The following is a 53261-nucleotide window of genomic DNA, read 5'->3' on the forward strand; positions in this document are numbered from 1 at the left end:
ATCCGCCGCTACATCATCTGGCGGAACAAGCACGCCGCCGACGAACGCCTACGCGACGTCGTCGCCAGGGCGAACGTTGCCTGATGCGGCACTAGTTGATCAAACCGGAGATCGAGATAGCACCCAGCTGAGATGTGGTGGGACCATGCGACGACGTGTAGCGCAGCTCAGACAGCATTTGCTGACGTGGCGACCGCTCTGGAATCGGTTTCGGCAGGGTGGAGCAAGGCCTTGGATCTGGTTGGCCGGAGGACTGTTACTCGCCGGCTATGGGTTGGCGTTGGCGCTGGGCCCAGGGCCACTGGACCCGGGCTGGAAGCATCTTGGGCAAAACGACAAAACGGTAGCGACCAGCCAATGGCGCCTGATGATCGTTCAGGCCGGAATTGCAGCTGGTGCTGGACTGGCCCTGATCTATACTGCCCGAACCTATCGACTCTCGCGACAAGGGCAGGATAACGAACGATACATCAGAGCGCTTGATCACCTTGGATCGGACGAATTGTACGTGCGGATTGGGAGTATCCATGCTCTCGAACACGTGATGCGCGACTCTGAAAACCACCAAAATGACGTCGTCGAGCTTCTAGCCGCATTCATCAGAAGCCGATTGCCTCTGCGCGCGGCGCCTGTTCCTGGAGAGATTTGGACCCGCTGGTCCACCGACGAGGGAAGCAACAAAATCACACATAGTCGTCGCGGATGGCTCTATCTGGGACATTCATCAACACCCCGCGATGACTATGTGGTCTGGCCACCCCGTCGCCCTGCGCCGGATGTTCAGGCTGCCCTTACCGCTCTCGCCCGTCGCCCTGCTCGCATTGAGTGGGAGCTAGAGCGCGTGAATCTCAGCGATCTCGCCATTCAAAACATTCACCTACCCGCAGCCTTTCTGCCTCTCGCTGACCTCAGAGGCACCGATTTGCGGGGCACCTACCTGGACAAGGCATACCTAGTTGACGCCAATCTAAGCGATGCAAATCTAAATAACGTGTGGCTTGTCGGAGCAAATCTAAACGGGGCAAACCTCATTGGCGCAGATCTGCGCGATGTGAAACTTGCCGGAGTCAACCTGCGCGGAGCGCACCTCTTTAGGGCAGACCTAAGGGGCGCCTTGCTGGATTGCAAGACAATGCTTTACCCAACGGACCTTCCTGGCGCAGATCTGACAGGCGCAGACCTGCTTGAGGCCAACCTCTGCGGAGTAGACTTGACCGAAGTGCAGGGCTTGACAGAAATCCAGCTAAGATACTCCAAAGTAAATAGTGAGACGCGATTCCCACCTCATCTACGCTGGGATGATTTGGGTGAGCGCGTCATTTCGGTCGATCGCTGAACCTCTTTCATTTTGTCCCGGTGGGGTGAAAAGGCTGGTCAGGAGAGGTGGAGTCACAGGCGAGGCTCCTCGTCGTTGCGCTGGTGTTCGGCGTACAGCAGCGGTATCCCGGTCGGCCAAGGTCTTCCGTCGGGACACCGCGGACCGGGTGAGACACCGGCCCGGGACCAGGCGGGAGGTCGGCGGCCGGACGCTGCACCAGCTCACCACCGACGGCGGCCACGCCGTCACGCCGCCCGCCCACACGCCGTACGGGTGCCACCAAGCACGTCTCGGACATGTTCGCCACGCATCAATGCACGTCAAACCCGACGTCGGGCATCAGCACGACCGGAAAAGAGGACACCGACGTCCTCATGCTCTACAGCTCCCGATTCGACGGCATCGAGGACCCCGACGGCGACGCCAACCGGCAGCTCGGCGTGGGAGACCTGCGCGCCCAAGCCTGGTTCGAACCGTTCGGGAACGTCACGGCCCGCGACCCCCACCGGGGCTTCCGCCGCTGAACGGGCCGGGCACGCGCCGGACGGCGGGCGGAGGCACCTTGCGTGCCGCCGCCCGCGGCAACCGGGTAGGAAGGCCGACGGGCACTTCCGGCCCGGCACGGCAGGTCGGGCGACCGACCGGGCGGCTATGCGGCGAGCGGCAGGTCGTCGTCGCCACGGGGGACGGCTCGGAGCCGGTCCGGCTGGGCTTGGTCGAGTGCTCGGGCGAGGGCGTTGACGGCCTGGTCGGCGGAGTCCCTGAAGAGGTGGCCGTAGAGGTTGATCGTGGTGGCCAGGGTGGCATGGCGCAGGGTCTTGGACACGATGGCGATGGGGATGCCTTCGGCGATCATGATGCTGGCGGCGGTGTGTCGCAGGTCGTGCAGGCCGACCCGGGGGAGTGCGAGTTTGGCGGTGCGTTTGCGGAGCTGGTCGAGGACCCACTGGGGCCGCAGGGGCGATCCGTCCGCGTGGGCGAAGACCAGGCCCTCCAGCCGGCCGTCGGGGTGGGCGGCCATCTGGAGGTCGGCCTGGCGGTGGAGGGCGGTCATGACTCTGGGGGAGAGGCCGATCCAGGCGCGGCTGGCCTCGGTAAATGGGGCAAGCGAATGTGACATGTAGTCACATGTGATTTTCTGGTCGAACGGGATCGTTTGGAGTCGCTGTTCGAACCTGCCGGGCCACGGCGAAGGTCGACGGTTTCTCGGCGCGGAGGTGCTGCCGTGCACCACGGTGCGGTCGTTTCCGGGTGGGGTTTCCGGTCCCCGCAAGAGCGAAGGACAGCGCCTCGGCCTGAGGCGGGGCCTTCCGGCGTCCCGGGTGGGACGCCGGAAGGGTGGGTCAGGCGTAGCGGCGTTCGCCGGTGCCGTCGAGGGGGGACCACCACTGGTCGTAGTTGGTGGCGCCGTCGCCGAAGAAGCCGGCGTGGCCCTCGACGATCAGGCCGTTCTCCCAGTGGAAGACCTGGACGCCGCGGGCGTCGAGGACGTCGTAGGGGGAGGTGCTGCCCTCCGGGGCGCCGGGGCGGACGGCGTGGACGTGGACGACGTCCATGTTCTGGTTGCCGCTGATCATCGAGGTGAGCAGCTCGACCTCGAAGTTGCCGCCGGCGGTCTCGGTGAGGGCGCGGCGGAAGGAGAGGAGGGCGTCCAGGCCGACGTGCCAGCCCGCCTGGAGGTGGCGGCCCGGGACGGAGAAGCGGACGTCCTCGGACCAGTACTGGGCGGCCTCGGCGCGGTCGCAGGAGATCAGAGCGACATAGGCCTTCTCGATCAGCTCGGGGGTGACTTCGGTCATGGGGTCGGCTCCTGTTCGTTGGTCAGCCGGCGGGTGAGCCAGCTGTGGACGGCTCGGGCGGTGGGAGCGGCGTGCTCCTCGAGGAGGGAGAAGTGGTCTCCGGGGGTCTCCCGCACGGTGGCGGTGCCGGCCCAGGACGTCGCCGGGGGCGTGGTGCCGGGCAGGGCGTCGGTGGCGCGCAGGAAGAGGGTGGGGGTGGTGACCGGGCCGGGGCTCCAGTCCTCGAACACCCGGAAGTAGGCGCCCATGGCGGTGAGGGAGTGCGGCTCGGCGGCCGTGTCGTCCTGCGCGCGGCGGGCGAACAGGCCGTCGGTGAACGCGGTGGCGAGGGTGTCGTCGGTGTCGCCCTGTAGGTAGGTGTCGAGCAGGACGAGGGCCCGCGGGCCCCGGCCGGACGCTTCGAGGCGGGCGGCCACCGCGTGGGCGACCCAGCCGCCGGAGGAGTAGCCGAGCAGGGCGACCGGGGCGCCGTCGGCGTACCGCAGGACGGCCTCGGTCTGGGCGGTGACGACCGCGTCGAGGTCCGCCGGCAGCGGTTCGCCGGGCAGGAAGCCGGGCTGCGGCAGCGCCGCCACCTCGCGCAGGCCGCGCAGGGCGCCGGCGAACCGGGCGAACTGGTGCGGCCCCGAGTGGGCGACGACGGCGGGCAGGCAGATCAGCGCGGGGTCGGCCGGGCCGGCCGCGAGCCGGACGGGCCGGGGCGGGGCGGGCAGCTCGGCGGGGGTGCGGAAGGCGGGCAGGAAGCGGGAGGCCGTGCGCAGGAGGCCGATTCCCTCCAGGGTGCGGCCGGAGCCGCGGGCCTGCTGGAAGAGGGCGGCGAGGGCGGTAGTGGCGTCGGGGGTGGCAGTGGTGGCAGTGGTGGTGGCGGCGGTGGGAGTCGGGGTCGGGGTGGGGGTGGTCCGGGTGGCCAGCCGGGTGCGCAGGTGGTCGACCAGGGCCGGGAGGGTGGGATGGTCGAAGGCCACGGTGGCGGCCAGGCGCAGACCGGTGGCCGCGTCGAGGCGGTTGCGCAGTTCGACGGCGGTGAGCGAGTCGAGGCCGAGTTCGGGCAGCGAGCTGTGCTCGTCGACGACCTCGGGGGACGGGAAGCCCAGGACGGCCGCGACCTCGGTGCGGACGACGGTCGGCAGGTCGGGCTCTGCCGTCGCCGAGGGGGCGCTGCCCGGGTGCGGCACAGGGCCGGCGGGCGCGGCGCGGAGCGGTACGAGGACGGGGTCCGCGGTCGCGCTGGTGAGGGCGGCGTCGAGCAGGGCGAGGCCCTGTGCGGGGGTGAAGGCCTCGACGCCGTTGCGGCTGAGGCGCTCCAGCTCACCGGTGCCCGCCATGCCGCCGCCGTCCTGGTCCCAGGGACCCCAGGCCAGGGAGTGGGCGGGCAGGCCGAGGTGGCGGCGGTGGTGGGCGAGGGCGTCCAGGAAGGTGTTGGCGGCGGCGTAGTTGGCCTGGCCGGGGGCGCCGAGCACCCCGGCGGCGGAGGAGAACAGGACGAAGGCGGCGAGGTTCTGATGCTCCGTCAGTTCGTGTAGGTGCCAGGCGGATCGGGCCTTGGCGTGCAGGGTGCGGACGAGCCGCTCCGGGGTGAGCGAGGAGACCACGCCGTCGTCCAGGACGCCGGCGCAGTGGACGACCGCGGTGAGCGGGTGCCCGGCCGGGACGCCGGCCAGGACGCGGGCCAGGTCGGCGCGGTCGCCGACGTCGCAGCCGGCCACGGTGGCCGTGGCGCCGATCCGTTCCAGTTCGGCGGCGAGGGCGGTCAGCCGGGTGTCGTCAGCGCGGCGGCCGACGAGCAGCAGGTGCCGTACGCCGTGGGCGGTCGCCAGGTGCCGGGCGGTCAGACCGCCGAGGGCGCCGGCGGCGCCGGTGATCATTACGGTGCCGTCGGGGGCGAAGCCCAAGCCGACGGGGTCGGTGGTGGTGGCGGTGGCGGTGGCGGGAGGGGCGAGCGGGGCCAGTCGGGGGGCGTGTGCCGCGCCGTCCCGGATCGCCACCTGGGAGGCCTCGGCGGCGACGGCCGTCGGCAGCGCCTGCCAGGACGCCTCGGTGCCGTCCACGTCCACCAGGCCGAAGCGGCCCGGGTGTTCGGAGGCGGCCGAGCGCAGCAGGCCCCAGAGCGGGGCGTGGGCGAGGTCGGGGACGTCCTCGGCGGGTGAGGCGGCGACGGCGCCCCGGGTGAGCAGGACCAGCCGGGAGTTCTTCCACCGGCTGCCGGACAGCCAGGCCTGGACCAGCTCCAGCGCCCGGGACACCGGGGCCGGGTCGGCGGGCTGGTGCGCGTCGAGGAACGGGACCAGGACGACGCCCTCGGCGTCGTCGGGCACGGAGTCCAGGTCGGGGGCGCGCCGGTAGGTCCCGGGCGGTGGGGTGTCGGCCGGGCCGAGGACCGTCCAGGTGCCCGGGGCCGGGGTGCCGGGGGCGGCGGGGGTGGCGGTGAGCGGTTCCCAGGCGAGGCGTTGCAGGGCGCGGTCGGGGGCGGGATTCCGGACGGGGCCCGGGGCGGGGCCCGAAGCGGCGACCGGGCGGAGGGTCAGGGCCTCGACGGAGGCGACCGGGGCGCCGGTCGGGTCGGTCAGCTCGACGGCCACCGTGTCGCCGTCCGGGGTCAGCCGGACCCGCAGGGCCCGGGCGCCGGTGCGGTGCAGCCGGACGCCGCGCCAGGAGAAGGGCAGGACGGCCGGTGCGGCCGCGCCGTCCCGGGGCAGGCCGAGGGCCTGGAGGGCCGCGTCGTGCAGGGCCGGGTGGAGGGCGAAGGGGTCGGGGGTGACGGTGGAGGTGGTGTCGGGCAGCGCGACCTCGGCGAAGAGCTCGTCGCCGGAGCGCCAGGCGGCGCGCAGGCCCTGGAAGCTCGGGCCGTACGACAGCCCGGCCTCGGCGGGGCGCCCGTACAGGTCGGTGAGCAGGTCGGTGAGGTCGACGGGCTGCGCGCCGGCGGGCGGCCAGGGGGTGTCCCGGCCGGCCGGGGCCGTCGGTTCCGCCGGCGCCGCCGGGTCGGCGGGGGCCAGGGTGCCGGTGGCGTGCGGGGTCCACCGCTCGTCGGCGGCCGTACCGGTGTCGGCCGCGTCGGCGTCGGGGGTGCGGGCGAAGAGGCTGAAGGCGCGCCGGCCGGTCTCGTCCGGCGGCCGGACGGAGAGCCGCAGCGGCACCGTGCCGCCGTCGGGCACCGCGAGCGGGGCCTGGACCACCAGCTCCTCGACGGCGGGGCAGCCGAGTTCGCCGCCCGCGCGCAGGGCCAGCTCGACGAAGGCGGAGCCGGGCAGGACCGCCGTGCCGCCGATCCGGTGCTCGGCCAGCCACGGCAGGGCGTGGGCGTCCAGCGTGCCGGTGAACACCGTGCCGTCGAGGCCGGGGGCGGCGATGGCGGCGGAGAGCAGCGGGTGGTGCCGGTCGTCGCCCCGCGCGGGGCCGGCCGGCAGCCAGTACCGCAGGCGCTGGAAGGCGTAGGTCGGCAACTCGACCCGGCGGGCGCCCGAACCGGCGTGGACGGCCGTCCAGTCGACGGCGACGCCCCGGACGTGCAGGTCGGCGACGGCCGTGGTGAGGGCCTGCGGCTCCGGCGTGCCGGGGCGCAGCAGCGGGACCGAGGCGCGCTCCCGATCGGTCAGGCAGTCCCGGACCAGGGCGGTGAGCGTGGCGCCGGGGCCGAGCTCGACGAAGGTGGTCGCACCGTCGGCCTCCAGGCGCCGGACGGCGTCCAGGAACCGGACCGGCTCCCGGAGTTGGCGCACCCAGTACTCGGGCGAGCACAGCTCGGCGGCGGTCGCGGCCCGGCCGGTCGCGCCGGAGACGACGGGCAGCGCGGGCTCCCGGAAGGTGAGGTCCTCGGCGACCCGCCGGAACGCGTCGAGCATGCCGTCCATCCGCGGGGAGTGGAAGGCGTGGCTCACCCGCAGCGGCCTGGTGCGGTGACCGGCGGCGGCCAGCCGGGCGAGCAGCTCCTCCAGCGCGTCGGCGTCGCCGGACAGCGCGACCGAGGACGGGCCGTTGACGGCGGCGAGGGCGATCCGGTCGGTGAGCAGCGGCAGGACCTCCTCCTCCGGGGCGTCGACCGCGGCCATCGCCCCGCCGTCCGGCAGCGCCTGCATCAGCCGGCCGCGCGCCGCGACCAGGGCGGCGGCGTCCGGCAGGTCGAGGACGCCCGCCGCGTGGGCGGCCGCGAGTTCGCCGATGGAGTGCCCGGACAGCACGTCCGGCCGTACGCCCCAGGCGGCGAGGCGCCGCAGCAGGGCCACCTGGACGGCGAACAGGGCCGGCTGGGTGTACTCGGTCCGGTCCAGGAGGGCGGCGTCCTCCGTGCCGGGCTCGGCGGCGAGGAGCTCGCCCAGCGGCCGGTCGAGCAGGGGGTCGAAGACCGCGCAGACCTCGTCCAGGACGGCGGCGAACTCGGTGTCGGCGGCGGCGAGTTCACGGCCCATGGCGGGCCGCTGGCTGCCCTGGCCGCTGAACAGGAAGGCCACCCGTCCGCCGCCGGCCCGCCCGGTCGGGGTGCCGGGCGCGGTGCCGTCCTCGGCGAGTCGCGCCAGGGCGGCCAGGCGGTCCGCCCGGTCGGCGCCGAGGACGGCCGCGCGGTGCGGGAGGGCGGCCCGGGTGGTGGCCAGGCTGAGGGCGAGGTCGGCGTCGGGGGTGTCGGGGTGGGCGCGGAGGTGGTCGAGCAGGCGCCCGGCCTGGCCGCGCAGGGCCTGCGGGGTGCGGGCGGACAGCAGCCACGGCGCGGACGCGGGGGTGCCGGCCGAAGCCGGAGCCGAAGCCGGAGCCGGCTCGGTGGCGGAGGCGGCGTCGTCCGGGGCCTGTTCCAGGACGGCGTGGGCGTTGGTGCCGCTGATGCCGAAGGAGGAGACCCCGGCCCGGCGGGGCTCGCCGGTGGCGGGCCAGGGGGTGGGCTCGGTCAGCAGCCGCATCCCGCCGGCGGACCAGTCCACGTGCGGGGTGGGTTCGTCGACGTGCAGGGTGCGCGGCAGGACGCCGTGCCGCATCGCCTGGACCATCTTGATCACGCCGCCGACCCCGGCGGCGGCCTGGGTGTGGCCGAGGTTGGACTTGAGCGAGCCGAGCCACAGCGGCCGGTCCGCGGTGTGCTCGCGGCCGTACGTGTCGAGCAGGGCCTGGGCCTCGATCGGGTCGCCCAGGACGGTGCCGGTGCCGTGCGCCTCGACCGCGTCGACCTGGCCCGCCGTCAGTCCGGCGACGGCGAGCGCCCGGCGGATCACCCGCTGCTGGGCGGGGCCGCTGGGGGCGGTGAGGCCGTTGCTGGCGCCGTCCTGGTTGACGGCGGTGCCGCGCACCACGGCGAGCACGGGGTGGCCGTTGCGGCGGGCGTCGGAGAGCCGCTCGACCAGCAGCACGGCGACGCCCTCGGCCCAGCCGGTGCCGTCGGCGCCGGCGGCGAAGGACTTGCACCGCCCGTCCGGAGCGAGACCGCGCTGGCGGCTGAACTCGACGAAGGGACCGGGCGTCGCCATCACGGTGGCGCCGCCGGCCAGCGCGAGCGAGCACTCGCCGGCCCGCAGCGCCTGGGCGGCCAGGTGCAGGGCGACCAGCGAGGAGGAGCAGGCGGTGTCCACGGTCACCGCGGGCCCTTCGAGGCCCAGGGTGTAGGCGACCCGGCCGGAGGCGACGCTGCCGGCGGTCCCGGCGCCGAGGTAGCCCTCGACGTCCTCGGGGGTGCGCTGCGCCCAGGAGCCGTAGTCGTGGTACATCACGCCGGTGAAGACCCCGGTGTCGCTGCCGCGCATCGCCAGGGGGTCCAGGCCGGCCCGCTCGAACACCTCCCAGGAGACTTCGAGCAGCAGCCGCTGCTGCGGGTCCATGGCGAGGGCCTCGCGCGGGCTGATGCCGAAGAACCCGGCGTCGAAGTCGGCGACGTCGGCCAGGAAGCCGCCGCGGCGGGTGTAGAAGGAGCCGCGCCGGCCGGGTTCGGGGTGGTACAGCCCGTCGATGTCCCAGCCGCGGTCGCGGGGCATGTCGCCGGTGGCGTCCCGGTTGGCCAGGACGAGTTCCCACAGCTCTTCGGGGGTGCTCACCCCGCCGGGGTAGCGGCAGGCCATGCCGACGATCGCGATCGGCTCGTCGGCGAGGCGGGCGTCGAGGCGGGCGGCGGTGCCGGTGGCCCCGGCGGCGGTCTGGTCGGCGGCCTGGTCGGTGGCGCCGAGGAGCAGGTCGCGCAGCCGTACGGCGAGGGCGCCGGGGGTGGGGTGGTCGAACACGGTGGTGGTCGGCAGCCGCAGGTCGGTGGCCGCGCCGAGCCGGTTGCGCAGGTCGACGGCTGCGAGCGAGTCGAAGCCGAGCTCGGAGAACGCGCGGTCGTCGGGGACGTCCTGCGGGGTCCGGTAGCCGAGGACGGCGGCGGTCTCGGCGCGGACCAGCTCGGTCAGTTCGCGCAGCCGTTCGGCCGCGGGGAGGGCGGCGAGCCGCTGGGCGAGGCCGGTCGGGGCCGGGCGCGCCGAGGAGGCCGCGCGGCGCCGCCGGTGCCGGGGGCGGGCCAGGGCGCGCAGCAGCGGCGGCACCGTGTCGCCGTCGAGGCCGTGCGGGTCCAGGTGGAGCGGCGCGGCCAGCGGCTCGGTGCCGGCGAGGGCGGCGTCGAACAGGGCCAGGCCCTCGGCGGCGGGGATCGGCCGCATGCCGAGGGCGGCGAGCCGGCGCCGGGAGGCGTCGTCGACGCCCGCGACCATGCCGGAGGCGCCCTCCCACAGGCCCCAGGTCAGCGACAGGGCGGGCAGTCCGGCGGCGGCCCGGTGCTGGGCGAGAGCGTCCAGGAAGCCGTTGGCGGCGGCGTAGTTGGCCTGGCCGGGGGCGCCGAGGAGGCCGGCGGCGGAGGAGAACAGGACGAAGGCGGCGAGGTTCTGACGTTTCGTCAGTTCATGGAGGTGCCAGGCACCGTCGGCCTTGGGGCGGAGGACGGCGTCGAGGCGTTCGGGGGTGAGGCCGGTGAGGGTGGCGTCGTCGAGGACGCCGGCGGCGTGGACGACGGCGGTCAGCGGGTGCTCGGTGGGGACGGTGGCGAGCAGGGCGGCCAGGGCGTCGCGGTCGCCGGTGTCGCAGGCGGTGACGCTGACGTGGGCGCCGAGCGCGGTGAGTTCGGCGGTGAGGTCGGCGGCGCCGGGGGCGTGGGGGCCGCTGCGGCTGGTGAGCAGCAGGTGGCGCACGCCGTGGGTGGTGACGAGGTGGCGGGCGAGCAGCGCGCCCAGCGATCCGGTGCCGCCGGTGATCAGTACGGTGCCCTCCGGATCCAGCCCGGGCGCGGGCCGGTCGGGGGAGAGGGAGGCGGCGGGGGCGGGTGCCAGCCGGGGGATCAGCAGTCGGCCCTGGCGCAGGGCGACGCTCGGCTCCTGGGGGCCGAGCGCCCGGGCGAGGTCCGCGGGCCAGTCCTCCGGTGCGTCGGTGTCCACGAGGACGATCCGGCCCGGGTGCTCCGACTGGGCGGAGCGCAGCAGGCCCCGGTCGGCGGCGCGCGGCAGGTCGTGGACGTCCTCCTGCGGCCCGACGGCCACCGCACCGCTGGTGACGACGGCGAGGCGGGTGTCGGCGAACCGGTCGTCGGCGAGCCAGGCCTGCACGAGGCCGAGGGTCCGGGCGGTGGACTCGGCCGCCGCCCGGTCGGGCCGGTGCGCGGCCGGGGCGTCGAGGAGCGGGAGCACCAGGGTGTCGGGCGGCGGCGCGGTGGAGCCGAGGGCGTCGGTGAGCAGCCCGGTCCGGCCCGGCGCCGCGAGGGCGTGCGGCTGCGGATCGGTCCAGATCAGGTGGAGCAGCGGTTCGCGCGCGGCGCCCCCGGTGGCGGCGAGCCGGCCGGCGGGCCGCAGCAGCAGCGACTCCACGGTGAGGACGGGCCGGCCGGAGGCGTCGTCGGCCTCCAGGGCCACCGCGCCCGGCCCGGCGGGGGTGAGCCGGACCCGCAGGGTGGTGGCGCCGACGCCGTGCAGGGCGACGCCGCGCCAGTCGAAGGGCAGGCTCGCGCTCTCGGGGGCGCCGGGGAGCGTGCCGAGGCCGAGGGCGTGCAGCGCGGCGTCGAGCAGGGCGGGGTGCAGCCCGTACGCGGCGGCCGCGCCGTCCTGCTCGGCGTCCAGGACGACCTCGGCGAACAGCTCTCCGTCGCGCCGCCAGGCGGCCCGCAGCCCCTGGAAGGCCGGGCCGTAGCGCAGCCCCTCGGCGGCGAGGCGCCGGTACAGGCCGTCCGGGTCGACGGCTTCGGCGCCGGCCGGGGGCCAGGCGGTGAGCGGGGAGCGGGCGGACGGGGAGCCGGCCGACACCGACCCGGAGGCGTGCCTGGTCCAGGGCCGCCCGGGCAGGGCGTCCTCCTCGCGGGCGTACACCTCGACCGCGCGGCGGCCGGCCCGGTCGGGCGCGGCGAGGCGGATCTGCAGGGTCACCGCGCCCTGCGCCGGGACGACCAGCGGCGCGGTGAGGGTGAGTTCGTCGAGGTGGTCGCAGTCCGCCTGTTCGCCGGCCCGCAGGGCGAGTTCGACGAAGGCGGTGCCGGGCAGCAGGACGGTGTCGCCGACGGTGTGGTCGGCCAGCCACGGCTGGGTCCGCAGGTCCAGCCGGCCGGTGAACAGGAACTCCTCGGAGTCGGCGACGACGATGCTGGCGCCGAGCAGCGGGTGGTCGGGGAAGCCGAGCCCGGCCGGGGTGACGTCGAGCCGGTTCCCGGCCGGGGCCTCCAGCCAGTGCCGCTCCCGCTGGAAGGCGTAGGTCGGCAGGTCGACCCGGCGGGCGCCGCCGCCCCGGTGGTACGCCGCCCGGTCGACGGCGGTGCCGCGCGCGTGCAGCCGGCCGAGGGCGGTGGTGACCTCGACGGCCTGGTCGCGGTCCGCGCGCTGGGCGGGGACGGCGGCGGAGCCGGCCTCGGTGAAGCAGGCCTCCGCCATGGGCGTGAGGGCGGCCTCCGGGCCGAGTTCGAGGAAGGTGCGGGTGCCCTGGGCCTCCAGGTGCCGGACGGCGTCGGCGAACCGGACGGGCCGGCGCGCGTTGCGCACCCAGTACTCGGGGGTGCAGAGCTCCGCCCCGGTGGCGGGCTCGCCGGTGACGGTGGAGACGAAGCCGATCCGGGGCGGCCGCGGCTCCAGACCGGCGGCGATCTGCCGGAACTCGGCCAGCATCGGGTCCACCCGGGCCGAGTGGGAGGCGTAACTGACGTTCAGCCGGCGCGTCTTGCGGCCGAGGGCGGTGAAGTGCGCGGCGAGGGCGAGGACGGGCTGCTCGTCGCCGGAGAGGACCACCGCGTCCGGGCTGTTGACCGCGGCGATCTCGGCGCCGTCGGTCAGCAGCGGGCGGACCTCCTCCTCCGAGGCGGCGACCGCGACCATCGCCCCGCCCGGGGCCAGCGCCTGGGTGAGCCGGCCGCGGGCGGCGACCAGGGCGGCGGCGTCCGGCAGGTCGAGGACGCCCGCGACGTGGGCGGCCGCGAGTTCGCCGCCGGAGTGGCCGAGGACGTGGTCGGGCCGTACGCCCCAGGAGGCGAACAGCCGGAACAGCGCCACCTCGACGGCGAACAGCGCGGGCTGGGCGTACGCCTGGCCGGCGAGCGGTGAGGGGCCGCCGGTGGGGGCGTCGAAGACCGCCGGGCGCAGCGGGGCCGGCAGGTGCCGGTCCAGTTCGGCGCAGACGGCGTCGAAGGCCTCCGCGAAGGCCGGGAAGGCCGCGTACAACTCCCTTCCCATGCCCGGGCGTTGGCTTCCCCCGCCGGTGAACATGACGGCCAGGGCGCCGGTGCCGGCCCGCTCGTGCAGCACGCCGGCGGTGGGACGTCCGGCGGCGAAGGCGTCCAGGTCGTGCAGCAGCGGGTCCCGCTCGCGGCCGACCAGGACGGCGCGGTGGTCCAGCGCGGTGCGGGTGGTGAGCAGGGCGTGGCCGACGTCGGTCGGGCCCGGGGCGGGGTCGCGGCGCAGGTGGGCGGCGAGCCGGCCGGCCTGGGCGCGCAGCGCGGGTTCGGTGGCGGCGCTCAGCGTCCACAGGGCGGTGGGCGCCGTGGCCGTCCCGGGGGTGGGGAGGCCGTCGGCGGACGGGGCGTCGGCTGCCGACGGCTGCTGCTCGGGTGCGGGCGGCGGCTCCTCGATGACGGCGTGGGCGTTGGTGCCGCTGAAGCCGAAGGAGGAGACCCCGGCGCGGCGCGGGGTCTCGCGGCGCGGCCACGGCTGCGGCTCGGTGAGCAGTTCCACGGCCCCGGCGGACCAGTCGACGTGCGGGGTGGGTTCGTCGACGTGCAGGGTGCGGGGCAGTTCGCCGTGCCGCATCGCCTGGATCATCTTGATCACGCCGCCGACGCCGGCGGCGGCCTGGGTGTGGCCCAGGTTGGACTTGAGCGAGCCGAGCCGCAGCGGGCGGTCGGCGGCGCGGCCCTGTCCGTAGGTGGCGAGCAGGGCCTGGGCCTCGATCGGGTCGCCGAGGCGGGTGCCGGTGCCGTGGGCCTCGACGGCGTCCACGTCGGCGGGGGTGAGGCCGGCGTCGGCGAGGGCCTGGCGTATCACCCGCCGCTGGGCGGGGCCGTTGGGGGCGGTGAGGCCGTTGCTGGCGCCGTCCTGGTTGACGGCGGTGCCGCGCACCACGGCGAGCACGGGGTGGCCGTTGGCGCGGGCGTCGGAGAGCCGCTCCAGCAGGAGCATGCCGACGCCCTCGGCCCAGCCGGTGCCGTCGGCCGCGGCCGCGAAGGACTTGCAGCGGCCGTCCGAGGACAGGCCCTCCTGGCGGCTGAAGTCGACGAACGGCAGGGGGGAGGCCATCACGGTGGCGCCGCCGGCCAGCGCGAGCGAGCAGTCGCCGTTCCGCAGCGCCTGGGCGGCCAGGTGCAGGGCGACCAGGGAGGAGGAGCAGGCGGTGTCGATGGTGACGGCCGGGCCCTCCAGGCCGAAGGTGTAGGCGACCCGGCCGGAGGCGATGCTGCCCGAGGTGCCGGTGCCGAGGTAGCCCATGACGTCCTCGGGCAGCTCGCGCAGCCGGGCCGCGTAGTCGTGGTACATGATCCCGGCGTAGACGCCGGTCCGGCTGCCGCGCAGGGAGGCCGGGTCGATGCCGGCGTGCTCGAAGACCTCCCAGGAGGTCTCCAGCAGGAGGCGCTGCTGGGGGTCCATGGCCGTCGCCTCGCGCGGGCTGATGCCGAACGGCGCCGGGTCGAAGTCGGCGACGTCGTAGAGGAATCCGCCCGCGTGCGCGGTGCTGGTGCCGGCCGCGTCGTCCGGTCCGCGCAGGGCGTCGAGGTCCCAGTCGCGGTCGGTGGGGAAGGCGGAGACGGCGTCCCGGCCCTGGGCGACGAGCTGCCAGAGCTCGTCGGGTGTGCGGACGCCGCCCGGGTAGCGGCAGGCCATGCCGATGACGGCGATGGGCTCGTGGGCCGCCTCCTCGTTCTCGCGCAGCTTCCTGCGGGTCTGCCGCAGTTCGGCGGTGAGCCGCTTGAGCGAGTCCAGGACCTTCTCGTCGGTGCCCGTCATCAGGCGTCCCCCAGTTCGTCGTCGATGATGGCGAGCAGTTCGTCGATGCCGGCGGCGTCGAGGTCGCCACCGTCCTCGTCCGGGTCCTCGCCGGGTGCGGTCGCGGCCCGGTCGGCGGTGGCCTGCTCCATGGCGGCGAGCAGGGCCTTGAGGCGCAGCCGGACCTGCTCGGCGGCCTCCGGGTCCCCGGCGAGGCCCGGGACCGACTCGCGCAGCCGGTCGAGGTCCGCGAGGGCGGCCTCGGCGGGGCTCGGCGCGGCGGGGACGAGGACGTCCCTGAGGTGCGCGGCGAGCCCGGCGGGCGTCGGGTGGTCGAAGACTGCGGTGGCGGGCAGGCGCACGCCGGTGGCGGCGTCGAGCCGGCCGCGGATCTCCACGGCGGCCAGCGAGTCCAGCCCGGATTCGGTGAACGGCCGGTCCGGGGCGACGGCGCGGGGCGAGCTGTGGCCGAGCACCGTCGCGGTCTGGGTGAGCACGAGGTCGAGCAGCAGGCTCTCCCGCTCGGCGTCGTCCAGCGGGAGCAGCCGCTCGGCGAGCGAGGCGGCGGTCTGCCGGGCGGGGGCGCCGGCGGGGGTGCCGGAGGCGGCGGTACGGGCCCGGGTGGGGCGCACCAGACCGCGCAGGACCGGCGGGAAGTCCGGGTCGCCGGCGCGGGGCTGGAGCAGCGGCAGGTCGAACCGGGCAGGGACGAGCAGGGGTTCGGGCCGCTCGAGGGCGGCGTCGAACAGGGCCAGGCCGGTGTCGGAGGCGATCGCCCCGAACCCGGAGCGGACGATGCGGCCGCGTTCGGCCTCGGTCAGGCCGCCGGCCATTCCGTCGCCGGTCTGGTCCCACAGGCCCCAGGCCAGCGACAGGGCGGGCAGTCCGGCGGCGGCCCGGTGCTGGGCGAGGCCGTCCAGGAAGCCGTTGGCGGAGGCGTAGGCGCCCTGTCCGGCGGAGCCGATGACCCCGGACGCGGAGGAGAACAGGACGAAGGCGGCCAGATTCTGACGCTTCGTCAGTTCGTGGAGGTGCCAGGCGCCGTCGGCCTTGGGGCGGAGGGTGCGGTGGAGGTGTTCGGGGGTGAGGGTGGTGAGGGTGGCGTCGTCGAGGACGCCGGCGGCGTGGACGACGGCGGTCAGCGGGTGGTCGGTGGGGACGGCGGCGAGCAGGGCGGCCAGGGCATCGCGGTCGCCGGTGTCGCAGGCGGTGACGGTGACGTGGGCGCCGGTGGCGCGCAGGTCGGTGGCGAGTTGTTCGGCGCCGGGGGCGTGGGGGCCGCTGCGGCTGGTGAGCAGCAGGTGGCGCACGCCGTGGCTGGTGACGAGGTGGCGGGCGAGCAGCGCGCCCAGCGATCCGGTGCCGCCGGTGATCAGCACGGTGCCCTCCGGATCCAGCCCGGCGGACTCGGCCTGGGCGTCCACCCTGGCGAGCCGGGGGAGGAGCAGGGTGCCGTCCCGCAGGGCCAGTTGGGCCTCGCCGGTGGCCAGGGCGGCGGGCAGGGCATGCCAGGAGGCGTCCTCGTCGTCGAGGTCCGCCAGCACGATCCGGTCGGGGTACTCCGCCTGGGCGGCGCGGACCAGGCCCCAGACGGCGGACTGCGCCGGATCGACGGGCGACTCCGGCGAGGTGGGCCGCTCCGGCGAGGCGGGCGCCCCGGCCGGCGTGCAGGCGGCGGCGTTCCGGGTGAGCAGGGCCAGCCGGCCCCGGGCGGAGCCGCCGTCGGCCAGCCAGGAACGCACCGTGGCGAGCGCCCGCTCCACCGCCGCCAGGGTGGCGGCCGGGCCGGTGGCGCCGTCGGCCGTGACCGGGACGAGGGTGACCTCGGCGTCCCCGGCGTTCGCGGCGTCCCCGGTGTTCCCGGCGTCCCCGGCGTTCGCGTCGGCGGCGAGGCCGGCGAGCGGCGCCGGCGCGGCGCCGTCACCGAGCCAGCGGAGCGTGACCGGCTCCCCGGCGGCGGCGGACGAGCCCGGCACCCAGTCGATCCGGTACAGCGCCCCCGCCGCGTCGGCCTGCCGGGCGTCGAGGTCCCGCGCGTCCGCCCGCCGGGCGGCCAGCCGTTCGACGTCCACCACCGGCTCGCCCCGGTCGTCGGCGATCGCCATGGTGACGGCCTCCGGCCCGGCCGGCGCGAGCCGCACCCGGAGCCGGGTGGACCCGGTGGCGTGCACCCGCACGCCCGACCAGGAGAACGGCACCGCCGCCCCCGAGCCGGAGCCCAGGCCGTCCATCGCGGCCGGGTGCTGGGCGGCGTCCCACAGCGCCGGGTGCAGGGCGAAGGCCTGCGGGTCGGCGCCGTCCGGCAGCGCCACCTCGGCGAACAGCGTGTCGCCGTCGCGCCAGGCGGCGCGCACGCCCCGGAACAGCGGGCCGTAGGCCACCCCCTGGGCGGCGAAGGCCTCGTACAGGCCGTCCACCGGGACGGGTTCGGTGCCGGCGGGCGGCCAGGCGCGCAGATCGTGGCCGGCCGGGGCCGGATCGTCGGCGGCCAGGACGCCGCTCGCGTGCAGGGTCCACGGCGCCGTGCCGGTGGCGTCGTACGGGCGGGCGTAGAGCCGCAGGGCGCGGCCGCCGGCGGTGTCGGAGGGGTCGGACTCCTCGACCAGCAGCTGGAGTTCGGCCTCCTCCTCGGCGCCGAGGACGAGTGGCGCGTGCAGGGTCAGCTCCCGCACCTGCGGGCAGCCGGCGGCCTCGGCGGCCTGCGCCGCCAGCTCGACGTAGAGGGTGCCGGGCACCACGGTGGCGTCGAACAGGCGGTGCTCGGCGAGCCAGGGCGCGGTCTCCGCGGAGAGCCGGCCGGTGCCCACCAGGCGGTCGCTGTCGCCCAGTCGCACCAGGGCGTCGAGCACCGGGTGCCCGCCGCCGCGCGGACCGCGCCGGGGGGCGAAGCCGCGCTGCGGCCAGTAGCGGGTGCGCTGGAAGGCGTACGTCGGCAGCTCCACCGTGCGTGCCCCGCGCCCGGCGAACACCGCCCGCCAGTCCAACGGGAGGCCCTGGACGTGCAGTTCGGCGGCGGCGAGCAGCAGCGCGGCCTCCTGCGGCCGGTCGCGGCGCTGCGCCGGGACGACGGCGCCGCGCCCGGCCAGGCTCTCGGCGGCCATCGGGCTGAGCGCGCCCTGCGGCCCCACCTCGACGAACAGCTCGGCGCCCGCCTCGGCCAGCCCGAGCACGGCGTCGTGGAAGAGCACGGCGTCCCGGACGTGGCGGACCCAGTGGTCAGCCGAGGCCGGTGCCTCGGCGGTCACCGGCCGCCCGGTGAGGGCGGAGACCAGCGGGAGGTGCGGGGCGCGGTAGGTCAGCTTCCGCGCGACCCGCTCGAACTCGGCGAGCATCGGGTCCATCAGCGGGGAGTGGAAGGCGTGGCTGACCCGCAGCCAGGACACCCGGCTCCCGCGTCCGCGCAGCACCTCGACCACCTCGGCCACCGCCGCGCGCTCGCCGGACAGGACGCTCGCCCGCGGGCCGTTGACCGCGGCGACCGCGACCACGCCGCCCCGGCCCGAGAGCAGGTCGGCGAGCTCGGAGGGCGCCGCCTCGACCGCGGCCATCGCGCCGCCGGCCGGCAGCGCCTGCATCAACCGGCCCCGGGCGGCGACCAGTTCGGCCGCGTCGGCGAGCGAGAGCACGCCCGCCACGTGTGCGGCCGCGAGCTCCCCGACCGAGTGCCCGGCCAGCTGGTCCGGGACGACGCCCCAGGACTCCAGCAGCCGGAACAGCGCCACCTCGAAGGCGAACAGCGCGGGCTGGGCGTACTCCGTCCGGTCGATCAGCTCCTGCGCCCGCTCGTCCCCCGGTCCGGCGAGGACGACCTCGCGCAGCGGGCGCTCCGCCGCCGGGTCCAGGTGCGGTTCGAGGGCGGCGCAGACCGTGTCGAAGGCGTCGGCGAAGACCGGGTACCCCTGGTGCAGCTCGCGCCCCATGCCGACGGACTGGCTGCCCTGGCCGGCGAACAGGAACGCCGTCCGAGGCCCGTCGCCGGCCTGCCCGCGCACCACCCCGGCGGTGTCCCGGTCCTCGTGCAGCGCGGTGAGCGCGGCCAGCGCGCGCGGACGGTCCTCGGCCAGGACGACGGCGCGGTGCCGCAGGGCGGCGCGGGTGGTGGCGAGCGACCAGGCCACGTCCAGCGGGCCGGCCTCGGGGTGCGCCGTCAGGTGCTCGGCCAGCCGCAGCGCCTGGTCGCGCAGCGCCTCCGGGCTGCGGGCGGACAGCGTCCAGGGCACCACCCGGTGGTCCGGCGCGGCGGGCGGGGCCTGCGGCTTGACGGCCGGGGGCTCGACGGTCGGGGGTTCGACGGCCTGCGGCTCGACGGTCGGCGGTTCCTCGATGACGACGTGCGCGTTGGTACCGCTGATCCCGAAGGAGGACACCCCGCCGCGCCGGGGGCGGGCGGTGCGCGGCCACGCGTGGGCCTCGTCGAGCAGCCGCACCGCCCCGCTCGACCAGTCGACGTGCGGGGTCGGCTCGGTCAGGTGCAGGGTCTTCGGCAGCCGTTCGTGCCGCAGCGCCTCGACCAGCTTGATGATGCCCGCCAGGCCCGAAGCGGCCTGGGTGTGGCCGAGGTTGGACTTGAGCGAGCCCAGCAGCAGCGGCCGTTCGGCCGGACGCCGGGCGCCGTACGTGGCGAGCAGCGCCTGGGCCTCGATCGGGTCGCCGAGCCGGGTGCCGGTGCCGTGGGCCTCCACCGCGTCCACGTCGTCGGGGGTCAGACCGGCGTCCGCGAGGGCGCGGCGGATCACCCGCTCCTGGGCCGGGCCGTTGGGCGCGGTCAGGCCGTTGCTGGCGCCGTCGGAGTTGATGGCGGAGCCGCGCACCACGGCCAGCACCCGGTGGCCCTTGCGCCGGGCGTCGGACAGCCGCTCCACCAGCAGGACGGCCACGCCCTCGCTCCAGCTGGTGCCGTCCGCGTCGGCGGAGAAGGAGCGGCATCGGCCGCTGGGGGAGAGCACCCGCTGCCGGTTGAACTCGGTGAACAGCAGCGGACTGGTCATCAGGGTGACGCCGCCCACCAGCGCCAGGTCGCAGTCCCCGCGCCGCAGCGCCTGGCCGGCCCAGTGCAGCGCCACCAGGGAGGAGGAGCAGGCGGTGTCGACGGTGACCGCCGGCCCGCCGAAGCCGAAGGCGTACGCCAGGCGCCCGGACAGCACGCTGGCGGTGTTGCCCGTCCCGATGTACCCCTCCAGGTCCTCCTTGCCGGTGGCCAGCACCCGGGGGTAGTCCTGGCCGTTGGTGCCGACGAAGACGCCGACCGGGCCGCCGGCGGCGGTGGCCACCGGGTCGATGCCGCCCCGCTCGAAGGCCTCCCAGGAGGTCTCCAGCAGCAGGCGCTGCTGCGGGTCCATGGCGAGGGCCTCGCGCGGGGAGATCCCGAAGAAGGCGGCGTCGAAGTCGGCGACGGTGTCGATGAAGCCGCCCTGGCGGGCGTAGGTGGTGCCGGGCCGGTCGGGGTCGGGGTGGTAGAGGCCGGCGAAGTCCCAGCCGCGGTCGGTGGGGAAGTCGCCGATGACGTCCGCCCCGGTCTCCAGGACCTCCCAGAGCTGCTCCGGGGAGCGGACGTCGCCGGGGAAGCGGCAGGCCATCGCGACGATCGCGAGCGGTTCGGCGGGGTCGCCGGCGGGCCCCGACGGGGTGTCGGCGCCCTCGCCGGCCGCCGCGCCGGTGAGGGCGAGGACGTGGTCGACGACGGCCCGGGGGGTGGGGTGGTCGAACACCAGGGTCGCGGTGAGCCGCAGCCCGGTCGCCGCGCCGAGCCGGTTGCGCAGCTGGACGGCGGTGAGCGAGTCGAGCCCGAGCTCCTGGAAGCGCTGGTCGGTGCCGATCGCCCGGGCGTCGGCGTGGCCGAGCACGGCGGCGATCTCGGTGCGCACCAGGTCGAGCAGGTACTCCCGGCGGGCGGCCGGTTCGAGGTCCGGCAGGGTGCTGTCGGGCGCCCGGGTGGGGGCGGGGGCGGGTCGGTCGGGCCGCGCTGAGGCGGGCAGAGTGAGCACCGCCTGGCCCGCGTGCCGGGCCCGGCCCAGGTGCTCGAAGGCCTCGGCGGCCTGCCGGACGTCCCAGCCGGGGACGGTGGGCGCGGGCAGCGTGCCGTCCGCGAACAGGGCGGCCAGCTCGCCGAGGACGGCCCGCAGGCGGTCCGGGCCGGCGTCCGCGAGGTCGGCGACCAGGTAGCGCACGCCCGGGTGGTCGGCGGCGACCCGCCCGGGGTCGCGCCGGTCGGTCCGTCCGGTCTCCACGAAGCGGCCGCCGTGCGGCAGCAGCCGCAGCGAGGCGTCGGTGAACTCCCCGGCGAGGCAGTTCAGGACGACGTCGGCGCCGCGTCCGCCGGTGGCGGCGAGCAGCTCCGGCGCGAAGCCGGGAGCGGCCGAGGAGGCGAGGTGTTCCTCCGGCAGGTCCAGCGCCCGCAGCGCCGCCCGGTGCTCGGGCAGGTCGGTGGCGAGGACTCTCGCGCCCAGGTGGCGGGCCAGGTGGACGGCGGCCAGGCCGGTGCCGCCGCTCGCGGCGTGCACCAGGACCGTCTCGCCGGAGCGGAGCCCGGCGAGCCCGACCAGGGCATGGTGGGCGGTCAGGTGGGCGAGCGGCGCGGCGGCGCCCTGCGCGAAGGTCCAGCCGGCCGGGAGGGCGCAGGTCAACCGGTGGTCGGTGACCGCGACCGGGCCGGCGGCGCCGGCCGGGAACAGGCCCATCACCCGGTCGCCCGCGGCGAGTCCGCCGACCTCGGCGCCGACCTCCAGGACCACGCCCGCCGCCTCCAGCCCCAGCCCGCCGCCGGTCTCGCCGTGCAGGGCCAGGCCGAGGCCGACCAGGACGTCCCCGAAGTGCAGGCCGACGGCGCGGACGGCGACCCTGATCTCGCCCGGTCCGAGCGGGAGGTGCGCCTCGGGGGCCGGCACCGGGGCGAGGGTGGCGAGGTCGCCGGGCTCGGTGACGGCGAGCCGCCAGGCCGCCTCGGGCCCGCCGGGGGCCGCCGCGGTCGCGGCCGGCTCGGTGGCCGGGGCCGTCGGGGCGGGGTCGTCGGCGGGCAGCCAGTAGCGGCTGCGCCGGAAGGCGTAGGTGGGGAGGTCGACGCGCCGGGCCGGGCCGAAGTAGCGGTCGGGGTCCAGCCGGGCGCCGCCCGCCACCGCCTCGGCGACGGCCTCGGCGAACCGGTCCGGCGTCCCGTGGTCGCGGTGCAGCGAGGCGACGACGACGGCCTCGGTGCCGGCCTCCTCGACGGTCTCCTGGAGGGCCTGGGTGAGCACGGGGTGCGGACCGCACTCGATGAACAGGTCGAAGCCGTCCGCCAGCATGGCGCGGGTGGCCCGCTCGAACTCCACCGGCTCCCGCAGGCTGCGGTACCAGAACCCGGCGTCCTGGGCGCCCGGTTCGAGCAGCCCGCCGGTGGCCGGCGAGTACATCGGGAGCCTGGGCGGGTGGGCGGTCACCGTGCCGAGCAGGGAGGTGAGTTCGTCCCGGACGGACTCCACCTGCGGGGTGTGCGAGGCGTAGTCCAGCGGGATGCGTCGGGCCCAGACCCCGTTCTCCTCGCAGCGCGCCCGCAGCTCCTCCACCGCCCGGTTCGGGCCCGCGACCACCACCGAGCGCGGGCCGTTGACCGCGGCGACGGTCAACTCGCCCTGCCACTCGGCCAGTTGCTCGCGGACCTCGGCGGGCGTGGCGGACAGCGCCAGCATCCCGCCGTCGAGGGCGCCGAGCGACACCAGGGCCCGGGCGCGCAGCGCCACCACCCGGGCCGCGTCCGGCAGCGACAGCGCGCCGCTGACGGCGGCCGCCGCGATCTCGCCCTGGGAGTGGCCCAGCACCCCGGACACCTCGACGCCGCAGGACTCCCAGAGCGCGGCCAGGGACACCATCACGGCCCAGAGCGCCGGTTGGGCGACTTCGGTGCGCTGCGGCGCCGGCGCGGCGGGTGCGCCGCGCAGCACGTCGGTGAGCGACCAGTCCACGTACGGGGCCAGCGCCTCGGCGCACTCCGCCAGACGGCGGGCGAACACCGGTGAGGAGTCGAGCAGTTCGGCGGCCATGCCGACCCACTGGCTGCCGGCGCCGGGGAAGACCAGGGCGGCCCGGCCGGTGCCGGCCGGCGACCGGGCGACCCGGACGGCGGGCGTGCCGGCCGCCAGGGCGTCCAGCCCGGCGAGGAGTTCGGAGCGGTCCCGGCCGGTCACGGCGGCCCGGTGGGCGAAACCGGTCCGGGTGCGCAGCAGCGACCAGCCGACGCTGCCCGGGTCCAGCCCGGGCTCGGCGCGCAGGTGCGCGGCCAGCCGCTCGGCCTGGGCGGGCAGGGCCTCGGCGCTGCGGGCGGACAGCAGCCACAGCGGCGGGAGGCCGGAGGGTTCCTCGGCGGCCGGCTGCGCGGCGGCGGGTGCGGGCGGCTCCGCGGAGGCGGGGTCCTCGGAGGCCGGCTCCGCGGCGGAGGGCTGGGGGGCGGCCGGTGCGGGCGGCTCCGCGGGAGCGGCCACCTCGGCGGGGACGTCCGGGGCCTGTTCGAGCAGGACGTGGGCGTTGGTGCCGCTGATGCCGAAGGCGGAGACGCCCGCCCGGCGCGGCTCGCCGGAGTCGGGCCAGGGGCGGGCCTCGGTGAGCAGCTCCAGTGGACCGTCCGACCAGTCCACGTGCGGCGACGGCTGTTCGGCGTGCAGGGTGCGGGGCAGGACGCCGTGGCGCATCGCCATCACCGTCTTGATCACCCCGGCGACGCCCGCCGCGGCCTGGGTGTGGCCCAGGTTGGACTTGAGCGAGCCCAGCCAGAGCGGCCGGTCGGCCGCCCGGTCCTCCCGGAACACCGCTTGCAGCGCCTGGGCCTCGATCGGGTCGCCGAGGGTGGTGCCGGTGCCGTGCGCCTCGATCGCGTCGATCTGGGCGGGCCGCAGCCGGGCGTTGTCCAGCGCCTGCCGGATGACCCGCTGCTGGGCGGGCCCGTTGGGCGCGGTCAGCGCGCCGCTGGCGCCGTCCTGGTTGACCGCGCTGCCGCGGACCAGGGCGAGCACCGGGTGGCCGTTGGCGCGGGCGACGGAGAGCCGTTCGAGCAGCAGCAGTCCGGCGCCCTCCGACCAGCCGGTGCCGTCCGCGTCCGCCCCGAAGGCCTTGCAGCGGCCGTCCGGCGACAGGCCGCGCTGGCGGCTGAACCCCACGAAGGTGGCCGGCGTCGCCATCAGCGACACCCCGCCGGCCAGCGCGAGCTCGCAGTCGCCCTGACGCAGCGCCTGGACGGCCAGGTGCAGGGCGACCAGGGAGGAGGAGCAGGCGGTGTCGATGGTGACGGCCGGGCCCTCCAGGCCGAAGGTGTACGCGACCCGGCCGGAGGCGACGCTGCCCGCGCTGCCGGTGCCGAGGTACCCCTCGGTGTCCTCGTCCGGCCGGCGGACGCGGCTGCCGTAGTCGTTGTACATCACCCCGGCGAAGACGCCGGTCCGGCTGCCGCGCAGCCGTTCGGCGGGCAGCCCGGCCCGTTCGAAGGCCTCCCAGGCGACCTCCAGCAGCAGCCGCTGCTGCGGGTCCATGGCGAGGGCCTCGCGCGGGCTGATCCCGAAGAAGGCGGGGTCGAAGTCGGCGTAGCCGTCGACGAATCCGCCGTGCCGGGTGGTGGAGGTGCCGGCGTGGTCCGGATCCGGGTGGTAGAGCGCGTCGAGGTCCCAGCCGCGGTCCGTGGGGAAGCCGGAGACGGCGTCGGTGCCGTCGGCCACCAGCCGCCACAGCGCCTCGGGGGAGTGGACGCCGCCAGGCAGCCGGCAGCTCATCGCGACGACGGCGATCGGCTCGTGGGTCGCCTCCTCGATCTCGTCCAGGCGCCGGCGGGTCTGCCGCAGGTCGCCGGCCATCCACCGGAGGTAGTCGACGAGCTTCTCGTCCTTCTCGTCGTCGGCCATCGGAACCTCATTCGTTGTCATGTCGCGGGGGAACGGGGCGGGCGCGCCGGCCCGGGGGTGGTCGCGGGTGTCGGTCAGGGCCTTCGGAGGTTCTCGTCGATGAAGGCGAGCAGTTCGTCCCGGCCGAGGTCGGCGAGGGCGGGGTCGGCGACGGTGGGGTCGGCGAGGGCGGGGTCGGGGGCCGCCGCCGGGTGTTCGGCCGGCGGGGCGGATCCGGGCACCGCGGCGGGTTCGGGCGCCGTCGGGGCAGGGGCCCCGGCCCCGGCCGGGCCGCCGTCGAGGCGCTCCAGCAGGTGGGTGGCCAGGCCCGCCGGGGTGGGATGGTCGAAGACCAGCGTGGTCGGCAGCTGGAGGCCGCACAACTCGCCCAACCGGGTGCGCAGTTCGACCGCGGTGAGCGAGTCGAAGCCCAGGTCGAGCAGCCGGTCGTGGGCCGCCACCGCGGCGTGCGAGGGCCGCCCGAGGACCTTGGCCACCTCGCGGCGCACCAGGTCGACCAGCACGTGCTCGTGCTGCCCGGGCGCGGTGTCCCGCAGCCGCTCCCGCCACGCGGGGACGGGCGCCGGGCGGGCGGCGGCGCGGCGGTGGACGGGGCGGGCGCCGCCGGCGGCCAGCTCCTTCAGGACCGGGGCGAGGACGCCCTGGGCGGCCCGGGCCCGCAGCACGGCGGGGTCGAGCCGGACCGGGGCGAGCGCCGCCGCGTCCTGGCCGAGCGCGGCGTCGAACAGGGCGAGTGCCTCCGACGGCTCCAGGGCGGCGACGCCCGCCCGGGCCAGGCGGGCCCGGTCCGCGTCGTCGAACGCGCCGGCCATGCCCGCCCCGCCCCACCAGCCCCAGGCGAGCGAGGTGGCGGGGAGGCCGAGGGCGCGGCGGTGCGCGGCGAGGCCGTCCAGGAAGGCGTTGGCGGCCGCGTAGTTGCCCTGCCCGGCGGAGCCGAGCGTGCCGGCGACGGAGGAGAACAGCACGAACGCCGCGGGCTTGAGCTCCCTGGTCAGCTCGTGCAGGTGCCAGGCTGCGTCGGCCTTGGGGCGCAGCACCCGGTCGAGGCTCTCGGGCGTGAGCGATTCGAGCACGCCGTCGTCGAGCGCCCCGGCGCAGTGCACCACGCCGGCGAGCGGCCGGTCGGCGGGCAGGGTGTCGAGGAGCCGCGCGAGGGCGGCGCGGTCGGACACGTCGCAGGCGGCGATCCGCACCCGGGCGCCCAGTTCGCCGAGTTCGGCGGCCAGCCGGTCGGCCCCGGGCGCGGCCGGGCCGCGTCGGCCGACCAGCAGTAGGGAGCGGACGCCGTGCCGGGTGACCAGGTGCCGGGCGAGCAGGGCGCCCAGGCCGCCGGTGCCACCGGTGACCAGCACGGTGCCCTCGGGCCCGAACACCGGAGCGGCGGGCGGGCCGGACAGGGCCGGCGCCGCGCTGAGCCGGGGCACCGTGACGGCTCCGGCGCGCACGGCGAACTGGGGCTCGTCGGTGCCGACGGCCGCGGGCAGGGCCGTGTCGGCGCCGAACGGGGTGTCGACCAGCACGACCCGGCCGGGATGCTCGCTCTGGACGGACCGCACCAGGCCCCACACCGCGGCGGCCACCGGATCGACCGCCCCGTCCTCGGGCGTGGTGGCCACCGCGTCGCGGGTGGCCAGGACCAGCCGGGTGGCGTCCAGGCGCTGGTCGGACGTCCAGCAGCGGAGCAGGGCGGCGGTGTGGTTGACCGCGGCCCGGGTGCGCCGCGGAACGTCGTCGCCGGCTCCGGTGGTCACCCGGACGGACACGGCGTCCGGCGCCGGGGTGCCGTGTTCGACGGCGGCGAACAGCGCGTCGATGTCGGCGTACCGGACGGTCCGGGCGCCGGACGGTCCGGCCGGGGCGTCCGGGCCGATCGCGGCCCAGTTCTCCTCGCCGGGCGCCGGGTCGGCGGACAGGGGGCGCCAGCCCAGCTCGTACAGCGGGCGGTCGGCGGCCCGGCCGGGGCCGGCCGGGCGCAGCAGCAGCGAGCCGACGGTCGCGACGGGCGCCCCGGTGGCGTCCGCGAGGTCGAGCGCCAGGGTGTCGCCGTCGACGGTGATCCGCACCCGCAGCCGGTCCGCGCCGGTGGCGTGCAGCGCCACCTCGGACCAGGTGAACGGCAGCCGCGGTACGGCGGCGGGCGCGTCCGCGTCCGGGCCGGGCGGGACGGTACCGGGCGCGGTGGCGCCGTCCGCGTCCGCGCCGGGCAGGACGGTACCGGGCGCGCCGGCGCCGTGCAGGACGGCGGCGTGCAGGGCGGCGTCGAGCAGGGCGGGGTGCAGGCCGTACCGGCCGGCCCCGGTGGCGGCCCGCTCGGGCAGGGCCACCTCGGCGAGCACCCGCCCGTCGTGCAGCCAGGCCGCGCGCAGGCCCCGGAACGCCGGGCCGTACCGCACCCCGGCGGCTTCCAGGCGCTCGTACAGGCCCTCGACGGGGAGGGGGACGGCGCCGGGCGGCGGCCACGCGGCCAGGTCCCCTCCGGGGGGTGTCCCCTCGGCGAGGACGCCGGTGGCGTGCAGGGTCCACAGGGCGCCCCGGGCGGCCCGGTCGGGGCGGGCGTACACCGACAGCGGGCGGCGCCCGTCGGCGGTGGGCTCGGCGACCCGGATGCGCAGCTGGACGCCGTCCTGGTCGCGCTCGGGCAGCACCAGCGGGCTGCGCAGGGTGAGTTCGGCCAACCGGTCGCAGCCGAGGCGGGCGCCCGCCTCCAGCGCGATCTCCACGAAGGCGGCGCCGGGCAGCAGGACCTCGCCGCGCACGGCGTGGTCGGCCAGCCAGGGGTGGGTGGCGCGGGAGAGCCGTCCGGTGCCCACCAGCTCGTCGCTGTCGGGAAGTTCGACGAAGGCGCCGAGCAGCGGGTGGCCGGAGGTGTCGAGGCCGGCGCTCGCCGGGTCGGGGCCGTCGTGGTCCGCCTCGGGTGCCGCGGGCAGCCAGTAGTGCTCCGGCTGGAAGGCGTAGGTCGGCAGGTCGACCCGCCGCGCGCCGGAGTCGGCGAAGTACGCCGCCCAGTCGACGGCCACGCCGCGTACGTGCAGCCGGCCCAACGCGTCGGCCAGCGCGTCCGGTTCGGGCCGGTCGCGGCGCAGCGCGGCGACCGCCCGCCCGGTCCCGTCGCCGGCTTCGACGTCGGCGGCGGCGAGGCCGGCGAGCGAGCCGTCCGGGCCGACGTCCAGCAGGGTGGTCACACCGTCCGCGGCCAGCTGCCGTACGGCGTCGTGGAACCGGACCGGGCGGCGGACCTGCTGCGCCCAGTAGTCCGGCGAGCCGAGCTCCTCCGCCGTCGCCGGGCGTCCGGTCACCGTGGAGACGACCGGGACCATGGGCTGATGGAACGTCAATCCCTCTGCTACCGCGCGGAGTTCGTCCAGCATCGGGTCCATGGCGGGGGAGTGGAAGGCGTGGCTGACCCGCAGCCTGGTGGTCCGGTGGTCGCGCTCGCCCAGCTGCTCGGCGATCGCCAGCACCGCGTCCGTCCGGCCGGAGAGGACCACGGCGGACGGCCCGTTGACGGCGGCGACGGCCGCGCCCTCGGTCAGCAGCGGCAGCACCTCGGCCTCGGCGGCGGCCACCGCCACCATCGCCCCGCCCGGCGGCAGGGCCTGCATCAGCCGCGCCCGGGCGGTCACCAGCACGGCCGCGTCGGCCAGGTCCAGCACCCCGGCGACGTGCACGGCGGCGAGCTCCCCGATGGAGTGGCCGGCCAGCACGTCCGGCCGCACGCCCCAGGACTCCAGCAGCCGGAAGAGCGCCACCTCGACCGCGAACAGGGCGGGTTGGGTGTACTCGGTGCGGTCCAGCAGCCCGGCCGCCTCGGTGTCGCGACCGGCGTCCAGCGCCTCCCGCAGCGGACGCGGCAGGTGCCGGTCCAGCTCGGCGCAGACCTCGTCGAAGGCCGCGGCGAACACCGGGTGGCGCGCGTGGAGCCGGCGGCCCATGCCGAGCCGCTGGCTGCCCTGGCCGGCGAACAGGAAGGCCAGCCGCCCGCCGGCCGTCCGCCCGGGCGGGGCCGGGTCGGCGATCAGTTCGTCCAGCCGCTCCAGGAAGTCCTCGCGGGTCGTGGACACCAGCGCGGCGCGGTGCTCGAAGGCCGTGCGGCCGGTGGCGAGCGAGTAGCCGAGGTCGAGCGGGCGCAGGTCCGGGCGCTCGTCGAGGCGTTCGCGCAGCCGGACGGCCTGGGCGCGCAGCCCTTCGGCGCTGCGGGCGGACAGCAGCCACGGGACGGCCGGCGCGTCGACTCCGCGCGGCGGCGTGGCGGCCCGGGCCGCGGCCCGTTCCACCGGGGCCTGTTCGAGGACGACGTGGGCGTTGGTGCCGCTGATGCCGAAGGAGGAGACCCCGGCCCGGCGCGGGCGGCCCGCGGCGGGCCACGGCACGCTGTCGGTGAGCAGCGTCACCGCGCCGGAGGACCAGTCGACGTGAGGGGTCGGCTCGTCCACGTTGAGCGTCCGGGGCAGCGCGCCGTGGCGCATCGCCATGACCATCTTGATCACGCCGGCGACGCCCGCCGCGGCCTGGGTGTGGCCGAGGTTGGACTTGACCGACCCGAGGTACAGCGGCCGCTCCGGTGCGCGGTCGGGGCCGAAGACGGAGAGGATCGCCTCCGCCTCGATCGGGTCGCCGAGCGAGGTGCCGGTGCCGTGGGCCTCGACCGCGTCCACGTCGGCGGTGGTGAGGCCGGCGTTGGCCAGCGCCTGCCTGATCACCCGTTCCTGGGCGGGGCCGTTGGGGGCGGTGAGGCCGTTGGAGGCGCCGTCCTGGTTGACCGCCGAGCCGCGGACCAGGGCGAGGACGGGGTGGCCGTTGGCGCGGGCGTCGGAGAGCCGCTCCAGCAGCAGGACGCCGGCGCCCTCGCCCCAGCCGGTGCCGTCGGCCGCGGCGGCGAAGGGCTTGCAGCGGCCGTCGGGGGCGAGCCCGCGCTGCCGGGAGAACTCGATGAACGGGGTGGGCGTGGACATCACGGTCACGCCGCCGGCCAGCGCCAGATCGCTCTCGCCCGAGCGCAGCGACTGGGCGGCCAGGTGCAGCGCCACCAGCGAGGAGGAGCAGGCGGTGTCGACCGAGACGGCCGGCCCCTCCAGCCCCAGCGCGTACGCCACCCGGCCGGAGGCCACGCTGCCGGCCGTCCCGGAGCCGAGGTAGCCCTGGACCTCCTCGGGCACCCGGCGGGCCCACGAGCCGTAGTCGTGGTACATCACGCCCGCGAAGACGCCGGTCCGGCTGCCGCGCAGGCCGGCCGGGTCGATGCCGGCCCGTTCGACGGCCTCCCAGGAGGTCTCCAGGAGCAGCCGCTGCTGCGGGTCCATGGCGAGGGCCTCGCGCGGGTTGATGCCGAAGAACGCGGCGTCGAAGGCGGTGGCGTCGCGCAGGAACGCCCCGTGGCGCGCGTAGCTCCTGCCCGGCTTGCCCGGCTCCGGGTCGTACAGCCCGTCGAGGTCCCAGCCCCGGTCCTCGGGCAGCTCGCCGACGGCGTCGAGGCCGTTCGCGACCAGCGCCCACAGGCCCTCGGGGGAGGTGACGCCGCCGGGGTATCGGCAGGCCATCGCGACGATCGCGATCGGCTCCTCGGCGGTGGCCGCCACCGCGCGCGCCCGGACCGGCGCGGCCTCCTCGGCGTCGCCCAGCAGCCGGGACGCCAGGTAGCCCGCCAGCTCCTGCGGGGTGGGGCGGTCGAAGACCAGCCCGGCGGGGAGCGTCAGGCCGGTCAACGCGCCCAGGCGGTTGCGCAGTTCGAGCGCGGTCAGGGAGTCCATGCCCAACTGGGCGAAGGCCCGGCCGTCCTGGGTCTCGTCCAGGGTGTCGAGCCCGAGGATGGCCGCGGCCTCGGCCCGGACGACGGCGGTCAGTTCGCGCAGCCGCTCCGCCTCGTCCAGGGTGCGCACCCGGCCGGACAGTTCGGCCGCCGGGGCGGGCGTCCGGGCGGGCCGGTGCGCCGGTTCCGGACGGACCAGGGCGCGCAGCAGCGGCGGGACCGGGGCGAGGCCCGGAGCGCCCGCGCCGCCCGCCGCCGGGGCGGCGGGGTCGAGGCGCGCCGCCGCGAGCAGCGGCGCGTCGGCGGCCAGGGCGGCGTCCAGCAGGGCGAGCCCGTGCGCGGTGCTCAACGGCCGTACGCCCACCCGGGCGAGCCGGGCCAGGTCGGCCGCGTCGAGGCCGGCGGTCAGGGCGCTGCGCTCCGCCCAGAGCCCCCAGGCCAGCGAGATCGCGGGCAGGCCGAGGGCGCGGCGGTGGACGGCGAGGGCGTCCAGGAAGGCGTTGGCGGCCGCGTAGTTGCCCTGTCCGGCCGAGCCGAGCAGCCCGGCGGCCGAGGAGAACAGCACGAAGGCCGAGAGTGGCTGACCCTGCGTCAGTTCGTGGAGGTGGAGGGCGGAATGGGCCTTCGGCCGCAGTACGCCGGCGAGTCGCCCGAGGGTCAGCGAGCCGATCGCGCCGTCGTCCAGGACCCCGGCCGCGTGCACCACGGCCGTCAGCGGGTGCCCGTCGGGTACGGCCGCCAGCAGGGCCGCGACCGCCTCGCGGTCGGCGAGGTCGCAGCCGGCCACCGTGGCGCGGGCCCCCAGGGCGGTCAGCTCGGTCAGCAACTCCTCGGCGCCCGGCGCCCGTTCGCCGCTGCGGCTGACCAGCAGCAGGTGCCGGGCGCCGTGCTCGGCGACCAGGTGGCGGGCGACGAGCCGGCCGAGCAGCCCCGTCCCGCCGGTGATCAGCACCGTGCCCTCCGGGTCGAGCGGACGAGCCGCCCGCCGCTCGGGGATGTCCGCCCGGGCCAGCCGCGGCAGCCGTACGGTGCCCGCGCGCAGGGCCAGTTGGGGCTCCTCGCCGGCGGCCGCGGCCGCCAGCGCACGGGCGGAGGAGGGGGCGTCGTCGAGGTCGGCGAGGACCAGGCGGCCGGGGTGCTCGGTCTGCGCGGAGCGCAGCAGCCCCCAGACGGCGGCTTCGGCCGGGTCGGGCGCCTCCCCGTCGGCCACGGCCACGGCGGAGCGGGTCACCAGGACCAGCCGCGCCGGGGCCAACCGCTCCTCGGCCAGCCACTCCTGGACCAGGGCCAGGGCCCGCTCCGTCGTCGCCAGGGCCCGGTCGGCGGCGGAGCCGGCCTCCGCGGCGCCCGCCGGGCGCGCGGTGGCGAACACCAGGTCCGGCACCGGCTCGCCGGCGTCGAGCGCGGCGCGCAGCGCGGTGAGATCGGCCCAGCGTGCCGCGGGCTCACCCGGCAGCAGGTCGTCCGGCAGCAGGCCGTCCGCGCCGAGCACCGCCCGCCGCCCGGCCGGGGCCGGCGCCACCGGGGTGGGGGCGGCGGGCCAGTCGAGCCGGAAGAGCCCGCTCTCCCCGGCCTCCGGCCGCCCGGCCGCCAGGTCCGCCGGCGCCGGGCGCAGCACGACGGCCCCGACGGACGCCACCGGGTGCCCGTCCGCGTCGTGGGCGGTGAGCGCGGCCTCGCCCGGTCCGGTCAGGCCGAGCCGGACCCGCAGCGCGGCCGTGCCGCGGACCGGCGCCGACACCCGCTGCCAGGCGAACGGCAGCACGGCCGGAGCGCCGTCCTCCGCCGCCAGGCCGATGGTGTGCAGGGCCGCGTCGAACAGGGCCGGGTGCACCGCGTACCGCTCGGCCTCGGCCTGCTCGGCGCCGGTCAGGGCGACCTCGGCGAGGACGTCCTGACCACTGCGCCAGGCCCGGACGAGGTTGCGGAAGGCCGGGCCGTAGCCGTAGCCCCGGCGGGCCAGCCGCTCGTACAGGTCGGCGGTGTCGATCTCCGCGGCGCCGGGCGGCGGCCACGCCCCGGCCGGGTCGGCCGGTTGTTCCGGCTGCTCCGACCGCGGGGCGAGCAGTCCGGCGGCGTGCTGGGTCCAGGGCTGGCCGGCCCCGGCGTGTTCGGCGCGGGAGAAGATCCGGATGCTCCGTCGGCCCGTCCCGTCGGCCGCGCCCACCGCCACCTGGAGGGCGACGCCGCCGGCCGGCGGGGGCAGCAGCGGCGCGGTCAGGCCGAGCTCGTCGAGCAGCGCGCAGCCGACCTGCTCGCCGGCGAGGAGGGCGAGTTCGACGAAGGCGGTGCCGGGCAGCAGGACGGCGCCGGCGACCCGGTGGTCCCCCAGCCAGGGCTGCGCCTGCTCGGCCAGCCGGCCGGTGAGGACGTACTCGTCGGTGCCGGCGAGGTGCAGCACCGAGGACAGCAGCGGATGGTCCACCGGCCGCTGGCCGGTCGCGCGCGGCGTGGCCCCGGCCGGGTCGGCGGGGGCGTCCAGCCAGTAGCGGGTGCGCTGGAAGGGGTAGGTGGGCAGCTCGACCGCGGGGTCGGCGGCGGGGCCGAGGAGGGCCGTCCAGTCCACCGCGAGCCCCTGGGCGAACTCCTCGGCGGCGGCCGGCACCCGTCCGGCGGGGCCCACCACGCCCTCGGTGCCGGCGGCGACGGCGGCGAGCCCGGCGAGCAGTTCCGCGCCGTCCCGGCCGACCACGACCGCGCGGTGCTCGAAGGCCGACCGGGTGGTGGCCAGCGCCCGGGCCACGGCGGCCGGGTCGAGCCCGGGCCGAGCGGCCGCCAGGGCGAGCAGCTGCTCGGCCCGGGCCCGCAGGGCGCCGGGCGTCCGCCCGGAGAGCACCCACGGGAAGGCCTCCGGGACGGGCTCGGGAGAGGCCTGGGGCCGGGGCCGGGGTTCGGGCTGTTCCAGGATGACGTGGGCGTTGGTGCCGCTGATGCCGAAGGAGGAGACGGCGGCCCGGCGCGGGGTGTCGCCGGTGGGCCAGGGGGTGTTCTCGGTGAGCAGGGTCACCGCGCCGGAGGTCCAGTCGACGTGCGGGCTCGGTTCGTCCACGTGCAGGGTGCGGGGCAGGACGCCGTGGCGCATCGCCATGACCATCTTGATCACGCCGGCCACGCCGGCGGCGGCCTGGGGGTGGCCGATGTTCGACTTCACCGACCCGAGGCGGACGGGGCGCTCCGCCGGGCGGTGCTGTCCGTAGGTGGCGAGCAGGGCCTGGGCCTCGATCGGGTCGCCGAGGCGGGTGCCGGTGCCGTGGGCCTCGACCGCGTCCACGTCGGCGGGGGTGAGGCCGGCGTCGGCGAGCGCCTGGCGGATCACCCGCTGCTGCGAGGGACCGTTGGGGGCGGTGAGGCCGTTGGAGGCGCCGTCCTGGTTGACCGCCGAGCCGCGCACCACGGCCAGCACGGGGTGGCCGTTGGCGCGGGCGTCGGAGAGCCGCTCCAGGACCAGGACGCCGGCGCCCTCGCCCCAACCGGTGCCGTCGGCCCCGGCGGCGAAGGGCTTGCAGCGGCCGTCGGGGGCGAGCCCCCGCTGCCGGGAGAACTCGACGAAGACGCCCGGGCTCGACATCACCGTCACCCCGCCCGCCAGCGCCAGCGAGCACTCGCCCGAACGCAGCGACCGGGCGGCCAGGTGCAGCGCCACCAGCGAGGTGGAGCAGGCGGTGTCGATGCTGACGGCCGGGCCCTCCAGCCCCAGCGCGTAGGCGAGCCGGCCGGAGACCACGCTCGCGGCGCTGCCGGTCAGCACGTAGCCCTCGGCGGTGCCGGCCGGCTCGGCCAGGCGGGGGCCGTACTCGCCGTTGGACGCGCCGACGTAGACCCCGGTGTCGCTGCCGCGCAGGGTGGCCGGGTCGATGCCGGCCCGTTCGACGGCCTCCCAGCCGGTCTCCAGGAGCAGCCGCTGCTGCGGGTCCATGGCGAGCGCCTCGCGCGGGCTGATCCCGAAGAAGGCGGCGTCGAACTCGCCCGCGTCGTACAGGAATCCGCCGTGCCGGCTGTACGAGGTGCCGGGCCGGCCGGGCTCCGGGTGGAACAGCCGCTCGACGTCCCAGCCGCGGTCCCCGGGCAGTTCGCCGATCGCGTCGGTGCCGGAGAGGACGAGGTCCCACAGGCCGTCGGGGGAGGTGACGCCGCCGGGGTAGCGGCAGGCCATGCCGACGATCGCGATCGGTTCGTCGGCGGGGGCCGGTGCTCCGACGGCGGGGGCCGGGCGGGTGTCCTCGCCGGTGAGCCGGGCGAGGACGGCCTCGGCGACCGCGTGCGGGGTGGGGTGGTCGTAGACCAGCGTGGGGGACAGCCGCAGCCCGGTCGCGGCGTTCAGCCGGTTGCGCAGCTCCACGGCCGTCAGCGAGGTGAGCCCCAGTTCGGAGAAGACCCGGCGCTCCCGGACCTGCTCGGCGGAGGTGAAGCCGAGGACGGTCGCGACCGCCCCGCGTACGAGCTCCGACACCGCCTCCGCGCGGAGCCGCGGATCGAGCCCGGCCAGCCGTCGGGACAGCCCCTCGCGCTCCTGGCCCGCGGCGGACGGGGCGGCGGCGGCCGCCCGGCGGGCCTCGGGGACGGTGTCGAACAGCGGGCGCGGGCGGGCGAGGGTGAGGGCGGGGACGAGGACGTCCCAGTCGACCCGCGCCACCGTCACGCAGTCGTCCCCGGCGACGAGCGCCCCCTCCAGGGCGGCAAGGCCCTGCTCGGGGTCGAGGCCGGGCAGGCCGAGGCGGTGGAGCTGGTCCGCGACGGCGGTACCGGCCGCCATCCCGGCACCGGCCCACGGCCCCCAGGCGACGGAGGTGGCCGGCAGGCCCTGGGCGCGGCGGTGCTCCGCGAGGGCGTCGAGGAAGGCGTTGCCCGGGGCGTATCCGCCCTGACCGGGCAGGCCCCAGGTGGCGGCCACGGAGGAGAAGAGCACGAAGGCGGAGAGGTCGGCGCCGCGGGTCAGCTCGTCCAGGTTCCGCGCGGCGGTGGCCTTGGCGCGCAGCGCCCGGTCCAGCCGGTCGGGGGTGAGGGCGTCGAGCAGGGCGTCGTCGAGCTGCCCGGCGGCGTGCACCACGGTGGTCAGCGGGAGGTCGTCCGGCACCGCGGCGAGGACGGCGGCGAGCGCGTCCCGGTCGGCCGCGTCGCAGGCGGCGAGCGTGACGCGGGTGCCGAGCGCGGTCAGTTCGGCACGCAACTCCTCGGCGCCGGACGCCCGTTCGCCGCGCCGGCTGACCAGCAGCAGGTGCTCGGCGCCGGCCGCGGCCAGCCGGCGGGCGACCAGCGCGCCGAGCGCCCCGGTGCCGCCGGTGACCAGGGCGGTGCCCCGGGTGCGCAGGCCGCGGTGGGCGTGCGGCGGGGCGGGTGAGCGTTCGAGGCGGCGGGCGTACACGCCGAGCGGCCGGATCGCGAGCTGGTCCTCCGCGCCCTCCCCGGACAGCACCTCGGCCAGGCGGTCCGCGCAGGCGTCGTCGGCCTCGGCCGGCAGATCGACCAGGCCGCCCCAGCGCTCGGGGTGCTCCAGGGCGACGATCCGCCCCAGGCCCCACAGTTGGGCCTGTTCCGGGTCGCGCACCGCGTCCCCGGCGCCGGTGCCCACGGCGCCGCTGGTGGCGTACCAGACCGGGACCGCCGGCACGAGCTCGCCGAGGGCCTGGGTCAGCGCGAGCGAGGCGGCCAGACCGGCGGGTACGGAGGGGTGGCCGGCCGACGGCCCTTCGGCCAGGGCGAGCAGGGACAGCACTCCGGTCGGCTCGAACCCGTCCAGCGCGGCGCGCAGTTGACCGGCGACGCCGGCCCGGTCCGCGGCCGGGTCGACGGTGACCTGCCGGACCTCGGCGCCGCGGACGGTCAGCGTCCGGACGGCCGCCCGGGCCCAGGGGCCGCCGCGCCCGGCGTCCGCGGGGACGGCCACCAGCCAGCGACCGCCCGGGGTGGCGGCCGGGAGCGGGTCGACCCGGTGCCAACGGACCCGGTAGCGCAGGGAGTTCAGCTCCGCCCGGGCGCGGCGCCGGCCGTGCCAGCGGGACAGCACCGGCAGCGCCGCGGACAGCGCCTCGGCGGCGGGGGCGTCCGGCGCGGAGCCGAGGTCGAGCTCGGTGGCGACGGCCTCGGCGTCGCCCTGCTCCACCGCGGCCCAGAACCGCTGCTCGGCCTCGTCGGGCGCGGCGCTGCCGGAGTCCGGGCGGGCGGCGGGCTGCCACCAGTACCGGTCCCGGCGGAACGGGTAGGTGGGCAGCTCGACCACCCGGGCGCCGGAGTCCGCGAACAGCACCGCCCAGTCCACGGCGAGCCCTTGGACGAAGTCCTCGGCGGCGGCCGCCGGCAGGCCGGCGGCGCCCTCGGCGGGGGCGGCCAGGCCCTCGGCACCGGCGGCGACGGCGGCGAGCCCGGCGAGCAGCTCGGCGCGGTCGGCGCCGAGGACCGCCGCGCGGTGCTCGAAGGCGGAGCGGGTGGTGGCCAGGGTGTACGCGACGTCGGCCGGACGGACCGCGGGGTCGGCGGTCAGGTGCCGGGCGAGCCGCAGGGCCTGCTCGCGCAGCGCCTCGGGGGTCTTCGCGGACAGCACCAGCGGCAGTGGGCCGGCGGCGGCCGCCGGGACGGGCTCGGGCTCGGCCTGGGGCTCCTCCAGGATGACGTGGGCGTTGGTGCCGCTGATGCCGAAGGAGGAGACGGCGGCGCGGCGCGGGGTGTCGCCGGCGGGCCAGGGGGTGTTCTCGGTGAGCAGTTCCACGGCCCCGGCGGACCAGTCGACGTGCGGGGTCGGTTCGTCGACATGGAGGGTGCGGGGCAGGACGCCGTGGCGCATCGCCATGACCGTCTTGATCACGCCGGCCACGCCGGCGGCGGCCTGGGGGTGGCCGAGGTTGGACTTCACCGAGCCCAGCAGCAGCGGGAGTTCACGCTCCTGGCCGTAGGTCGCCAGCAGGGCCTCGGCCTCGATCGGGTCGCCGAGCCGGGTTCCGGTGCCGTGGGCCTCGACCGCGTCCACGTCGGCGGGGGTGAGGCCGGCGTCGGCGAGGGCCTGACGGATCACCCGTTCCTGGGCCGGGCCGCTGGGGGCGGTGAGGCCGTTGGAGGCGCCGTCCTGGTTGACCGCGCTGCCGCGCACCACGGCCAGCACCCGGTGCCCGCGCCGCCGCGCGTCGGAGAGCCGCTCCAGCAGCAGCACGCCGACGCCCTCGCCCCAGCCGGTGCCGTCCGCCGCGGCGGCGAAGGCCTTGCAGCGCCCGTCCTCGGACAGTCCGCGCTGGCGGCTGAACTCGACGAAGGTGCCCGGCGTCGACATCACCGTCACCCCGCCCGCCAGCGCCAGCGAGCACTCGCCCCGGCGCAGCGACTGCGCGGCCAGGTGCAGCGCCACCAGGGAGGACGAGCAGGCGGTGTCGATGCTGACGGCCGGGCCCTCCAGCCCGAACACGTAGGCGAGCCGGCCGGAGGCGACGCTGCCCGCGCTGCCGGTGAGCAGGTAGCCGTCGGTGCCGTCCTCGCCCTCGTGCAGGCGCGGCCCGTAGTCGGAGGCCATCAGCCCGGTGAAGACGCCGGTCCGGCTGCCGCGCAGCGGCGCGGGGTCGATCCCGGCCCGCTCGAAGGCCTCCCAGGCGACCTCCAGCAGCAGCCGCTGCTGCGGGTCGGTGGCCAGCGCCTCGCGCGGGGACATGCCGAAGAACTCGGCGTCGAAGCGGTCGGCGTCGTGCAGGAAGCCGCCGTGCCGGGTGTAGGAGGTGCCGGGGTGCTGCGGGTCGGGGTGGTGGAGCGCGTCGAGGTCCCAGCCGCGGTTGTCGGGGAAGCCGCCGACGGCGTCCCGTCCGTCGGCGACCAGCCGCCACAGCTCCTCCGGGCCGCTCGCTCCGCCCGGGAAGCGGCAGGCCATGCCGACGATCACCACCGGGTCGTCGGTGTCGGGGGCGGTCGGGGCGACGGGCTCGGTGGGCGCGGCGGCGGGGGTGTCGAGCAGCCCGGTGAGCAGGTGGGCGGCCAGTGCGCGGGGGGTGGGGTGGGCGAAGACGGCGGTGGTCGGCAGCCGCAGTCCGGTCGCCGCGTTCAGCCGGTTGCGCAGTTCGACGGCGGCTATCGAGTCGAAGCCCGCGTCCTTGAAGGCGCGGCCCGGGCCGACCGAGGCGCCCGAGTCGTGGCCGAGGACGGCCGCGGTCTGCTCCCGGACCAGGTCGAGCAGCAGGTCGTCCCGCTCGGACGGCGGCAGGGCGGTCAGCCGCTCGGCCAGCGGCCGCGGCTCCCCGGGCCGGTCGGCGGTCGAGGCGCGGTGCCCGGGGGCCTCGGCGGCGGGGGCCTCGGCGGCGGGTTCCTCGGCGGCCGGGGCGGGTGCCGACGGGGTGGGAGCGGTGGTCCCGGGCAGCCAGTACGGCGTGCGCTGGAAGGCGTAGGTGGGCAGGGCGACCGGCCGGGTGGCGCCGAAGAACGGCGTCCAGTCCACGGCGGCACCGGCGACCTGGGCCTGGGCGAGCGAGCTGAGCAGCCTGGTCCGGCCGCCGTCCTCGCGCCGGAGGGTGCCGACGACGGCGGCCGGGTCCTGCGGGGTGGTCCACGACTCGGCGGCCTCCTGGACGCCGACGGCGAGGACGGGGTGCGGGCTGGACTCCACGAAGAGCCGGTGCCCGTCGGCGAGCAGGGCGCGGACGGTCTGCTCGAACCAGACCGTCCCGCGCAGGTTCCGGTACCAGTAGTCGGCGTCCAGCGCGGTGGTGTCGGCGACCGGGCCGGCGGTGACGGTCGAGTAGAAGGCGACGTCCGCGGCCGGGAGCGGGGTGATGTCGGCGAGGGCGGCGAGCAGTTCGTCCCGGACGGCCTCGACACCGGGGGAGTGCGAGGCGTAGTCGACGTCGATCCGCCGGGCCCGGACGTCCTCCGCCTGGTAGGTGGCGAGCAGCTGGTCGAGGACGGCGCCGTCGCCCGCGAGCACGGTGGCGGAGGGGCCGTTGACGGCGGCCACCGCGACCCGGTCGCGCCAGGGCGCGATCCGCTCGGCGACCTCGGCGACCGGCAGCGGCACGGAGACCATCGCGCCCGTCCCGGCGAGCCGGGTCAGCGCCCGCGACCGCAGGGCGACGATCTTGGCCGCGTCCCGCAGCGACAGCACCCCGGCGACGTGGGCGGCGGCGATCTCGCCCTGCGAATGGCCGACCACCGCGTCCGGCGTCACGCCGTGGGCCCGCCAGACCGCGGCGAGCGAGACCATGACCGCCCACAGGGCGGGCTGCACGACGTCCACCCGCTCCAGGGACGGCGCCCCGGGCTCGCCGCGCAGCACCGCGGTGAGCGACCAGTCGACGAACTCGGCGAGCGCCTCCTCGCACGCGGCGATCCGCTCGGCGAAGACCTCGCTGTCCGCGAGCAACCCCCGTCCCATGGCGGCCCACTGGGACCCCTGGCCGGGGAAGACCAGGACCGTGCGGCCCCGCACGGCCGGGGTGGTGGCCGCCACGGCGTTGCGGGCGGGCCGGTCCTCGGCCAGGGCGGTGAGACCGGCGAGCAGCTCGGCGCGGTCGGTGCCGACCACCACCGCGCGGTGCTCGAACACCGACCGGGTGGTGGCCAGGGCGTGCCCGACCTCGGCCGGTCCGGCGTCCTGGTGTCCGGTCAGGAAGTCGGCGAGGCGGGCGGCCTGGGCGCGCAGCGCGGCGCCGCTGCGGGCGGACAGCGGCCACGGTACGGCGGCCGGTTCGGCCGGCGGGCGGTCGGCCTCGCCCGCCGGGGCGGCCGGCGGCTCGGTCCCGTCCGCCCGGTCGGCGGCCGGCGGTTCGGTCAGCACCACGTGGCAGTTGGTGCCGCCGAGCCCGAACGAGCTGACCCCGGCGACGAGTCGGCGGTCCTGCCGCGGCCAGGGCGACAGCTCGGTGTGGACGGCGAGGTTGAGCTCGTCCAGCGGGATGTCCGGGTGGGGCGTGCGGTAGTTGAGGCTCGGCGGGACGAGCCGGTGCCGGAGGCTCAGGGCGACCTTGAGGAGGCCGGCGATGCCGGCCGCGCCCTCGAGGTGGCCGAGGTTGGTCTTGGCCGACCCGACCCGCAGCGGGCCGTCGGCCTCGCCGTCGGGGGCGTCCCGGCGCGCGCGGCCCACGGAGGCGCCGAGGGCGGCCGCCTCCACCGGGTCACCCGCCCGGGTGCCGGTGCCGTGCAGCTCCACGTACTGGACCTCGGCCGGGTCGACCCCGGAGCGGTGGTAGGCGCGCCGGATCACGGCCTCCTGGGCGCGGGCGTCGGGCGCGGTCAGGCCGGCGCCGGCGCCGTCGTTGTTCACCGCGCTGCCCCGGATCACGCACAGGACGGGCGAGCCCTGCGCGAGCGCGTCGTCGAGCCGCTGGAGCACCACCAGGCCGGCGCCCTCGCCGCGGACGTAGCCGTTGGCCCGGGCGTCGAAGGTGAAGCAGCGGCCGTCGGGGGAGAGGCCGCCGAGCTTGGCGGCGGTGACGGCGTTCTCCACCGCGAGGTCCAGGTTCACCCCGCCGGCCAGGGCGAGGGTGCTCTCGCCGCGGCGCAGGCTCTCGCAGGCCAGGTGCACGGCGACCAGGGAGGACGACTGGGCGGTGTCCACCACCAGGCTCGGCCCGGACAGCCCCAGGGCATGCGAGAGCCGGTTGGCGATCACGCCCCGCTGCAGGCCCGCCGCCCAGTGCCGGGTGGTGGCGCCGGCGCCGTCGCGGCGCAGCAGGGCCGCGTAGTCGTCCCAGATCGCGCCGACGAAGACGCCGGTCGCGCTGCCGGCCAGCCGCCCGGGCACCAGGCGGGCGTCCTCCAGCGCCTCCCAGCCGAGTTCCAGCACCAGCCGCTGCTGGGGGTCCATCGCGGCGGCCTCGCGCGGGCCGATGCCGAAGAACTCCGCGTCGAAGCCGGTGACGGTGGGCCAGTCCAGGAAGCCGCCGTGCCGCAGGTCGGCCCGGCCCGGGGCGTCGAGGTCGCCGTCGCCGTACCAGGCCTCGGCGTCCCAGCGCTCGGGCGGGGTCGGGCCGACGGAGCTGCGGCCCTCGCTCAGCAGCCGCCAGTACGCCTCGGGGGAGGGTGCTCCGGGGAACCGGCAGGCCAGTCCGATCACCGCGATGGGGACGTCGGGTGCCCCGTCGGGGGCTTGTCCGGCGGTGGGCGGCTGGTCCATCTATTCCGACTCCCTTGGGCCGAGTGGGGGCCGGCCGGCTGCCGGGAGTCGGCCGGTGGGGTCCGGTCGACGCCCCGGAACCGGCCGGTGGGGCTGGTCGCGCGGTGAAGGGCCTGGTCGCGCGGTGAATCTGCCCGGTCCGGGCGGAGCGGGGGCATCGACACCGGGCAGGCGGGTGCCTGCCCGGTCGGTGCCCGGACCGGGAGTCTGAGGGGATGGGCGGACGCGGTGGCGTCAGATGCCCATGCCGATGCCGCCGCCGACCGGGAGGACCGCGCCGGTGATGTAGCTGGCCTCCTCGCTGGCGAGGAAGCGCACGGCGGCGGCCACCTCGCGGTCGGTGCCGGGGCGGCCGAGCGGGGTCATCTTCATGGTGTCGCGCATCCGGCGGTCGGACAGCGCCTTGGTCATGTCGGTCTCGATGATGCCCGGGGCGACCAGGTTGACGGTGATGCCGCGCGACCCCAACTCCCAGGCCAGCGACCGGGCGAAGCCCAGCAGCGCGGTCTTGGTGGCCGCGTAGTTGGTCTGGCCGGGGGAGCCGAGGAAGCCGAGCGCGGAGGAGAGCAGCACGATCCGGCCGCGCCGCTCGGCGAGCATGGTCGAGGCGGCCGCGCGCACCGTGCGGAACACGCCCCGCAGGTTGACGTCCAGGACTTCGTCGAAGGCCTTGTCGTCCATCATCAGCAGCAGGGTGTCCCGGGTGATCCCGGCGTTGGCGACCAGCACCTCGACCGGGCCCTGCTCGCGGGCGACGGTCTCCAGCGCCTCGTCCACCGAGGCCTGGTCGGTGACCTCGCAGCGCACCCCGAGGAAGCCCTCCGGGACGTCTCCGCCACGGTGGCCGACCGCGACCCGGTCGCCGTCCGCCGCCATCGCGCGGGCCACCGCCAGACCGATGCCGCGGTTGGCCCCGGTGATGAAGACTGATCGAGACATGGTTCGTGGGTCGCCTTTCAAGAGGTGGTCGTTCGGTGCGGCCCGCCGAGCCGTCGACGGGCGTGTGGACGGGCGGACGAGCGGACGAGCGCGCGTGTGGGCGGGCGTACGGACGGAGCCGGCGCGGTCAGCGCTCCGGGGCCTGGACCAGCAGGCAGGACCAGGTGAACCCAGCGCCCGCGCTGAACACCAGGGCGGCCTCGCCGGGGGCGAGCACGTCCGCCTCCAGCAGGTCGGCGAGGCCGGCCACCGCGTCGCCCGCGCCGAGGTGGCCGGTGGCGCGGCCGAAGTCCAGCGGCTCGGCCGTGGTCTCCTCGGCCAGGATGGTGAGCCAGGAGTCCTGCAGGGTCTTGCGGCCGAAGCGGGGCAGCACCGCGTAGCGCAGCCGGGGGTCGCCCGGGTGCATGCCGGCGCCGTCCAGGGCGTCGGTGATGATCGTGCGGATGCTGCGCCGGTTGACCTCGACGAACCGCTCGTTGCCGTGTTCGCGCAGGTAGGCGCGCTTGGTGACCCGCATGTCGACCCGGTCGCGCACGCCGCGCGAGACCGGGGCGAAGGGGTCGACGCCCCGGTGCATCGCCTCCAGCTCGGCGGCGGCGGTGCTCGCCGTCGAGCGCAGCAGCAGCCCGTCGTCGGTTTCCGCGCCGGGGCCGCTGAGCACGACCGCGGTGCCGCCGTCGCCGTAGGCCACTCCGTAGTCGCTGGCCCAGCGGTCGAAGCCGGGCGCGGTGAAGCGGTCGGCGGTGGTGACCAGGGCGCGCCGGGGGGTGACCCCGCCGCCGCCCGCGGTCAGGTACGTCGAAGCGAGCTGGATGGCGGTGCTGCCGCCGTTGCAGACCTGCTGGATGCCGATGGGCAGGGCGCGGTCGGCGCCGATCCGGTGAGCGATGTAGTGGGCGGGCGACCACAGGTCGTGCCCCTGGTAGTACATGCTCGCGTGGAAGGTCAGGTCGAGTTCCTTGGGCTGGACGCCGACCGCGTCCATGGCCTTGCGGGCGGCGGCGACCGCCATGTCGGGCGCCGTCTCCTCGACGGCGGCGGGGACGTCCTCGTGACCGAGGTCCCGGGCGTGCCGGGGCGTCAGCCGGCCCTCCTGGACCGCGCACTCGACGCGGTCGCGTTCCTCGGGGAGCCACAGCGCCGCGGCCGTGATGCTCACCGGTTCCGCCAGCCTCATCCCCGACCTCCTTCCGGAAATTCGCTCTGCGGGTACTTCCCGACCGAGTCTGCGGCGGGCAGATAGAAACGGGTTAAAAAAACGGCGCCGACTCCCGGCCGAACGGCCCGAATGTGCCGATTTGGGTCATGCCACCTTCGACACACGACCGCCTGCAACTATTGACGGGTTGCCGCCTCCCCGGTTGCTGGATTCGAATTGCGGGGCACTCGCCGACCGGCTCCCGGGAAATCCGGAGGGCCGGATAACCGGCAGTCGTGACCAATTGAGGGGAAGAGGAATATGGGCAGCAGCCAGCTTCCGGGCGAAATTCGGGAGAAGATCCGCGAAATCGTCGCCGAGGTGCTCGAAGCGGACATTGCCGACCTCAGCGACGAGAAGAGCTTCGTCGACGACCTCGACGCCGACTCGCTCCTGGTGATCGAGATCATCTCGCGGTTCGAGCGTGACCTGCACATCAAGATCCCCAAGGACGACCTGTCCGAGCTGGACACTCTTCCCGAGGCCTACGAGCTCGTCGCCAAGCACTACGCCGCGGAGGCCGTAGGTGCGTAGCAGGACGCCCCGGCGGGTCGTCGTCACCGGGCTCGGGGCCGTCAGCGGCCTCGGGCTCGGGGCCGGGGAGCTGCTCGAGGGCATCCGGGACGGCCGGAGCGGGATCGGCCCGATCGAGCAGTTCGACCCGACCGGCTTCGAGCACACCCTGGCCGGCGAGGTCCGGGGCTTCGACCCGTCGGAGCACCTGCGCCGTACCGCCCCCGAGCGCTGGGGGCGCAGCGGTCAACTCGCCGCCGCCGCGGGGAGGATGGCCGTCGCCGACGCCGGCCTGGACACCGCGGCGGGGCTCCCGGACGGCGGTGTCAGCTGCTTCGGCACCACCAACGGCGAGTCCCAGGCGGTCGAGCACGCGGTGGCCCGCTGGGTCGCCGACGGGCCCGCCGCCCTCCAGCCGGAGCAGATCGCCCGCACCTCGCCGGGCAACATCGCCGGCGCGGTCTCGGCCGAGCTGGGCCTCACCGGAGAGGCGATCACCTTCGGCACGGCGTGCGCCGCCGGCAACTACGCCATCGGCTACGCCTACGACCTGATCCGCTCGGGCGAGACCGACCTCGCCGTCTGCGGCGGCGCGGACGCCTCCAACCGGGCCACCCACGCGGGCTTCCACGCGCTCGGCGCGCTCGCCGAGACCGTGCCGCGCCCCTTCGACGAGCACCGCGACGGCATCGTCACCGCCGAGGGCGGTGCTGCGCTCGTCCTGGAGCCCCTCGACGAGGCGCTGCGCCGCGGCGCGCGGATCTACGCCGAGGTGCTCGGCTACGGCATGACCTGCGACGCCAAGCACATGACCAACCCCAACGCCGCGACCATCGCCGAGTGCGTGCGGATCGCGCACGCCAACGCCGGGGTCGAGCCGGGGGACGTCGACTACATCTGCGCGCACGGCACCGGAACCCGGGCCAACGACGTCACCGAGGTGAGCGCCGTGCGGGAGGTGTTCGGGGACGCCCTGCCCCCGATCAGCTCCATCAAGTCGATGCTCGGTCACACCATGGGCGCGGCCGCGGCCTTCGGGGCACTGGTGTCCTGCGCCGCCCTGCACGAGGGGTTCCTGCCGCCGAGCGCGACGCTGCGCACGGTGGACCCGGAACTCGGCGAGGTGGACGTGGTCCCCGGCACCGCCCGGGCCGCCGCTCCCCGCGTCGTGCAGAACCACGGCTTCGCCTTCGGCGGCAACAACGCGGTCCTCCTGCTAGGGAAGGTCGACGCATGACCGGAACCACTCTGCTCGACGCGGCGCCCTCCGCCGGCCCGGCCGACGACCGGGAGCACCCGGCGCCGTCCGTCCTGCCGATCGACATCGTCGGCCACGGCGTGTTCAGCGCGGCCGGCCACGGGACGGCTCCGATCGCCGACGCGCTGGTCCGGCCGCAGGCCCCGGCCGGCGCGCCCGGCGAGGACTGGCCGGAGCTGGCCGTGCGGCCGGTGACGGACTTCGACCCGCAGGCCGTCCTCGGCCGCAAGGGGCTGTCCCGGCTGTCCCGCACCGACCAGCTGGTCATGGCGGCCTGCGCGATCGCCACGGACGGGACCGCCGCCCCGGCGCCGGCCCGTACCGGCATCGTGCTGGGCACCACCGTGGGCAGCTCCGGCGCCCAGGAGGTGTTCTTCCGCGACACCTTCGTGCAGGACCGCCCGTACCTGGTCAACCCGTCCGCCTTCCCCGGCACGCTGATGAACTCGGCGGCCGGCAAGACGGCGATCCGGCTCGGCCTCACCGGGGTCAACGCGACCGTCTCCGGCGGCCCGCTGGCCTCCCTGCACGCCCTGCGCTACGCCCGGACCGCACTGGCCAACGGCCACGCCGACCGGCTGCTCGCGGGCGGCGTCGAGGAGCTGTCCGCGGCCGCCGCCTGGTCCTGGCGGCAGAGCGGCGCGCTGCGCCCGACGGCGGCCCTCGGCGAGGGCTGCGGGGTCTTCGTGCTGGAGCGCGAGGGCGCGGCCGGCGACGGCCGCGAGGTCCTCGGGCAGCTGCTGGCCTGCGAGATCGGCCACGCGGACCCGGTCGTCGACGGCCCGTTCGCGACGGCCGCCCGGCTCGCCGCCGTGGTGCGCCGCGCCCTGCGGCGCAGCGGACTGCCGGCCGACGAGCCGGTGGCCGTGGCCCCCGGGGCGGCGGCCCGGCGCGGCTGGGCCGCGGTCGAGCGGCGCGCCCTGCGCGAGGCCCTGGGCGCCGTCCCGGCGGACCGGACGGTCCGCACCGACACCGCGCTCGGCGAGACCTACGGGGCCTCCGTCGCCCTGCAGCTGGCGGCCGTCCTGGGCCGCTGGCAGGCCGGGCAGGCCGCACCGCGGGAGCGGGCGGCCGTGCTCACCGCGGTCGGTCCCGACGGGTCCGTCGGCGCCGCGGTGATCGTCCGGCCCGACCCGCGCTGAGCTCCCGCCCGCGCACGTCCACCGCACCGATCTGGAGATCTCTCATGGAAAGCACGTCTCTGCTCGCCCCCTCGGACCGGGCCGAGGAGGTCCCGGCCCCGCTGGCGTACGAGCAGACCGTCCCCCGCAGCCTGGTGCACCGCTGGTCGCTCTCCGAGGTGTTCCTGACCGGATCGCGTGCGGTGGACGACCGGCGGTTCGAGGCCGCCGCCCAACTGCCGCTGTCCCACGGGTACTTCCGGGACCACCCGGGCCGGCTCGACCACCACGACGTGCTGCTCGTGCTGGAGGCCTGCCGGCAGTCCGTCACCGCCGCGGCCCACCTCCACCAGGGCGTCCCGGCCGCCACCACCTTCATGGTGACCGCCTGGTCCCTGGAGATCACCGACCGGGACGCGCTGGCCTGCGGCACCCGCCCGGGCGAGCTGGCCATCGCCGGTGACGTCACCGGCCGGCACGAGCGCGGCGGACGGCTGCGCCGGCTGGAGTTCGCGATGGACCTCGCCCTGGACGGCAAGCCGCTCGGGCACCTCACCATGGACGTCCGCTCGACCGCGACCGACCAGTACCACAACCTGCGCTACATGCAGCGCGGCAGCGAGGTGCCGACCGCCTTCGGCCTGCCCGCCGACCCGATCGGCGAGCCGGTCGAGCCGGCCGCGGTGCGCCGCCTCGACCCGGTGAACGCCGTCCTCGACGACGTCCGCCGCGAGGACGGCGGGTTGAGCGCGGTGCTCAGCCCGCGCACCTTCCGCAACCGCAGCATGTACGACCACCCGTACGACCACGTCCCGGCCATGGTCTTCAGCGAGGCCGCCCGCCAGTGCGCGCTGCTGCTCGCCGACGGCGCGGAGGGCGCGGGCCGGGTGCTGCGGCTGGAAGGCTCGTTCGACCGCTTCGCCGAACTGGACCAGACCGTCCGGCTCACCGCCGCGCCGGACCCGGACCGCGGCGCCACCTCCTACCTGCTGCGCGCGGTGCAGGGCGACGAGGCCGTGGCTTCCGTCTCCGTCACGCTCGCCTGACCCGCTCACACCACCACCCTTCTCGGAAGGCACACCCATGTCCCACCTGTCCATGGTCTGGTTCGACTTCGGCGGCGTCCTGTCCCCGCCGCTGGAGCGCATCTACGAGGCGTACGAGGTCAAGACCGGCATCACCCCCCGCCAGCTCAAGGCCGCGATCAAGGGCGTCGCCGACGAGATGGGCCTGCCCACGATGGCGCCCGTCGAGGTCGGCGTGATCAGCGAGCCCGAGTGGGGCCGCCGGCTGGCCCGGGTGCTGGGGGAGCAGAACCCCGGCATCGACCTGTCCCGCGCCGAGCTGGAGACCTTCGGCCGGCAGTGGTTCGACGGCATCGTGGCCAACCCGGTGATGGTCCGGGCGTACCGGTACATCCAGGAGAACGGGCTGCGCGTCGGCGTCCTGTCCAACAACGTCACCGAGTGGGGCCCGTACTGGAAGGCGATCATCGCCCCGGTCGGCGAGGTCGACGTGCTGATCGACTCCTCCGAGGTCGGCCACCGCAAGCCCGACCCGGAGATCTTCGAGATCGCCGCCAAGACCGCCGACGTGGCCCCCGCCGAGTGCCTGCTCATCGACGACGTCGAGGAGAACCTCGCCGCCGCCCGCGCCCAGGGCTGGCAGACGGTGCTCTTCCAGGAGGACGAGCAGACCCTCGCCGACCTGCGGGCCGCCACCGGCCTCGCCGGCCTGACCGACCTGCTCTGATCCCGCCCGGCCGGACACCCCGGAGGAGCCCCACCATGACCACCTCACTCGACGCGTCCGTCTCGGTCACGGACATCCCGGGCCTGGACCCGACGCCGCTGTACACGCCGGTGGCCGAGCGCTCGGCCGGCGGCCTGCCGCAGATCGCGCTGCCCAGCGGCCACAAGGCGGTCCACCTGACCCGCTACGCGGACGTGCACAAGGCGCTGACCGACCCGACCTACGGCCGGACCGAGACCAACGTCGAGGGCGGCCCGACCTTCTTCCCCACCACCCTGCCGCCCGAGATGCTGATCAACCTGGACGGCCAGGACCACTCCCGGCTGCGCCGGTTCGTCACCGCGGACTACAGCGCCAACGCGGTCGCCAAGCTGCGCCCGTACCTGGACGAGGCGATCACCCGCAGCTTCGCCGAGCTGCGCGCCCAGGAGCGGCCCGACCTGTACACCGCCGTCCTGGACCGGGTGCCGATCGAGCTGACCTGCCACTTCCTCGGCATCCCGGTGGAGGACGTGGCGTACTTCCGCCCGCACTCCCGCACCATCCAGATGGCCCTGCACGACGACGTGCCGCAGCTGGTGGAGGACTTCTTCACCGCGTACAACTACGTCGCCGACATGGTCGCCGGCAAGCGCCCGTACCTCCCGGGCGGCCTGATCGAGAAGTTCATCCAGGGCCGCGACGAGACGGAGCCGCCGCTGGAGGACAAGGAGCTCGTCGGCATCATCTTCACCGCCGTGGTGTCGGTGGACCAGAACGTGCTCTCGGTCCTGGCCAAGGCCGCCCACGTGCTGCTCAGCGCGCCGAGCCTGTGGCAGCGCGCCGTCGCCGAGCCGGAGGTCATGCCGCAGCTGGTCGAGGAGATCATCCGGCTGGTCCCGCTGGGCCGGATGTCCACCTTCCCGCGGGTCGCCCACCGCGAGGTGGTGACCTCCGAGGGAACCATCCACACCGGCGACCTCGTCTACGCGGACGCCTTCCTCGGCAACCGCGACCCCGAGGTGTACGAGAACCCGCTGGTCATCGACCCGGACCGGAAGGGCAAGCGCCACCTCCAGTTCGGCTACGGCATGCACCACTGCCTGGGCGCGGCGCTGGCCCGCCTGGAGATCGCCGAGATCCTCGGCCGCCTGGTGCGCGAGTTCCCGACCCTGGAGCTGGACGGCGACCCGGCCGACCTGGTCTGGGACGAGGGCGCGCTGCTGCGCCGGCCGACCGGGCTGCCGGTGCGCTGGTAGCCGCACGGTGCCCGCGGGAGGCCGCTCCCGCGCCGACCCACCCGGGCCCCGTCTGCTGGCAGGCGGGGCCCGGGTATGTCACCCGGCATGTTCCTTTGGACGTATCCGGGGTTGCACCTGAGGAGCAGTTCCATTGAGTCCCGCGGTTCGGGACCGATATTTTCGTCAAGCGTCGGCCGGGGGGCCGGACGAGATCCCGACCGTCGCGCGGGAACCACCGGGGGATACATGTCGGACGTCATGCGTGTCGATGTGCTGGGCACACTGGAATTCCGTTTGACCGACCGGGCCTTCGCACTGCGGGGGCCGAAACTGCGGAAGGTACTGGCCCTGCTCGCACTGCGGGCGAACGAGGACGTGAACATCGACGTGATGGCTCATGAACTGTGGGGGGAGAATCAGCCCGCCACCGCCGTCATGACCGTCCGCACCCACATCTACCACCTGCGGAAGTGGTTCGCCGCCCTCCCGGTCGCGCAGGACCGCAAGCCGCGGATCGCCAGCCAGCCGTACGGCTACCGGCTGGAGATCCCCGAGGAGTGCGTGGACGCCACGGCCTTCCGGCTGCTGTGCGCCCACGGGTCCGGGCTGCTGGGCGCCGGCCGGCTGGACGCGGCCGCCGAGATCTTCGGCCGGGCGCTGGCGCTGTGGCGCGGCCCGGTCCTCGCCGACGTGCGGCACGGCGCCGTGATCGAGCAACTCGCCGCGGAACTGGGCGGGTTGCGCGAGCGGGCGATCGAGCACCGGCTGGAGGCGGACCTCGACCGCGGGCGCCACCGCGACGTCGTCGAGGAACTGCGGGTGCTGGTCGCGGCCCAGCCGTTCAACGAGTGGCGGCACGCCCAGCTGATCCGCGCCCTGCACGCCTCCGGCCGCCGGGCCGAAGCGCTGGGGGCCTACCAGTCGCTGCGCACCCTGCTCAACCGCGAACTGGGCGTCGAGCCCTCCGGGGACGTCCAGCGGCTGCGCAGCGAGATCCTCCGGGGGGTCGCATGACCTCCGGCCAGGAAGGACGTGACACCGCATGATCGAGGAACTGCTGTCGGAGCCGGTCGTCGGCGCCGACTCGTTCGACTCCGCGCAGGACACGGCCCTGTTCCCCGAGGAGGAGACGTGGGCCGCCCCGATGGCCACCGCCCGGCGGGCCAAGTTCACCACGATCCGCGACTGCGCCCGGCAGGCGATGGTCCAGCTCGGCCTGCCGCCCGCCCCGATCCTGCGGGGTCGTTCGGGCGAGCCGGTCTGGCCGAGCGGACTCACCGGCAGCATGACCCACACCCGCGGGTACCACGCCGCGGCCGTCGCCTCCTCGCGCAACATCCTGGCGATCGGCCTCGACGCGGAGCCGAACCAGCCGCTGCGCAACCCGGAGATGCTGCCGCTGGTGTCGCTGGCCGCGGAGCGGGCGTGGGTCGAGACCCTGCTCGAACGGCGGCCGGAAGTGGCCTGGGACCGGCTGCTGTTCAGCGCGAAGGAGTCCGTCTACAAGGCGTGCTTCCCGCTGGTCGGGCCGCTGGGCTTCGACGACGCGCTGATCACGGTCGATCCCCGGGACGGCACCTTCCGGGCCCGGGTCAGGCTTCCGGGGCCGGCGGGGCAGGAGTCCCGCTCGACCCGCCTGACGGGCCGGTGGCTCGCCCGCGACGGCCTGATCGTGACCGCGGTGGTGCTCCGGCGTCCGCGTCCGCGTCGGCGGCTCCGTCCCTCGCCGGACCTGTCCCGGGTGGCGGGTTTCGGCTGATGAGGTCGAGCAGCCCGGGGAAGCGCGTCTCCAGGTCCTCCCGGCGCAGGTGCGCCTTCCGGCTGTTGCCCCGGTTGATCTGCAGCACCAGTCCGGACTCGCGAAGGATCCGGAAGTGGTGGCTGAGGGTGGACTTCGACACCCCGAGTCCGAAGGACAGGCAGGTCCGCTCGGTGCCGTCCGGCAGACCCACGAACTCCTGGATGACCCTGTAACGCAAGGGATCTGACAGTGCGTTCAGGATCGCCGCAAGCTCCATCTCGTCCCGGTCGGGGTGGCCCTCCGCGTCGACCATCTCTCTTCGCCTCCCTCTCGCTCGCCGGCCACCATCGCAGGCCAGGTTTGACTTGCATCATACCTCCGCCTCGTGCCACTCTTAGGTTCTATAAGAACCGAACCTAAGGTTCGGAGCCCTCCGGAACGGGAGCTTCCCCAACCATGGCTGCACAGACCGAATCCCCCCTCGTCGGGGAAGACGCCGGATCCCAGGCGTCAGGGCGCCAGCGGCAGACGCTGATCCTGGTCGCCGTCCTGCTGGCCGTCTTCGTCGTCCCCACGTCCATCTCCGGCACCGGTGTGGCGCTGCCGTACATCGGCTCGGACCTGGACGCGAACCTCGTACCCCTCCAGTGGGTCGTCAACGCCTTCAACGTGGCGTTCGCCTGCTTCACCCTCGCCTGGGGGTCCATCGCCGACATCATCGGCCGCGTCCGGGCCTTCGCCCTCGGCGCCACGATCTACGCGGTCGCCTCGCTGGTCAGCGTCTTCGCCGGCAACGTGATCCTGCTGGACGCCGCCCGCGCCCTGGCCGGCATCGGCGGCGCCGCGATCTTCTCCTGCGGCGCGGCGATGCTCTCCACCGTCTTCGAAGGCCCCGCCCGCGGCCGGGCGTTCGCCCTCTTCGGCACCGTCGCCGGCATCGGCGTCTCCTTCGGCCCGTCGCTGTCCGGCGCGCTGATCGAGAGCGCCGGCTGGCGCTGGGTGTTCGCGGTGCACGTGATCGTGCTCGCCCTGGTCCTGCTCGCGGTCCCGACCATGAGCCGCGCCGTCCAGGAGACCCGCACCGAGGGCGCGCGCATCGACGTCGCCGGCTCCGCCCTGTTCATCCTCTCCATGCTGCTGCTCACCACCGGCATCGCGCAGGGTTCGCAGTGGGGCTGGGCCAGCCCGGGCGTGCTCGGCCTGTTCGCCGGGACGATCGTCGTCCTCGCGATCTTCGCCGCGGTGGAGAAGCGCAAGGAGCACCCGATGCTCGACCTGAGCATCGTCACCAACCGCCGCTTCATGGCGCTCTGCCTGGTGCCGGTGGCCGGCTCCTTCGGCTTCGTCACCATGCTGACCTACCTGCCCAGCTACCTCACCGCCGCCGCCGGCTACTCCAGCGGCAAGGCCGGCGTGATCATGCTGATGCTGACCGTCCCGATGCTGATCCTGCCGCTGGTGGCCGCCAAGCTGGTCGCCAAGGGCGTCTCCGCGATGGGCATCATCTACCTGAGCCTGGTCTTCCTGGTGGTCGGCGCCGCCGGCCTCGAGCTGTACGCGCCCGACGTCAACCTCGGGCTGGTCGCCCTGCCGATGCTGATCACCGGCGCCGGCTACGCCCTCGCGGCCGGCCTCGTCGACGGCAAGGCCCTGGAGCTCGTCGCCCCGGAGCGCGCCGGCATGGCCGCCGGTTTCCTCAACACCATGCGCCTCGGCAGCGAGGCCATCGCCGTCGCCATCTACGGCTCGCTGCTCGCGACCGTCATCAGCGGCAAGACCCAGGACAGCATCGCCGACTACGCCGGTGCCGGCGACGCGACCACCGTCGCGGGGACCGTCGCCAGCGGCAACATCTCCGGCCCGGCCGGACAGGTGGCCGAGGCGCAGCGCGGCAGCTTCACCGACCTCCTGGTCAACGCCTACGACGGCGCCTTCCACACCGTCCTGTGGGTGCTCGGTGGCATCTGCCTGGTGCTGCTCGTGCTCATCGCGGCCCTGCTGAGCGGCCGCAAGGCCGAGCCGGCGAAGGCCAACTGACCCCGCGGCCGCTCCGGAGCGGCTGCGGTCCCGACCCGGTCGGGAGGCGTCCACACCCCCGGGACGCCTCCCGACCGGTCCCGGGCCCCGCCCAGCTGGGCGGGGCGCCCGTCGGATCCGTCCGACTCAATCCGCAACGTCTGGAGAACAGCCATGACTGGCACCGTGCGGGAGGCCTCGTCCTCCGCCGCTAGCGGGCCCAAGCCGATCCGCAGACTCGATCGGGTGATCATTCGTTTCGCCGGTGATTCCGGTGACGGTATGCAGCTGACCGGTGACCGGTTCACTTCGGAGA

General features: G+C 76.2%; 18 protein-coding genes and 3 pseudogenes. 12 read left to right on the forward strand and 9 right to left on the reverse strand.

Going from position 1 to position 53261, the window contains the following annotated elements; all coding sequences use genetic code 11:
* The 3 genes and pseudogenes from ACFWP2_RS35805 to ACFWP2_RS35815 all read left to right on the forward strand — a co-directional run.
* Window positions 1-84 (forward strand): annotated as a pseudogene (locus ACFWP2_RS35805) (transposase); the annotation flags it as partial.
* Window positions 85-367: 283 nt separating this feature from the next.
* Complete coding sequence (locus tag ACFWP2_RS35810; protein WP_380459567.1) at window positions 368-1336, forward strand: pentapeptide repeat-containing protein; 969 nt, start codon at window positions 368-370, stop codon at window positions 1334-1336.
* A gap of 278 nt (window positions 1337-1614) precedes the next feature.
* Window positions 1615-1842, forward strand: coding sequence for a hypothetical protein (locus ACFWP2_RS35815; protein WP_380459569.1), 228 nt, complete (start codon window positions 1615-1617; stop codon window positions 1840-1842).
* A 125-nt stretch (window positions 1843-1967) separates the two neighbouring features.
* Here the strand turns inward: ACFWP2_RS35815 and ACFWP2_RS35820 are convergent, their stop codons facing one another.
* The 8 genes and pseudogenes from ACFWP2_RS35820 to ACFWP2_RS35855 form a co-directional block, all read right to left on the reverse strand.
* Window positions 1968-2372: a tyrosine-type recombinase/integrase gene (locus tag ACFWP2_RS35820; protein WP_380459571.1), complete on the reverse strand. Its 405-nt coding sequence runs from the start codon at window positions 2370-2372 to the stop codon at window positions 1968-1970.
* Window positions 2373-2661: 289 nt separating this feature from the next.
* Complete coding sequence (locus tag ACFWP2_RS35825; protein ID WP_380459573.1) at window positions 2662-3117, reverse strand: nuclear transport factor 2 family protein; 456 nt, start codon at window positions 3115-3117, stop codon at window positions 2662-2664.
* On the reverse strand, window positions 3114-5432 hold the full coding sequence (locus ACFWP2_RS35830) for a type I polyketide synthase (RefSeq protein WP_380459599.1): 2319 nt from the start codon (window positions 5430-5432) through the stop codon (window positions 3114-3116). The genes ACFWP2_RS35825 and ACFWP2_RS35830 overlap by 4 nt, the downstream gene beginning before the upstream one ends.
* Window positions 5433-5516: 84 nt before the next feature.
* Window positions 5517-14528 (reverse strand): annotated as a pseudogene (locus tag ACFWP2_RS35835) (type I polyketide synthase); the annotation flags it as partial.
* Complete coding sequence (locus ACFWP2_RS35840; protein WP_380459601.1) at window positions 14525-24442, reverse strand: type I polyketide synthase; 9918 nt, start codon at window positions 24440-24442, stop codon at window positions 14525-14527. The gene ACFWP2_RS35840 and the pseudogene ACFWP2_RS35835, both read right to left, overlap by 4 nt.
* Entirely contained in the window at window positions 24439-41187 is a 16749-nt protein-coding gene (locus ACFWP2_RS35845; protein ID WP_380459575.1) for an SDR family NAD(P)-dependent oxidoreductase, read from the reverse strand. The genes ACFWP2_RS35840 and ACFWP2_RS35845 overlap by 4 nt, the downstream gene beginning before the upstream one ends.
* Before the next feature lie 234 nt (window positions 41188-41421).
* The gene (locus ACFWP2_RS35850) at window positions 41422-42126 is read right to left on the reverse strand and encodes an SDR family oxidoreductase (protein ID WP_380459577.1); all 705 of its coding nucleotides are present in this window, start codon (window positions 42124-42126) and stop codon (window positions 41422-41424) included.
* Window positions 42127-42253: 127 nt separating this feature from the next.
* Window positions 42254-43303, reverse strand: coding sequence for a ketoacyl-ACP synthase III family protein (locus ACFWP2_RS35855; protein WP_380459579.1), 1050 nt, complete (start codon window positions 43301-43303; stop codon window positions 42254-42256).
* A gap of 282 nt (window positions 43304-43585) precedes the next feature.
* On the opposite strand from ACFWP2_RS35855, the gene ACFWP2_RS35860 reads away from it, so the two are divergent.
* From ACFWP2_RS35860 to ACFWP2_RS35895, 8 genes are all read left to right on the forward strand, one after another.
* On the forward strand, window positions 43586-43858 hold the full coding sequence (locus ACFWP2_RS35860) for an acyl carrier protein (protein ID WP_380459581.1): 273 nt from the start codon (window positions 43586-43588) through the stop codon (window positions 43856-43858).
* Window positions 43851-45074 carry a beta-ketoacyl-[acyl-carrier-protein] synthase family protein gene (locus ACFWP2_RS35865; RefSeq protein ID WP_380459583.1) on the forward strand — a complete coding sequence of 408 codons (1224 nt, stop codon included), beginning with the start codon at window positions 43851-43853 and terminating at the stop codon, window positions 45072-45074. The genes ACFWP2_RS35860 and ACFWP2_RS35865 overlap by 8 nt, the downstream gene beginning before the upstream one ends.
* A complete protein-coding gene (locus tag ACFWP2_RS35870) occupies window positions 45071-46237 on the forward strand; it encodes a beta-ketoacyl synthase N-terminal-like domain-containing protein (RefSeq protein WP_380459585.1) in 1167 nt (388 codons plus the stop codon). Before ACFWP2_RS35865 ends, ACFWP2_RS35870 begins: the two co-directional genes overlap by 4 nt.
* Window positions 46238-46281: 44 nt before the next feature.
* Window positions 46282-47262: an AfsA-related hotdog domain-containing protein gene (locus tag ACFWP2_RS35875; RefSeq protein WP_380459587.1), complete on the forward strand. Its 981-nt coding sequence runs from the start codon at window positions 46282-46284 to the stop codon at window positions 47260-47262.
* Window positions 47263-47299: 37 nt separating this feature from the next.
* Window positions 47300-47968: an HAD family hydrolase gene (locus tag ACFWP2_RS35880; protein ID WP_380459589.1), complete on the forward strand. Its 669-nt coding sequence runs from the start codon at window positions 47300-47302 to the stop codon at window positions 47966-47968.
* Window positions 47969-48003: 35 nt separating this feature from the next.
* Complete coding sequence (locus ACFWP2_RS35885; RefSeq protein WP_380459591.1) at window positions 48004-49206, forward strand: cytochrome P450; 1203 nt, start codon at window positions 48004-48006, stop codon at window positions 49204-49206.
* A 276-nt stretch (window positions 49207-49482) separates the two neighbouring features.
* A complete protein-coding gene (locus ACFWP2_RS35890) occupies window positions 49483-50202 on the forward strand; it encodes a BTAD domain-containing putative transcriptional regulator (protein ID WP_380459593.1) in 720 nt (239 codons plus the stop codon).
* Between the two features lie 28 nt (window positions 50203-50230).
* Entirely contained in the window at window positions 50231-50947 is a 717-nt protein-coding gene (locus ACFWP2_RS35895) for a 4'-phosphopantetheinyl transferase (protein WP_380459595.1), read from the forward strand.
* 94 nt (window positions 50948-51041) lie between these two features.
* Here the strand turns inward: ACFWP2_RS35895 and ACFWP2_RS35900 are convergent.
* Window positions 51042-51242, reverse strand: a pseudogene (locus tag ACFWP2_RS35900) (ArsR/SmtB family transcription factor); the annotation flags it as partial.
* 143 nt (window positions 51243-51385) lie between these two features.
* Here ACFWP2_RS35900 and ACFWP2_RS35905 point away from each other — a divergent pair.
* Window positions 51386-52966: an MFS transporter gene (locus tag ACFWP2_RS35905; protein WP_380459597.1), complete on the forward strand. Its 1581-nt coding sequence runs from the start codon at window positions 51386-51388 to the stop codon at window positions 52964-52966.
* The last annotated feature ends 295 nt before the right edge of the window (window positions 52967-53261 follow it).

Origin of the sequence: Kitasatospora sp. NPDC058444, assembly GCF_042721415.1 — a bacterium.
In the GTDB taxonomy this organism is placed as follows: Bacteria; Actinomycetota; Actinomycetes; order Streptomycetales; family Streptomycetaceae; genus Kitasatospora.

Bases quoted from the DNA above. Each gene is read 5' to 3' on its own strand.
- ACFWP2_RS35810 (WP_380459567.1), top strand. From the start codon at position 368: ATGATCGTTCAGGCCGGAATTGCAGCTGGTGCTGGACTGGCCCTGATC.
- ACFWP2_RS35815 (WP_380459569.1), top strand. From the start codon at position 1,615: ATGTTCGCCACGCATCAATGCACGTCAAACCCGACGTCGGGCATCAGC.
- ACFWP2_RS35820 (WP_380459571.1), bottom strand. From the start codon at position 2,372: ATGACCGCCCTCCACCGCCAGGCCGACCTCCAGATGGCCGCCCACCCC.
- ACFWP2_RS35825 (WP_380459573.1), bottom strand. From the start codon at position 3,117: ATGACCGAAGTCACCCCCGAGCTGATCGAGAAGGCCTATGTCGCTCTG.
- ACFWP2_RS35845 (WP_380459575.1), bottom strand. From the start codon at position 41,187: ATGGACCAGCCGCCCACCGCCGGACAAGCCCCCGACGGGGCACCCGAC.
- ACFWP2_RS35850 (WP_380459577.1), bottom strand. From the start codon at position 42,126: ATGTCTCGATCAGTCTTCATCACCGGGGCCAACCGCGGCATCGGTCTG.
- ACFWP2_RS35855 (WP_380459579.1), bottom strand. From the start codon at position 43,303: ATGAGGCTGGCGGAACCGGTGAGCATCACGGCCGCGGCGCTGTGGCTC.
- ACFWP2_RS35860 (WP_380459581.1), top strand. From the start codon at position 43,586: ATGGGCAGCAGCCAGCTTCCGGGCGAAATTCGGGAGAAGATCCGCGAA.
- ACFWP2_RS35870 (WP_380459585.1), top strand. From the start codon at position 45,071: ATGACCGGAACCACTCTGCTCGACGCGGCGCCCTCCGCCGGCCCGGCC.
- ACFWP2_RS35875 (WP_380459587.1), top strand. From the start codon at position 46,282: ATGGAAAGCACGTCTCTGCTCGCCCCCTCGGACCGGGCCGAGGAGGTC.
- ACFWP2_RS35880 (WP_380459589.1), top strand. From the start codon at position 47,300: ATGTCCCACCTGTCCATGGTCTGGTTCGACTTCGGCGGCGTCCTGTCC.
- ACFWP2_RS35885 (WP_380459591.1), top strand. From the start codon at position 48,004: ATGACCACCTCACTCGACGCGTCCGTCTCGGTCACGGACATCCCGGGC.
- ACFWP2_RS35895 (WP_380459595.1), top strand. From the start codon at position 50,231: ATGATCGAGGAACTGCTGTCGGAGCCGGTCGTCGGCGCCGACTCGTTC.
- ACFWP2_RS35905 (WP_380459597.1), top strand. From the start codon at position 51,386: ATGGCTGCACAGACCGAATCCCCCCTCGTCGGGGAAGACGCCGGATCC.